This is a genomic window from Streptomyces sp. NPDC030222 (assembly GCF_055573115.1).
Genome location: NZ_JBVICA010000009.1, coordinates 1 through 56,475, shown reverse-complemented (window position 1 = coordinate 56,475; position 56,475 = coordinate 1). Strand labels below are relative to the sequence as shown.

The window sequence follows — 56,475 nt, the reverse complement described above, 5'->3', positions numbered from 1 at the left end:
AGCAGGCGATTGCCACGGCGCCGCTGAGCATGACCGTGATGTGGACGCGCCTGGGTCCCCACCGGTCGGCGAGCCGCCCGACCAGGATTCCGGCGATCAGGCCGGTCATCGCCCCGCCGAACAGGCCCATCGCGACCTGTTCGGCGGGCAGCCCGACGACCCGGGTGAAATAGAGGGCGCCTGCGGTGGTGAACATCCCGCCGCCGAAGCTGTTCGCGAAGGTGGCGGCGGTCAGGACCCGCTGCGCCGGCGAAACCGGGAGGAGCCTGCGCATGCCGGTGGGCGCCGGCGGGGACGTCACGGCCACAGCGCGTCCCCGAACCGGGCCTCGGGGCGAAGGGCTTGCTGCAGTTCGCGCAGTTCGCGGGGGGTGAGACCGTCGGGGACGACCTTGACCCGGGTGCGGAACCAGCCCCACACGGAGTCGAAGCGCGCCTGGAGTTCCTCGGCGGTGTCCGCCTTCACCATGAACTGGCCGATCCGCTGGTCGGTGCCGGCGACTTCGGGGCTGCGGTCGCCGACGGGCCGCTCGATCCGGACGAACTCGACTCCGGGCAGGGCGGTGATCTCGTCCGCCGACGGGCAGTCGACGAGCAGGCCGGGGCGCGCGGTGAGGTAGGCGCCGCCGATGGCGTCGGGGCGTACCTTGACGTCGAGTCCGGGCCGTCGGCCGAGCGCGATCTGGATGGCGCACTCCGCCAGGTCCACGTTGAACTTGGCCTGCACGACCTCCTGCACGAGTGCGCCGCCGCGCCGGGCGGCGCACTCGCCGAAGGTGAGGGTGCCGGTGTCGGAGTCGTGGAAGAGCTCCATGTGGAACATGCCGTCGCGCAGGCCCAGGGCCTTGAGGGCGGCGGTGATCACCGGCAGTGCCCGGTCGTGTGCCCAGCCCTCGGTGGCCGGGTCGAAGTGGCGGAAATGCAGGGGGCGGCCGGAGTCGACGGCGGTGAGACAGGGGTCACCGTACCGCCCGAGGGCGCAGAAGAGCAGTTCGCCGTCGACGAGGACGCCGTCGGCGATCCACTCCTCGCCCCGGACGAACTCTTCGAGGACGAAGGTGCGCTGGGCGGTGCGCTGACCACGGTACGCGGCGCTGCGCTGCCGCAGCTCGGCCGGTGAGGCGACGACGGAGGTCCGTTCGGTGGCCGCGCCCGCCACCGGCTTCAGTACGGCTTTGCCGAAGGGGAGTTCACCGAGCGCGCCGACGTCGTGCACGTCGTCGATGACGGCGGTGCCCGCCGTGGCGATGCCGGCGGCCCGGACCTCGCGCTTCTGCACGGACTTGTCGCGGAACCGCACGGCGGTCTCCGGCGGGGTGGCGGGCAGTCCGAGGTGCCGGGCCAGCAGGCCGACCATGACCATGGAGTCCTCGTCGGTGGTGTACACGGCGTCGAAGGCCCGGTCGGCGAGGCCGGCCCGGTCCAGGGCCATGAGCACGGCCTCCGGGTTGGTGTGGTCGTCGACGCGGAGCACGGTCACGGCGTCGGGAATCGTGATGTGTCCCTGGTCCCAGGACGCGGCGCCGCAGACGACGGTGGTGTCGAGGCCGAGGCGGACGCAGGCCCGCATGCCATAGCGATCGAGGCCTACGAGCAGGATCTTGGGGGGGCTGGTGTTCTCCATGGCGTTTCCTTCCTCATGCCTCGGGCCCGGGAACTCCCGCGCGCGGCGGTCCGGGCGCCGGCCACGCGGAGCGGGGCCATTGACTCAGAACTGGCAATATATTGTCAACAGACAGGCAAACAACGGGCGGTCAACCAGCCGGTATCCCGCTGTACTCATTGCTGCAACTGGGCAATATGTGGCAACATCCGCGATGTTCTGGCAGGCGACGTCGAGGGGAACGCCATGAGATCCTTCTGGCTGCTGACCGGGGCCACGGCCGTGTCCATGGCCGGAAACACCTTCCTCTACCTGGCGGTTCCCTGGGCGCTGGTCCAGTCGACCGGCTCCACCCTGCTGGCCGTCCTCAGCATGGCCGCGCAAACGGCGCCGTTCCTGGCCGCGCCTTTTCTCGGCGCGTTCATCGACCGCCACGAGCCGCGGCGCCTGTTCATCGCGGGCGAGTTGGTGCAGGGCGCCTGCGTCGCACTGATCCCGCTGCTGCTGGCAGCCGACCGGATCGCGCTGGTCTTCGCCTCGTTGTGCCTGATGGGGCTCGCGAAGGTGGTCTCGGACGTGGCCGGGGACTACGGCCTGATTCCGGCGCTGGTACCGCCCGAGCGGCTGGAGCGGGCGACCAGCTGGTTCAACTCGACCCAGCTGGTGGCCCGGTTCGCCGGTCCAGCCCTGGCCGGCGTGACCATCGCGGCGGCGGGGCCCGCCTGGGCGTTGGAGATCGACGCGGCCACGTTCCTCGTCACCGCCGTGACTGCGCTCTTCCTGCCCAAGGCCGCCCGGCGGGCCGAGAAGACCGCCGCCTCCGTGGGCACCCTGCTGCGGGAGGGCATCGCGTACTTCCGCTCCCGCCCGGACCTGCGGCGCCTGACGGCCGCCGTCGCGCTCTACAACCTCGGCGCGGGGGCGCTGGAGCCGACCCTGCTCACCGCCGGCACCGAACACTGGCACTGGTCGTCGGCCGCCCTGGGCGCTGCGGTGTCCTGCGGTGCCATCGCCGCGGCGCTCGGCGCGTGGGTGAGCCCCCTGGTCCCGGCCGGCGAGGGCCGCCGGCGGCTGCGCGTCGGCGTGTGGCTCGGGGTGGCCGCACTGGGGTCGTGCGGGCTGCTCGTCGACGCCCCGCTGGTCGTCGTGCTCGGCTTCTGCCTGCTGTGCTTCGGCGAGGGCGGCGTGAACACGACCACGATGGCGTACCGGCAGCACGAGATTCCCGCGGAGCTCAGCGGCCGGGTCAACACCGTCATCCGGACCTTCGTCACCGGGGCCGTGCCCGTGTCGTCGTTGCTGCTCGGGCTGACCGTGGGCCTGTCCGGCTCGTTCCTCGTCTTCCTGCCCGTCACGGCGACCGCGGTGCTCGCCGTGCTCCTGTGGTCCGCCCCCACCGGCCGCCGCCGGCCGGCGGCCCCGCACGCTCCCCTGGTCCCCGTGACCGGGCGCCGGGCCGCGTGACGGCCGAGGCCGACATCCCCGGCTGCCCCCGCCCCTCCCACCCGACCTCTGACACGAACGGATACAGCGGATGGACATCGTCGATCACCACGGACTGTCCGTCGCCCACATCGACCCCGCCGAGCTGGCCGGTCGCCCCTGGCTGCGGGCCGGCCGGCCCGTCGACGTGGTGCGCACCACGGCACCTCCGAGGGAGGTGTACGGCGAGCTCGCCGCGGCCGGCTTCATCCGGAAGCCGGCCCTGCTGTCGTGGACCGCGGAACTGGGCGCCGACGAGAGCGAGTTCCTCGCCCGGCTGGACAACAAGGCGCGGCAGGACATCCGGCGGGCGCGCACCCGGGCGGAGCGGACGCTGACCCTGACGGTCCACGACCCGATCGGGCCGGAGACGCTGGACCGGTTCCTGGCGCTCTATCGGCAACGGGTCGACGAGATGACGTACGGCATCGCGATCGCCTGCAAGCAGCGGGAACGGCTGCTGGACGGGCGCGAGAAGTACGTCGCGGTCATGGCTACGCGGGACGGCGAACTGGCCGGCGGCTGTGTGGTCCTGGAGTGCCCCGGGCAGGACGCGGTGCGGATCCGGTTCTCGGCGGTGACCGAGGAGTGGCGCCGGGACTCGCTCGCCCGCACGCTCTACTTCGCCGCGATGCGCACCGCCCGCGAGAAGGGATACCGCTGGGCGACCCTCGGCGACGAGCCCAATCTCTACGGCCATCTGACCAAGGCGGGGCTGTTCCGGTTCAAGACGAGGATGGGGTTCCGCTGTGTGCCGTCCCAGGACTTCCACGACGAGGAGGGCACCGACGAGGCCGATCTGGTCCTGGGCCTGGAGCGGCTGTGCGACCCGTGCCTGATCCTGGGGTACGCCTCGGACGCCCCGGGTGACCGCTCGCTGCGCGCCCATCTCGTCACCAGCACCCCCACCGACCTGCGCGCCTACACCGCCCCGTTCCTGGCGGGCGTCGTCCGGGCGGCGCCGGCAGGGTCGTCCTGACAAGGGCAGACGCCGTGATGCGGCGGCCGCGGCTTTCGCGCCGTGGCCGCCGCATCACGGCGTCTGCGTGTGTTCCCGGTCTGCGCGGGGCGGCGTCGAAGGTTCCGGACGCGGGGCGGCCGTGCGGGTGCCCCGGGCTGATGGCCCGAGGTGCCCGCACGGCCGTGGCCGTCACGTGCCGCCGTCACATAGTGGTGGCGCCGCCGGCGGTGAACTCCGCGGTGCTGCCGCGCAGGGCGACGCCGGGCCGGCCGTCGACGCCGACCGTGGTGGTGCCGGCGACCGTGACCCGCTCGCCGCGGCGGTGCTGGTCGCCGTAGTCGTGTACGGCGTAGTGCAGCGTGGACCGGTTGTCCCACAGGACGAGGTCGCCGACCTGCCACTTCCAGCGGACCGTGTACTCCGGCTTGGTGGCGTACTCCAGCAGGACCCGGAGCAGGTCGCGGCCGGCCTGCGGACTGCAGCCGTCGACGCTGCGCGCGAACCCGCCGAGGAACAGCGAGCGCTCGCCGGTCTCCGGGTGCACCCGGACGGCCGGGTGCTCGGCGGAGAAGACATTCTTGAGATAGCTGGTGCGGATGTCGCCGGTGTAGGTGGCGTCGGTGAAGTCGGAGTCGTTGGAGTGGACGACCCGCATCCCGTCCGCCAGCACGCGCAGCCCCTCGGGCAGGTCCCGGTAGGCGGCCGCCGTGTTCGCCCAGATGGTGTCGCCGCCGACCGGCGGGCAGACCACGTTGTGCAGGATGGCGATGGCGGGCGGGTTCTCCATGTAGGTGAAGTCGGCGTGCCAGTAGTTGGCGCGCGTGCCCTCGCCCCGGGAGTCCATCTCGCGCAGCAGCGGCCGGCCCTCGGGGCCGCCGTAGATCGGGTGGCCGAGCGTCAGCTCGCCGAAGCTGCGGCCGAAGACGACGAGCTCGTCATAGTCGAGCCGCTGCCCGCGCAGGAAGATCACCTTGTGGGTGAGGAGTGCCTGCCTGAGTTCGGCGGCCACGGAGTCACCGAGCGGACGGGAGGCGTCCACGCCGGTGATCTCGGCGCCGATGTTTCCCGCGAGCTGCTTCACCCCGACCCGGGTGCCACTGTCGGCAGTCATGACATCAGTCATGCGTTTGGACCTTTCTGGCTGTGTGGGGGCGCGAACCATGCGCGTCACGGCCGGGAGAGTCCCACCGTCGAGGCGGACTCTCCGTACGTCCTGCACAGGGATCGTCGCCGGTTGCGCGCCTCGGAACGGGACCTATGTTGCCAGCATTTGCCTATACTGGCAATAGATGGCGAAGGTGCAGGTGAAGGGGTGGGAAAAGCACGACCGGCCCGGGAGGCGGGCCTCCCGGGCCGGTCGTGCGGTCGGTACGCCGACGGTCGGTAACGTCAGAGGAAGTGACCGCTGGCGAGGTACGGCGCCGGCTCGGCCATGCCCCGGAGCGCGAGGTACCCCTCCTGTCCGATGTCCAGCCGGGCGGCCAGGCCGACGTCCACCGCCCAGTGGTTGGCGGTGGTGATGCAGTTGACCAGCGTGTCTCCGCGCGAGGAGGCGAGCGCCTCCCACAGCAGGTTCCCGGCAGTCTCCGGGTCCGCCGCGGCGAGCAGGACGGCCCGGTTCTCCTCGTGGTCGAAGTACATGTACCCCGGCCGCCGCTGGTCCTCCGTGACGACGAGCCGCAGCCGGTCCAGCATGTAGGTGTGGTCGACCCCGTGGCCGGCCCCGCGCAGCCGTTCGTCCAGCAGGTCCATCCATGCGAGATCCTCGGACCCGCCTTCCCGGAGTCCGCGGATCGCCGGGAGCGTGGACCGGTCGACCGTACCCACCATGCGCATCTGCGGGTGGAGCAGGAAGTCCGCCATCCGGTAGCGGCGGGTCGCCCCCGGGTGCACCGTGGAAGAGAACAGCCCGGCGCGACCGTCGGCGTGTGCCAGCGCCGCGTCCATCAACCGTCTGCCGATGCCCTGGCCCTGATACCGGGTCAGCACCCCGTAGGTGGCCAGGTACCAGACGCGGCCGCGGTTCTGCGACATGGCGAAGCCGACCACGTCGCCCTCCTCGTCGACCGCGGCCCAGCACCCTCCGGGATCGGTCCGGAGGTAGAAGCGCATGCGTTCGATCCACTGTTTCGAAGCGATCGCCGAGCGGGGCCGGATCTCGGGCTCGCAGACCCTTCTGCTGCGCTGGTCCGCCTCGAAGAACAGCGCCGCCGAGGCCCGCTCCGCCGACGGGAGGTCTTCCTCGCACGCCGGCCGCACCTGCACTGATTCCATTGTCACAACCTACCGACCACCTCGGCCGACCCTTCTGCGTTCGTTCCTTGGCATGCACCGAACGGGCGTGCGCGCCCGGTCAGTTCTCCCCCTCGCGGATCGCCGCCAGGGTTTCCGCGAGACTGCGCCACGTCTCGGCGGCGAGCTCGACGTTGTGCGCCTCCTGGGCCTCCCGCGCGAGCTCGCCCAGGCGGCGCACGCCCTCCGTCGTCCGGCCGGCGAGGACGTCCAGCTTTCCGCACAGCACCTGCAGCCGGATCCGGTCGCGGAAGGACAGCCGGAGGTCCAGCCCGTGGATCTGCGCGCACACCTCGCGCGCCCGGTCCAGGTCGCCCTCCTCGAAGGCGAGCCGGGCCTGCAGCGACAGCGCCTCCTGGCGGTGCACCTCGGTGCCGACCAGCTCCAGCGCGGGGCCTGTCTGCTCCAGCGCGGCGCGGGCCTTGGCCGTCTGCGGCGGCACGGTCTGCAGCAGCAGGGACGCGGCGGCGAGGCGCAGCCGCAGCCACAGACCCAGGTCCTCATGGCTGTCCAGCCCCGCCAGCGCGCGCTCCAGCAGGTCGCTCGCCTCCCGGTAGGCGCCTCGGCGGTTCCCGACGGTCGCCGCGGCCCACAGCGCCTTGGTATGGGCGGCGCCGCCGGCCGGCTCGGTGAGCTCGCACAGCTCAGCGGCGTGCGCCGCGGCATCGGCGAGCCGGCCCGCCTCGGCTTCCGCGGACACCAGCGCGTGCAGGGCGCCGGCCCGGTCGGTCAGGGTGAGGCCGGCGGCGGCGTCCACGGCGGCGGAGGCGTACTCGCACGCCTCCGCGACCCGGCCCAGGGTGCGCGCGCAGCGGGAGCGCTGGGTGTACGCGCGGGCGCGCAGCTCGGCAAGTCCCAACTCGTCGGCTAGCTCGATCAGTTCGCCGGCGAGCTCGCACTCCTCCTCTTGCCTGCCCTGTTTGCCGCGCATCCGGGCCAGCAGCCACAGCGCCTGCCAGCGCAGCGCGGGGTCCTGCCGGTCATCGGCCCGCAGGGCCGCGGTGAGGATGTCGGCCAGGGCCTCGTCCAGGTCGTCGTCGGCCACCGAGGTGACGGAGGCGAGGACCTGCGCGAGCACCGGGCCCTTCTCGTGTGCGAAAGCGGACTCGGGAACCCCGAGCCGTTCGGCCAGATAGCTCACGATCCTGGCGGTCGGCGGCCGGGCGCCGGACTCCAGACGCGACAGGTAGCCGGTCGACACTGTGTCTCCGGCGAGCGCCGCCTGAGACAGTCCGCGGCCCACGCGGAGCGCGCGGAGGCGTTGCCCGAAATACGGCTGTTCCAGCATCTGAACCTCGGAGGGCGTGGGCTGACGCTCGACAAAAGCCTCAACCTCAAGACGTGTTGGGGTAGTATGCCCGTTGTAGGCAATGTTGTCAATTACAGGTAATCCGGTTCGGACCTTCCCCGGCACCTGTCGACACGCGCCCCGGAGTCACTGATCGAGAGACTCAAAACCCTGGGCAACAGGGAAGGATGACGTTCGGCGACGATCGGTCGCCGTCTCGCGATCCCCCCGCCTCAGCGCCGAGTGTCATCATGACGTCACAGTCTGTTCTCCCTCAATATTGCCACTACTGGAAACACGTGGCAATATTCCGGCACCGGCCGGCAGGGCACCGAACCGCGACGAAAGGTCCGTGCGATGAAGAACGTTCTGCTCATCAACTCCAGCCGAGAGATCGCGGCGCGGATGCTGCAGGACCGGACGGGTATCCGGCTCTCGGTGATCACGATGCCCGAGTACTCGGGCTACTACGACGCCGGCACGGACGTCGAAGTGGTGGAGACCATCGAGGACCTGACCCAGGTGCGGCTGGCGGCGCTGCGCATCCGCGAACGGAACCCGTTCCGGTACGTGGTGTCCCCGTCGGAGTGGAGCATCCAGCCCGGCGGCTACGTCCGTTCCTACTTCGGCCTGCCCGGTCCCGGTTACCAGGTGGCCAACGCCTTCTCCAACAAGTTCGTGATGAAGCAACAGCTGGCCGCGGCCGGGCTGCCGGTGGCCGGGTTCCGCGGACTGGGCCGGTTCGCCGACGCGCCGACCGCGGCGGCGGAGCTCGGCTGGCCGCTCGTGGTCAAGCGCGCCTGCGGCGGCGGCTCCGAGTACGTCCTCGCCGTCCGGGACGCCGACCACCTGCGGCTGCTCGCCGACGCCCCGGACACGGAGCGGCTGCGCACGGCTCCGTATCCGCTGATGGCCGAGGAGCTGGTGGACATCGAGGCCGAGTTCCACTGCGACGGTGTCGTGGTGGACGGCACCGTCCGGTTCCAGCCGGTATCCCGCTACTTCGAGCCCGTGCTGCGCAGCGTGGGCGGGGCCATCTGCTCGTACACGCTGCCCGACGACCACCCGGACGCCCGGGCCGTCGCCGCGCTGCACGAGCGGGCCGTCGCCGCGCTCGGGCTGACCGACGGGGTGACCCACCTGGAGGTGTTCAAGTCCCCGCGCGGCTACCTGGTCGGCGAGGTGGCCTGCCGGCCGGGCGGCGGCGGCATCGCGGACCAGATGAAGCACCAGTACGGCGTGGACCTGTGGAGCACGTTCCTGTCCGTCTCCCTGGGCGAGCCGGTCTACGTCGACGCACTGCCGCGTACCGACCACCTGATCCAGTACATGCTGCCGCGGCCCGTGGGCACGGTCACCTCGGTCACCTCCGCGCAGGAGTTGCTTGCCGCCCCGGGCGCCGTGTACGCGAGCGTCAAGACGAAGCCCGGGGACACCCTGGAGGGTCCGCTCGACTCCTCCGTCTACGCGGGCGTCGTGCTGCTGCGGGCCGACACCGAGGCGCAAGTGCGCGACCGGGTGGCGGACATCGGCCGCCGATTCCGGATCGAGGTCGCCGAGCCCGCGGCCGCCCGGCCGCTCACGGCCGGCGGCGCGGCCGGGAAGGACTGACTCGGGGCGGCCCCGCCCCGCCGGAGGTGGAGGTGGAGGGGTTGGCCGACCGGCAGCCGCGGAGACGGTGCGGGCCCGTATCGACTGTGGTCACGCGCTCGCGCTGGACCCGGGTGATCCCGGCTTCGTTTTCTCAGTGCTGTCGGAGTACCGGGACCACCTGGCGGGGGCGGACACAGCAGCGGACGGCCGGCACGCCCCACGGGTGTGCCGGCCGTCCGCTTCGCGTCTCCGGGTGGCCGGGCCTCAGGCGTCACGGACGTGACGCCCCGCCGCCCCTCGGGCCTCTCGCATCGGACCCCGGTCGGCATCACGGCCATTCGATGTCGTCGCCGCCGGCGCCCTGCGTGACGACGGTGGCCGGGGAGACCGCCACGGACACGGTCGGGGTGGGCCCGACCGGCCAGTCGATGTCGCTCAGCGGGAGCATGGCGGCTCCCAGGGCCGAGACTACGGCGGCGGTGGCGGCGAGGAAGTGCATGCGCATGACTACTCCATACGGGAGATTCAGAAGGGAATCCGGGGAGGAAACGCTGCAGAACTGACGTACCACGCTGAAACAGGCACTCGGTGCCCGGCTGATACAAGCCAATCTAGGACCCCCCGATCGATGTTGACAAGGGAGTTTCCAAAAATTGCCAAGCTGTTGAACCGTTGTGCCAAATGTGTGGCGCGCAAGCGTCGACGATCACATATCGCACGTGGTCACGCTGGCCTTAGGATGGAGTCACATGAGTCAACAGGGTGCCTGCGAACGGCCGCTGCACACCTTGAGCAACTGATTGCGGGGACGACATGCCACAAGAGACGTCCTTCGGCGTCCGCCTCAAAGCACTGAGACAGAAGGGTGGCCTCTCCCAGGCGGCGCTGGCCGGCGAGGAGATCTCCACCGGCTACCTGTCGCGTCTGGAGTCCGGTGCCCGGCAGCCCACCGAACGCGTGATCGGCTACCTCGCCGAGCGCCTGGGCGTCGACCGCTCGGCGTTCTTCTCCCCGCACACCACCGGCTCGCTCAGCGAGGCGGTGAGCGTCGCGGCGTCCACGGACAGCGACGACGCCGTCGAGGCGCTCGCCGCCGCCCTCGCGTCGTCCCGGAACGAGGACCCGCTGCTGCGCTGGCAGGCCCTGTGGCTGATCGCCCGGTTCCGGCACCGCCGAGGGGAGCGCGCCGAGGAGCGGGCCGCCCTGGAGGAGGCCACCCGGATCGCGGACGGCCTCGAGCTGCCCGCCCTGCAGTACCGGTCGCGGACCGAACTCGCCCGCTGTCTGCGCTCGGCCGGCCAGGTCGCCGAGGCGCTCGAACTCGCCGTCAGCGCCTACCGGGTGGCGAAGGACTCCGGCGCGGCCGTGGCCGACACCGGCAAGGCGCTGATGACGCTGGTCTCCGTCGAGGCGGAGGCCGGCCGGCTGCCCGACGCCCGCGCCCACGCGGACGAACTGGTCGGCCTTGTGGCGGACCGGTCGGACGCGCTGCGCGCCGAGGCCCTCTGGGCGGCGGCCACCGTCCGGTCCCGTCAGGGCGACGACGCCGAGGCACGCGACTTCCTCCGGCAGGCGATGGACTCGCTGGACAGCCGCGTCGACCCCGTCCTGTGGGCGCGGCTGCGGCTGGCCGCGGCCTCCCTGTACCTGCACGCCCGGCCGGCCCTCGTCGAGGAGGCCCGCGGGTGCCTCGCGGAGGCGGAGCGGGCCCTGTCCCTCGTCGGCACGCCCGTGCAGCAGCAGGAGCTGCTGACGCTGCAGGCCCGCCTGGCGTTCGAGGAGGGGCGTCACGCCGAGGCCCGGGCCACCCTGGACCGGCTGGACTCCGACCGGCTGGCCCTCGGCTACCGGGACGGCATCCGGCTGCGCACGCTCGAAAGCCTGCTGCTGATCGAGGAGGGGCACCGGGAGCGGGGGTTGGCCCAGCTGAAGAAGCTGGGCGAGGACGCCCACCGGGACTCGAACCTGGACCTCGCCGCCGAGATCTGGCGGATCCTCGCCGAGTCCCTCGACCAGCCGGAGAAGGCGGGCTGAGACCGGCGGGCCCGGCCCTCCGCACACGGTCAAGGCTCCCCGCGCACGGTCGACGCGCGGGGAGCCGTACGTACACGGCCCCGGAGGCCGGTGGTCAGCGGCTCAGCACCCGCTCCAGCCAGGCCACCCGGGCCTGGTGGGCCGCCCGGGAGACCACCGCGTCCGGCACCCACTCGTCGAAGCTGTGGAACGCGCCGGACCACACGTGGAGTTCGGCCTCACCTCCCGCCTCCCAGATGCGTGCCGCGTACGCCATTGCGTCGTCGCGCAGCGCCTCCGCCGATCCGACCTCGATGAACGCGGGCGCCAGGCCCGCCACCTCGGCGGCGCGGGCGGGCGCGGCGTAGCAGGAGACGTCCGCCGTGCCGCGCCGGTCGCCCAGCAGGGCCTGCCAGCCCGCCTGGTTGGACAGTCCGTCCCACAGGCCCACGCGCTCCATCTGCCCGGCGGAGAACGTGTCGCAGCGGTCGTCGAGCATGGGGAACTGCAGCATCTGGCCCGCCGGCCGCGGTCCGGACCGGTCCCTGGCCAGCAGGGCGAGACCGGCCGCTAGCGCGCCGCCGGCGCTGTTGCCGCTGAGCACGATCCGGTGCGGGTCGAACCCCTCCGCGGCGGCGTGCTCGGCGAGCCAGCACAGCCCGGCGTAGCAGTCCTCCACGGGTGCCGGATCGGGGTGTTCCGGAGCCAGCCGGTACTCGACGGCCACCACGGCGAGGTTCAGTTCCCCGGCGCGGTCGAGCTCTCCGGCGAGCTCGGTGCTGCGGTGGCTGCCGGCCACCATGCCGCCGCCGTGCGTGTGGTAGATGACCGGGACCGGGCCGACGGCGGCCGTCGGCCGGCAGCTGAGCAGGGTGATCGGCGGGGCTCCGGGCGGGCCGGGGACGGTCCGTTCCTCGACCGCGAAGGTGCCGTCCCGGCGGATCTGCTCGTCCGTCAGCCGGCCTGCCAGGGAGCGGCGGCGGCGGTCGGGGACGAGCCCGGGCGTCAGGGGCATCGGCAGCTCGGCGAGGATCTTGCCCAGCGGGGCGGCCAGTTCGGGGTCGAACGGGGGCGGCGGGGCCTGTCTGCCGCGTCCGCGGCGCGGTGCGGAGGAGGTGGTCACGGTGCTCCTCACTCCGCGCCCAGCAGGGCGAACGCGTCGACCTCCAGGAGCAGGTCGGGGCGGTAGAGGGCGACGACCTGGACGACAGTGCTGGCCGGCGGTCGGCTGGTGTCGATGAACTCGTCGCGCGCGGCGAGGATCAGCGACACGTGCGCGATGTCGGTGACGTAGTAGGTGAGCTTCATGACGTCGGCGAAGCCGGCGCCGACGGCGGCGAGGCAGCGCTCCATGTTCCGGAACACCTGCCGGGCCTGCTCGGTGGGATCGCCGGCTCCGACGAGTTCGCCGGCGGCGTCGAACGGCATCTGGCCGGCGATCGCGGCCAGCCGTCCGGTGCCGGACACCACGTGGGTGTAGCCGGAGCTGGGGGCGACCCCCGGGGGGTCGGACAGGTGGGTGAGCCCTGCGCTCAGGGGGTGGTCCGCCATGGCGGCGACTCCTCGGGTCGGTTGCGGATGGGTGGGGTTGTCACGCTGCGGTGAGGTGTACGGGGAGGCTCTCGGCTCCGTTGACGGCGAGGGAGTGCAGGCGGCGGACGGGTCCGGACTGCTCCATGTGACGCACGGTGTCGAGGAGTTCGGTGAACAGCACGCGCATTTCGGCCCGGGCGAGGGTGGAGCCGATGCAGAAGTGCTCGCCGGCGGCGAGGGCCAGGTGCCGGTTGGGGGTGCGGGCGATGTCGAACCGGTACGGGTGGGCGAAGACGTCCTCGTCGCGGTTGGCGGAGGGCAGCCAGAGCACGACGCGGTCGCCGGCGGCGATCCGTTCGCCGCGGATCTCGCACGGCCGGGTGGCGACGCGCATGCTGTGGGTGGCGCTGGAGGTCCAGCGCAGCACCTCCTCGATCGCCGTGGAGAGCAGGCCGCGGTCGTCCGCCAGCCGGTGCCACTGGTCCGGATGCTCCAGAAACGCCTGGATGCCGCCGATGAGGGCGAGGCGGCCGTTCTCGGTGGCGCCGATGAGGTTCTCGCAGTTGAGGACGATCTCCTCCTCGGTGAGGAGCGCGCCGTCGACGGTGCCGTTGACCAGGGAGCTGACCAGGTCGTCGGTGGGCCGCTCCATGCGCTGGAGGAGCAGTTCCTCGAAATACTCCAGGAGCCGGGGGTGGGCGACCAGGGAGGTGTGGGCCTCGAACGCCTCGTTGGTCCACCGGTACAGGTCCTCGTGGTCCCGTTCGGGCACGCCGATGATGTGGCAGATGACCGCGAGGGACAGCCGTCCGGCGATGTCGTGGACGACATCGCAGTCGCCCTGTTCCAGAGCCCGGCCGAGCACGGTTCGGGTGACCGCCCGGATGCAGTCGTCGAGGCCGCGGACGGCTCGCGTGTGGAAGTGGCCTGCCATCAGGGCCCGCAGCTGCTTGTGCCGGGGCGCGTCGGTGAGGGCCATGGTCAGGCCGCCGCCGGGGTCGTCGCCGAGTGCGGCCCGGCGCAGCAGGACGCCGTGCCGCGAGCTGAAGGTGGCGGCGTCCCGGTAGGCGGCGCGGATGTCCTCGTAGCGGGTGAGGGACCAGAAGGCGGGCAGCTCGCCGGCGGAATGCCGGTGGACGGGGGCGTGCGCGCGCATCCACGCCCACAGGGCGTGCGGGTCGCCGGTGGCGTGCAGCTCGGGGTCGGTGAGCCGGTCGGGCGACAAGACGGTGGTGGTCAAGACGGGGCTCCTGCGGCGAGGGTGTGCACGCGTTCCGTGAAGAGCTTGGTGAGGTCCCGCGCGGTGGTCCCGGCGACGGTGTCCGGCCGGAAGGCGACGTCCAGGCGCAGGCCGCCGCCCTGCGCGGGCCACAGTTCGGCGTGCAGTTCGAGGGGCAGATCGAGGTAGGGCTGGCGTACGAAGGTGGTGCGCGCGCCCGGCAGGTCGAGCAGCGGCGGGGCGTTGTCCTGGCAGGCGAAGAGGGTCTGGTAGAGGGGCGGGCGGCCGTCGCCGGGCGGGTCGACGAGGGACAGCACCTCCGGGAAGGGCACGTCCTGGGCGGCGAAGGCGCGGGCCACGATCCGTCCGGTTTGGGTGAGGGCGGTGGCCGTCTCGTCGAGGGCGGCGCCGCGCAGGCGTAGGCAGAGCATCGCGATGTGGCAGCCGATGGCGTGCTCCAGTTCCGCTCCGTCGCGCTGGGCGATGGGGACGCCCACGGCGAAGTCGCGCTGTCCGGTCACCTCCGCGAGGGCGCCGGCCCACTGGTGGAGCAGGACGACGAACCGGGTGACGCCGGCGGCCGCGGCGGCGGCGTCGACACGGGCGAGCACGGCGGCGGGCAGGTGGGACGTGATCAGGCCCGGGCCGGCGGGCTCGCGCAGCGCGGGCCCGGTGGGCCAGCGCAGGGCGGGCAGGCCCGCCAGTTCCTCGCGCAGCCGTGCGCGCTGTGCCTCCATGTCGGTCCGGCGCTGCCGTGCGAGCCGTTCGCGGTGGATCGTCGCGAGCGGCGGGCGGGGTCCGAGGGCCGCCGCGGCGGAGCTCAGGCCGGGCTGGTGACCGGTGGCCAGGTCGCAGGCGAGGACCCGTTCCGACCAGCGGTGGAAGGAGCGCCGCCGGGCCCGGTAGGCGGTGGCGAGGTCCTCGGCGAGGACCCGTTCCGACCAGCCGTCGAACGCGACATGGTGCACGACGCAGCCGAAGACCGTGGTCGGCCGGTCCGTGCCCCGGACGGGGACGGCGGCGGTGCGCCACACCTCGCCGAGGTCCGGGAAGAGTTCCTCGGCGAGGTGGGTGCGCGCGGCATGCAGCGCCTCGTCGACGCCGGCCGCCGGGGTGAGGACGTCGAGCGGCGGCGCGGGGAGGTCGGTGGGCCGGACCGCCGGACAGGGGTCGAGGACGTACGCGGCGCGCAGCGACTCATGCCGCTGGTGCACGGCGGCCACGGCGGCCTCCAGGGCGGCGAGGTCGAGGTCTCCCTCGATCACCCAGGTGAGCAGGCAGTGCCCCGTGCGGTCCTCGGGGTCGAGCAGCTGCCGGGTGAGATGGACCAGTTGCAGCGGTGTGGGCGCCGGCTCGGCGTCCTCGGCCGGCGGCGCGGGCGCCGGGCCGTCGGCGGAGAGCCGGGCGGCGAGCGAGGCGACGGTGGGGTGCTCATAGAGCCAGGAGAGCGGCACGGGCCGGTTCAGCCGGCCGGCGAGCCGGGCGCACAGCCGTCCGGCGCCGAGCGAGGTGCCGCCGAGCCGCACGAACGGCACGTCGAGCGGGACGGTGTCGCATTCCAGCACGGAGCCGAACGCCTCGGCGACGGCGCGTACCGCCGGGTCGTCCAGGGTGTCCGGGCGGATGCCGTCGGCGGTGGGCAGGTCGGGGGCGTGGGGCTCGGCGGGCGGTGTCAGGGCGAGCAGGGCCCGTTCGTCGAGCTTGCCGCGGGGTGTCACCGGGAACGTGTCGACGGAGACGACCGCGGCCGGGCGCTGGTACGGGACGAGGTTCTCGTCCAGTACGCGGCGGGCGCCGTCCAGCGGGTCGCCGGGGCGCGCCGGCACGCAGAACGCGACGAGTTCGAGGCCGCCGCCGGCGCCGCGGGTGAGGACCCGGCAGTGGCGTACGCCGGGGAGCAGCCGTTCCACCTGGCGCTCGACCTCGGCGGGTTCGACGCGGTGGCCGCGGATCTTCAGCTGCCGGTCGGCCCGGCCGTCGAAGCGGAGCAGGCCGTCGCCGCCCCAGTGCCCGAGGTCGCCGGTGCGGTAGACGCGCAGGTCCTGGCCGTCGAGGCGGACCTGCGCGAACCGGGCCGCGGTCAGCGCGGGGTCGCCCAGGTATCCCAGGGCGAGGCCGTCGCCGGCAAGGCAGATCTCGCCGGTCTCCCCCACCGCGCAGGGCCGGGTGCCGTCGAGGACGTGCACCTGGGTGCCGGGGACGGGCCGGCCGAGGGGGATGCCGCCGGGCGCGTCGCAGTCGGCCTCGGTGATGCGGTGGGTGGTGGCGAAGACGGTGCTCTCCACCGGACCGTAGCCGTTGAGGAGCAGGATGCCGGGGTGGCGGCGCAGGAAGCGGCGGACGTGGCCGACGGAGAGCCGCTCACCGCCGATGGCCACCTGACGCAGCCCCTGGAAGCTGTCCAGGGCCTCGTCCACGATCATGTCGAAGAGGCTGCTGGTGAGCCAGACCGTGTCCGCGCCCTGCCGGGTGACGGCGTCGGCGAGCCCCGCGGCCGACAGGTAGGGGTCCGTCACGACCACGGACATGCCGCCGTTGAGCAGGACCGACCACAGTTCGAGGGAGAAGGCGTCCCATGCGGTGGCGGCGGCCAGCGGCATCACGGTGTCGGGGCCGAATCGGGCGAAGCCGCCCTGCTGGAAGAGGCGTGCGGTCGCCCGGTGGGGGGTGAGGACGCCCTTGGGGCGGCCGGTGGTTCCCGAGGTGAAGAAGACGCAGCAGGGGTCGGCGGCGTCGACGTGGGCGGGGCGGAAGCCGGGCGGCGCGGCCAGGCGGCCTGCGGGCGGCGTCCAGACGGGGACACCGGTGGCCGGGGGCCGGCCGGCCGGGGCGATCAGGAGCGGCGGAGCCAGCTGGCCGAGGACGTCGGCCAGTCGCGGGGCGGGCCAGTCGGGTGGCAGCAGGCAGTAGGCGGCGCCCGTCTTGAGCACCGCGAGAAGCGCGGTGACCAGTGCGGTGCTGCGGGGCAGCAGGATCGGCACCACGTCGCCGGGGCCGACGCCGGCGCCGGCCAGCCGGGCGGCCCAGGCGTCGGCGGTCCCGTCCAGCTCCGCGTACGTGGTGACGCGCTCGCCCTCGACGAGAGCGGTGGCACCGGGCCGGGTGCGGGCCCGGCGGGCGAACGCCTCGTGCAGTCCGCCGCCGGGCGCGGTGCTCGGGGGACCCGCGGTCCACTGCGGATCTGGTCGCATGCTCGGTCTCTCCCCTCGGTTGCCGTGCGGTCGCCATCGGGTTCGACGACATACGGGGGCGACGACCACGGCCTGGCACGCTCCCCCACCATGTTGTCAATGACATTGCCATTGAGTTGCCTAATCTGGCAACCTCATTGGGCAGGCCGGTCGCGGCGCGGCTCTCCGCGGCGCCGGCTGCCGGTGCGCCGCCCTCCGGCCCGGAGAGCGGCCTGGCTCAAGCGAAGGTGAGGACATGGCGCGCGACCGTTCTCTCGACATCGCCGTGACCGGCGTCTCCGGCCGGTTCCCCGGGTCGTCGGACCTGGCCGAATGGTGGGAGGCCCTCAAGGCGGGCCGGGTGCTCACCACTCGGTACGACCGGCGGCGGCTGCTCGCGGCCGGGGTGTCCGAATGCCTCGTGGACGATCCGGACTACGTGCCCGTGCACGGCCATCTGCCCGATGCGGACCGCTTCGAGAACGCCCTGTTCCGGGTCAGTCCGCGCGAGGCGGAGACGATGGACCCGCAGCTGCGGCTGATGCTGGAGTGCGCGTGGACCGCGCTGGAGGACGCCGCCGTCGACCCGCTCGGCACCGGCACGACGACGGGCGTGTACGCCTCCGCCAGCGCCAGCGGCTACCTCCACCGCATGATCGCCTCCGGGATGCTGGACCCGCTGACGGCCGAGGACGCCCTGCACGGCGCCGCCCCCGACTTCCTGGCCGGCCTCATCGCGTACAAACTCGGCCTGACCGGCCCCGCGCTCGCCGTGCAGACGGCCTGCTCCTCCTCCCTGGTCGCCCTGCACATGGCCGTCCAGGCGCTGCTGAACGGCGAGTGCGACCAGGCGCTGGTGGTCGCCGCGGGCATGGCGTACCCCCAGGCGGGACATCTGCGGGTGCCCGGCGGCATCCACTCCGCCTCCGGCCACTGCCGGCCCTTCGACGAGAACGCGGACGGCGTGGTGGCCGGCTCGGGCGCCGCCTGCGTCGTGCTGCGCCGCCTCGACGACGCACTCGCCGCCGGCCCCGAGCCGTACGGCGTGGTCCTCGGCACCGCGGTCAACAACGACGGTGCGGCGAAGGCCGGTTACTACGCCCCGTCCGTCGGCGGCCAGCAGGCCGCGATCCGCGCCGCGCTGGAAGCGGCCGACGTGGACGGAGCGAGCATCGGCTACCTGGAGACGCACGGCACCGGCACGCCCATCGGCGACCCCATCGAGTGGTCCGCGGCCTCCACCGCGCTCCGCGAGGCCGGTGCGCGCCCCGGCCGGATCGCCGTGGGCGCCCTGAAGGCGAACACCGGTCACCTCGACAACGCGGCGGGACTCGCCGGCCTGATCAAGGCGCTGTTGGTGGTCCGGGACGGCGTCGTGCCGCCGCTGGCCGGCTTCACCCGGCTCAACCCGCTGCTGGAGACCGACGGCTCACCCCTGTACGTGCCGACCCGGGCCGCCGCGTGGCCGGGCCCCGAGCCGCGCCGGGCCGGGGTCAGCTCCTTCGGCGTAGGCGGCACCAATGTGCACGTGGTCGTCGAGGCCCCGCCGGTCCGGGCCGCCGGGCCGGACCGGGCGGACACACCGGCCGCGGGGCACCTGGTCGTGCTGTCCGCGGCGGACGGGGCGGCACTGGACCGCTCCGCCGAGCGGCTGCGCCGCAACCTCGCGGCGCACGCGCCGCGCCCGGCCGACGTCGCCCGTACCCTCGCCACCGGACGCGCCTCGCTCGGCGAACGGCTCGCGGTGACCGGCCGTACCACCGCGGAGGTCGCCGAGCGGCTCGCTACGGGCGCCGGTGTGGTGCGCGGCAGCCGCCCCGTGGACGGCCCGGCGCCGGTCGTCCTCGCCTTCCCCGGGCAGGGCGCCCAACGGCCCGGCATGGCCCGGCCGTTCGCCGAGGCGCTGCCCGGCTTCCCGGCGGCCCTCGCGGACTGCCTCGCCGCGTTCGGGCCCGGCCTGGCGCAGGTCCTCGACAGTGCCCTGTACGACCCGGACTTCCCCGGGGGCGAACTGGCGCAGACGCGGCTCGCTCAGCCCGCCCTCTTCGCCGTCGAGTACGCGGCCGCCACCGCACTGTGCGGGCTCGGCGTGGTTCCGTCCGCGGTGGTCGGCCACAGCCTCGGGGAGCTCACCGCCGCGTGCGTGGCCGGGGTGTTCGACCTGCCCGACGCGGCCCGCCTGGTCGCCCTGCGCGGCCGGGTGATGCAGGACTGCCCGCCCGGCGCCATGCTCGCGCTGGGCTGCGGCGAGAGCGAGACACGGGTGCTGATCGCCGGGTCCGGACTCGCCGTCGAGCCCGCCGCGTTCAACTCCCCCGGGGCCGGCGTGGTCGCGGGCACCGAGGGAGCCGTCACGGCGTTCGAGACCTGGCTGGCGGGCCGGGTCCACACACAGCGCCTGCGCACCAGCCACGCCTTCCACTCCGCGCTCATCGAACCCGCCGTCGCCCCGCTCCGCGCGGAGCTGGCGCGGATCGCCGTACGACCGCCCGCGATTCCGTGGGCCACCACCGACGGCCGGCTCGTGCTCCCGGGCGAGGCGGTCGACCCGTACGGCTTCGCCGAACGGGCACGCGCCACCGTGCGGTTCGCACAGGCCCTCGACGCACTCGCCGCGCACCTGCCGGGCGCGGTGGTCGTGGAGGCCGGTCCGGGCCGGGCGCTGTCCGCGATGGCGGCGGCCGCGGACCTGACCGCGGTGCCCCTCGGCGCCGGCCCCGGCGAACCGGCCGGCGGCCAGGGCGTGCTGACCGCGCTGGGCACGCTGTGGGCCATGGGCCAGCCGGTCGCGCTCGACCAGCTGTGCGCCACCGGTGAGCCGGTCCGGCTGCCCGGCTACCCATGCGCCGGCCCGCGCCGCATCGCACCGGAGGCCGCCGCCCACTCGGCGGCGGCCCGCCCCGCCACCCCGATGGGCGCCGCTCCGGTACCGGTCGCGGACCCGGCGGCGGCCGGGCCGGCCCCGGCTGCCGACACGGACGTCGCCGCGCTGGTGCCCCGACTCTGGCGCGAGCTGCTCGGCCACGAGGACCTCACCGACGACGCGGACTTCTTCCTGCTCGGCGGCGACTCCCTGCTGGTCACCCACCTCGCCCGCAAGCTGCGCACCGAGCTGGGCGTCAAGGTGCCGATGCGCGACCTGCTGCTCGGCCGGACGCTGGCCCGGCAGATCGAGCTCGTCCGCGGCCTCGTGGCGCGCGAACCGGAGGCCGCCGTCGCGGCCGGGTGATCCGCCCGCCGCACGGTGAACGGCCGCCGCCCCCGGAAGAAGGTCCCGGGGGCGGCGGCCGTCGCGGTGCAGCTCACACGGCCTGCGCGCCGACCGCAGTCGTGAGCTCCAGGAGGGGCATGCCCGGCACCTCGAAGCCGAAGACCTGCGCGTACGCCGAGAGTTCGGCATGCAGGCAGGCGACGACCGTGTCCGCCCGGCGGAAGCCGTGCTGCTCGCCGGGGAACGTGAGGTACGCGTGCGGGACCCCGCTGTCCTTCAGCCGCGCCAGGAATGCCTCGGCCTGGACCGGCAGGCAGACCGGGTCGTCGAGGCCCTGAAGCAGCACGAACGGAGCCCGCACCCGATGCGCCCCGCGCAGCGGGGACACCTCGGCGTAGCGGGCCGCGGCCTGCGGCCAGGGGCCGACCAGGCTGTCCAGGTAGCGGGACTCGAAGTCGTGCGTGCCGCGCGCGCTCCACCCCTCCGGGTCCAGCAGCGGGTAGTAGATGCCGGCGACGCTGTACAACTCGGGTTCCCGGACCAGGGACGCCGCGGCCGTCCAGCCGCCGGCGCTGCCGCCGCGGATGCCGACGCGACGCGGGTCGGCCAGGCCCTGCGCCACCAGTCCGCGGGCGGCGGTCGCGCAGTCCCGCACGTCGACCACGCCCCACTGGCCGCGCAGCCGCTCGCGGTAGCCGCGGCCGAAGCCGGTCGAGCCGCCGTACTGCACGTCGGCCACGCCGATCCCGCGGCTGGTGAAGTACGCCACGGACAGGTTCGCCACCAGCGGGGTACGGGTGGTGGGTCCGCCGTGCGCCTGCACCAGGAACGGCGGGCGTTCGCCCTCCGGTGCCGTGTGCCCGGGGTGGTACGGCGGGTACACGTAGGCGTGCACCTCCTCGCCGTCCTTCCCGTGGAAGACGACGTGGTGACCCGGCGGCAGGTACTCCGCGTACGTCGTGTCGGGTGCGCGCAGCACCTCGGCGCCGGCCACCGGCTCCGCGCCGTCCGGGTCGATCAGGAGCAGCGTGCGCGGCTCGCGCGGACCCGCGGCGGTCGCCACGAGCCGACGGCCGTCGGTGGCCAGCACCGCCCACTCGGTGTACCCCTCGGCGCCGTCGAGGTCCCGCAGCGTGCCGTCCGGCTCCAGTACCGCGATCCGGCGGCAGGCCGTGCCGTGGGCCACGAGCAGCCGCCCGCCGCCGAGCGGGAGGAACCACTGCGCCCCGATGCGCCACAGGGCGTCGCCGAACTCCTCCGCGCGCGGGCACAGTGCCCGCTCGATGCCGTCCGGGACGCGTTCGTAGAGGTTCCACCAGCCGTCCCGGTCGCTCAGCAGGTACAGCACACCGGGCCGCTCCGGGTCCCATTCGACCTGGCTGACCGCGACGCCGGGGCCGCCCGCCACCGGCTCGGCCGGGCCGGGCCGGCCGTCCGGGCCGATCGTTGCGCACATCACGGTCGTGCCGTCCCACGGCATGTCCGGGTGGTCCCAGCCGAGCCAGCACACCCGTGTGCCGTCCGGCGAGACCTTCGGGCCGGTCATGAAGTGGTGGCTCGCGGCGAGCACCCGGACGGCCGCCGGGTTCTGTCCGGCCGTGCCGTCCAGCGGCAGCGCGACCAGGTCCCGTCGCACATCGGCCGGATGGTCGCCGAAGGCCTCCTCGCGCAGGCACCACACCTCGTCGCCGACCCGGCTGAAGTCGCTGTACCGGGCGCCCTGGGGCACGGCTGGATCCGGGCTGATCGGCTCCGGCTCGCCGCCGGGCCGCGTCCGGTACACCCGCTGGTCGGCCCAGTGGGTGAAGACGCAGCCCGCCTCGGGGCCGTTCCCGAGCGGCAGCCAGGGCCGCCCGCCGTACTCGATGACCCGGGTGCGCACGTCCCAGCCGGGCCCGAGGGCCTCGGCGACGGTGCCGTCGGGGGCGCGTCGGACGAGCGCGCTGCGGCCGCCCTCGTCGGGGCGCAGCTCGGTCCACCACACCTCCTGGCCGACGAACGCGGCCCACTCGGTGCGCGCCTCGCCGGCCGCCGCGACCGCCGCGGTGACCGGCGAGGTCCAACTGCCGTACGGCGCGGTCCGCGTCGCGGCGCCGGTGCCTGTCGCGGGGCCGGGCGGGGTCGTGGGCCCGGACGTGCGGGGGTCAGTCACGGCCCGCGCTGTACGCCGTGGTGTCGCCGCGCAGTGCCTCGCTCGGGCGGCCGTCGACGCCGACCGGGGCGGGCGCGACGACGGTGAGGCGCTCGCCACGGCGGTACTCGTCGCCGTAGTCGTAAATGGCGTAGTGCGCCGTGGCCTGGTTGTCCCAGATGGCGATGTCGCCGACCCGCCACTGCCAGCGGACGGTGTGCTCGGGCCGGGTCAGGTAGCCCTGGAGCAGCCTGATGATCTCGCGGGAGGCGTCGGGGCCGTAGCCGACGATCCGGCGGGCGAAGCCGCCGAGCAGCAGCGACCGTTCGCCGGTCTCGGGGTGCACCCGCACCGCGGGGTGCTCGGCCTCGTAGGCGGTCGCGATGTAGTGGCCGCGCTCGATGACGGTGTCGTCGGTGAAGTCGCAGTCGTTGCTGTGCACGATGCGCAGCCGGTCGGCGAAGTCGCGCAGCTCCGGCGGCATGCTCCGGTACGCGGTGGCGGCGTTGGCCCAGACGGTGTCGCCGCCGACCGGCGGGATCACCTTGCTGTGCAGGAACGCGAAGGCCGGCGGGCGCTCGATGAAGGTGAGGTCGGTGTGCCAGTGGTTGGCACGGGTGCCCTGCCTGGAGTCCATCTCGCGCATGTTCGGCCGGCCATCGGGGGCGCTGTAGATCGGGTGCCCGAGGGTCAGCCGGCCGAAGCGCCGGGCGAAGGCGGCCTGGGCCTCGTAGTCCAGGTCCTGGTCGCGCAGGAAGATCACCTTGTGCTGGAGCAGCGCCGCGCGTATCCGCGCGACGGCGGCGTCGTCGAGCGGGCTGCTCGCGTCCACTCCGCCGATCACGGCACCGGTGTTCGTGGTCAGTGGCGTGACGGTCACGCCGGTCTGCGGCAGCAGAGTCTCCGTCATGGCTGTTGCCCTTCTGTGGGGTTTCCCGGGCCGGGGTGTCGGCCATCCAGACTTGACAAGATATTGCCACCTTCGTGACTTCAGTGGCAATATTCTTTGCCATGCAGCTCCACGGAGGACCAGCGAAGGAGTTCCCATGGCACCGCTGACGCAGTACGAGGCGCCGGCCACCGCCCCCGCCGCACCCCTCGATCCGGGGCCGTGCGCACCACCGCCCGCCGGCCCCCTGCCCCCGGTCCACGAACTGGTGGGCCGGTTCGCCCGGACCGTCCCGACGCGCACGGCGGTGCGCAGCGGCACGAGCGGCATCGGTTACGGCGAACTCCACACCTGGGCCGGCCGGATAGCGGCCGCACTCGCCGCGGCGGGCGTCGGGACCGGCGCCCGCGTCGGGGTGCTCGCCGAGCCGTCCACCGCCATGATCGCCGCGGTCCTCGGTGTGCTGCGCTGCGGCGCCGCCTACGTGCCGGTGGACCCCTCGCATCCGGACCGGCGCCTCACCGCCGTCCTCGCCGACGCCGGGGTGAGCGCCGTCGTCGTCACCGGCACGGGCGGGGAACGCCTGACGGGCCTGGGGGTGCCCGTGATCTCCGCGGAGTCCGCGGCCGACGCCGGGGAGCCGGACGGTGCGGCGGAGCCGCCCTCCGGGGCGGTGGACGCCGGCGACCCCGCGTACCTGATCTACACCTCCGGCAGCACCGGCGAGCCCAAAGGAGTCGTCGTCGAGCACGGCCAGCTGACCGCCTCGACCGCGGCCCGCCACCTGGTCTACCCCGGGGCACCGGTCTTCCTGCTCGTCTCGCCGCTGGCCTTCGACTCCTCCGTGGCAGGGCTCTGGGGCACCCTCACGGTCGGCGGATGCCTGATCGTCGCCTCCGCCGACGAGGTACGCGACCCAGAGCGCCTGGTCGAGCTGGTCGAGCGGCACGAGGTCACCCACCTGCTGTGCGTGCCCTCCCTGTACAGCGTGGTCCTGGACGCCGCCCAGCGGCTCGGCGGCGAGCGGCTGCGCTCCCTCGACACCGTGACCGTCGCGGGCGAGCCGCTGCCGCCCGAGCTGGTCGCCCGGCACTTCGCCCAGCGCACCGGCCGTACCGCGCTGGTCAACGAGTACGGGCCCACCGAGGCGACCGTCTGGGCCAGTTACCACCGCTTCGACGCGCCCGGACCGGTCTCGATCGGCCGTCCGGTGCCGGGCGCCCGGCTGTACGTCCTGGACGACGAGCTGCGCCCGGTCCCGCCGGGCGGCGAGGGCGAGCTCTGCGTCGGCGGCGCGGGCGTGGCGCGCGGCTACCACGGCCTGCCCGAGGCCACCGCCGAGCGGTTCCTGCCGGACCCCTTCGCGGGCCCGGCCGACGCGCGTATGTACCGCACCGGCGACCTCGTGCGCCGGCTGCCGGACGGCACGCTGGCGTTCGTGGGACGCCGCGACGACCAGGTCAAGATCCGCGGCCATCGCGTCGAGCTCGGCGCCGTCGAGGCGCACCTGTGCGACCTGACGGGCGTCCGGGAGGCGGCTGTCGTCGTGGACGGCACGGGCCACGGCCTGGTGGGCTTCGTCCTCGCCGCGGACCCGGTCGACCCGGCCGACGTCAAGGAGCGGCTGGCCGAGCGGCTGCCCGGTGCCATGGTGCCGGCGCGGATCGTGGTGCTCGACCGGTTCCCGCGCACGGTCAACGGCAAGACGGACCGGGCCGCGCTGCGGCAGCGGGCCGAGGAGCGGCCGGCGGTCGCTCCCGCCCAGGCCCCCGCGCCCGCCCCCGCGGGCGACCTGACCGCGCAGGTGACCGCGGCCTGGGCCGAGGTGCTCAAGACCACGCACGTGCCGGTCGACGTCAACTTCTTCGACCTCGGCGGGCATTCGCTCGCCATGTACCAGCTCCGGGAGGCACTGGAGCGGCACACCGGGCAGCGGCCGCCGGTCGTCGCCCTGTTCCAGCACACCACCGTGGCGGCACAGGCCACGATGCTGCGCGACGGCGCGGACCGCGGCACGGACGGCGGTCAGGACTCCCGGGCCCGCCAGGCGGCGGCCCGCAGGGCCCGCGCCCTGCGCGCGAGCCGCCGGGCCGCGGAACAGCAGGAGGCGTCATGACCGCCGTCACGACCACCGCCCGCGGGCTGCAGTGCCTCGCACCCGACCCGGAGGCGCAGGTCCGCCTCGTCTGCTTCCCGCACGCCGGAGGCTCCGCGTCGTTCTTCCGCGACTGGGGCGCGGGCCTGCCCGGGATCGAGGTGCACGCGGTGTGCTACCCGGGACGCGCCCAGCGGATCGCCGAGCCGCCGCCGACCGACCTGTGCCGGCTGGCCCACGACATCGCCGAGGTGATCGTGCCGCTGGCCGACCGGCCCGTCGCCCTGTTCGGGCACAGTATGGGCGCACCGATCGCGCTGGAGACCGCCGCCGCCCTGGAGGCCCGGGGCATCCAGCCGATCAGGCTGTTCGCCTCCGGCTCGCGTGCCGCGCCCTACCCGCCGGCCTGGGACGGCCGCCTGGACGACGAGGACGACGCCGCCGTCGTCGAGCAGCTGCTCACCCTCGGCGGTACGGACCCCGAACTCGCCGCCGACCCCGAGTTCCAGGAGCTGGTCCTGCCGTACGTGCGCGCCGACGGGCACATGTTCCACTCCTACGTCCCGCGCGCGGACCTGTCCGTGCGGTGCCCGGTGACGACGATCACCGGCGACGCCGACGAGGACGCGGACCTGCGCCCCTGGGCGGAGCTGACCCGTGGCGGCCTGGAGGAGCACGGGGTGCCGGGCGACCACTTCTACCTGGTGCCGGCCCCTCCGTACGCCCTGATCCGGGAGTCGCTCACAGCGCCCGCCACCGTGGGCTGACCTCGTCGGGTACGTGTGTGCCGCGCGCCGGACACGCACGTACCCGGCCGGCACGACGTACGGGCCGTGCCCGATCGTCCGCCCTCGGCCACGATCGGTGCCGCCCGGCGCCCAACCAATCGCGGAGCAGTGGGGAGGAGCCCCGATGCCCAGGCCGGACCACGCCGACGTCGTCCGAACACACCCGTCGGTGCACGAGGTGGTGACCACCGTCAGCCGTAAGCTGCCGGCCCGTACCGCCGTGCGCACCGGAGCCGATGCGGTCACCTACCGCGAACTCGACCTGTGGGCCGGGCGGATCGCCCGGCGGCTCGCCGCGGCCGGGGTGGACCGGGGCGACCTCGTGGGCGTACGGGTCGAGCCGTCGCCCGCCCTGGTCGCGGCGGCGCTCGGCGTCCTGCGCGCGGGCGCCGCGTGTGTTCCCCTCGACCCGGACATGCCGGACGGCGGCCTGCGGGCGCCGCTGCGCTGCACCATGGCCCCGACCACCGGCCCGGGCACCGTGCCCGTGGAACGCCACGACTCCGTGCCGGTCCCGGACCGGGTCGCCTTCCCGCTGAACGCTCCGGACGATGCCGTCTGGCTGACACGACCGGCCTCGCGAGGGACGGGCCCGTCCGGCGGTGTGGTCGTCACGCATGCCGAGCTGTCCACCGCGACGGCGGCGTGGCACACCGTGTGCCCGGGGACGCCGGTGCTGCTGCTGACGGAGCCGCTCGCCCACGATGTCGCCGCGGCCGGGCTTTGGGCCACCCTCGCCGCCGGCGGGCGACTGGTCCTGGCCGCCGACCACGAGGCGCGGTGCCCGGATGCGGTGGCACGGCTCGTGGAGCGGCACCGGGTGACCCAGCTGCTGTGCACACCGGCGCTGTACGACGAGGTGCTGGAGGTCTCAGCGGGAGAGGCCCGGCAGCGGCTGCGCACGCTGGACACGGTGACACCCGTCGGCGCACCGCTGCCACCCGACCTGATCGACCGTCATGAGAAGTTCCTGGGAGGGATGGTGGCGCTCGTCGACACCGCCCGCTTGGCCGCGCGGGTGGCCCCCGCACCGCACCGGCCGGGCGGCCGGGAGCCCTGGGGCTTCACCGTCGCGGATGCACGCGGCCGCTTCGGCCGCCCGGACGCCGTCGTCCGCAGACTCGCCCGCGCGGACGCGGGCACCCGGACGAACACCGGCTCGCGGACCACGGTGGCACGCACCCGAACGGACACCGTGCCGGCCCGTACCCGAACGGCTGCCAGCCCCTAGCATCCTCCGCCCGCCGAACCGGAAGGAGCACGTCCCGCATGTCCTCCGTCCCGCCCGAGTCCGCCCCCGACCCCACCCCTCCCTACCCTCTGCGCCCGGTACGCGCCGACGAGTTCGAGACCTGGGCCCGGGCCGTCGCCAACAGCTACGGCGAGGACCGGACGGCGTCCCAGCTCGCCGTGGAACGGGCCGCCATCGAACTCGACCGCACCCTCGGCGCGTTCCACGGTGCCGAACCGGTCGGCGGCGCCGCGCTGCACACACGGGCCCTCACCGTGCCCGGCGCGGTCGTGCCTGCCGCGCGCGTGGTCTGGGTGGGCGTGGCCCCCACCCACCGGCGGCACGGCATCCTCACCTCACTCATGCGCCGGCAGCTGACCGAGCTGTACACGGCGGGGCGGGAGCCGATCGCGGTCCTCAACGCCTCCGAGGCGGCGATCTACGAGCGCTTCGGCTACGGCGTCGCCTCGTACCAGGCCGACTACCTGGGCGACACCCGGGCGATGGCCTTCCGCCCCGGTACGGACCTCGGCCGGGGCACCGTCCGGCTGCTGCCCCGCGAGGCGGCCCGGCCGGTCCTGGAGAAGCTCTACGACACGGCCCGCACCCTGACCGCGGGCCGCGTCGACCGGCCCGGGCCCTTCTGGGACGACCGGCTGTACGACGAGGAGCACGCGCGGCACGGGGCGACCTCGCTGCGCTTCGCGGTGCACACCGAGCCCGACGGGGAGGCGACCGGTTACGCCCTCTACCGGCTCGGCGGCGGCGGCCACGAGAACCCGCACAGCACGGTGCTGGTCGGCGAGGTGGTGACCACGACCCGGCCGGCGTACGCGGCCCTGTGGCGCTACCTCGCCGGCATCGACGTCCACCCCTGGATCCGCTACCGCGGCGCCCCCGGCGAACCGCTGCTGCACATGCTGACCGACATGCGGGCCCTGCGCGTCACCGTCTCGGACGGCCTGTGGCTACGCCTGGTCGACGTCCCCCGGGCACTGGCCGCGCGCCGCTACGCGCTGCCGCTGGACGTGGTCCTCGACGTCGAGGACCGGTTCTGTCCCTGGAACACAGGCCGCTACCGGCTCACCGCCCACCACACGCAGGCGTCCTGCGAGCGCACGACCCGCCCGGCGGACCTCCGGCTCACGGCGGCGGACCTCGGCGCCGTCTACCTCGGCGGCACCACCCTGGACAGCCTCGCCCGCGCGGGCCGCTGCACCGAACTCCGCCCGGGAGCCCTGGCGCACTGTTCAACGGCCTTCCGCGGCAGCCAGGAACCCTGGTACTCCGCCGAAGTCTAGCCCCGACGTCGCTGACTTAACAGGGCTAGCGATTCGCTGACCTGCAACGATGTTCCGATCGGCATGTCCTGGAAGCCCGCAAAGTCACCGGGCGTTGAGTCCAGCCCGCGAGCCGCCGCACGGCTCGGCCCGCCCCGCCGGGGCAGGCCGAGCAGGCCAGGCAGGCCGGGACGGGAACCGCTCAGGGCGCCGGCGGGCCGTGGCCGGCCGGCCACCGCGTTCCCCGCCGGACGGCCGCCCGACCGAGGCCGCCGAGTTCTGACGGCCTGACGTGTGCCGTGTCCGGTCCGCCGGGCACGGCACACGCGCATCGAGCACGGCACACGCCGGTCCCCTCACGGAAGCCGCTGGTGAACCCACCGGCGCCGCCCCGCCGGCCACGGCTCCTGGGTCGCGGGACGGCTGATGCGCTGCCAGAAGGCAGCGAGGTGCGCCATGCCCGGGAGCCGCGCCACGGCACACGCGCATCGAGCACGGCACACGCCGGTCCCCTCACGGAAGCCGCTGGTGAACCCACCGGCGCCGCCCCGCCGGCCACGGCTCCTGGGTCGCGGGACGGCTGATGCGCTGCCAGAAGGCGGCGAGGTGCGCCGTGCCCGGGAGCCGCCCCATGGCAGGCCCCGTCGCGAGCAACACGAGCGCGGCCACGTCCAGTGCGGCGAGCGCGCCGAGGGCCAGGCACGGACCGGCCAGGAGGCCGACGAACAGGCTGAGTGGCGGCCCGGCGCTCCACGCCAGGACCGTGCCCACGGCTGTCGGGCGGGGCCCGGCGGCCGCGCCGTACGCGAGGAGGCACATGAGCAACGCCACCGCGCCCTGCGGCAGCGACGGTCCGACGGCCAGGCCGGCCCCCGCGACCGCGCCGAGGGCGAGCGTGACGGGCGGGCCGGTCCGCCGGGCACTGCCCGGAGTCGCCGCCGGGGTTGCGGCCGGCCCGGCACCCCGCTCGGGTCCCCTCCCCGCCACCCGCCCGGGCCGACGTGCCGGGCCGTACCGGTGCATGCCGGGCCGTCGGCGTGCCCGAGCGTACCGGCGCGCGCCCAGCGTCACCGCTCCCGTCGCCGTCGCGGCGAGCGCCGCCCCGAAGGCGGCGCCGCCCGGCAGACCGGCCGCCAGGAGCAGGCCCGCCGGGAGGGCGACGGCGGGCTGCAGCGCGCACAGCAGCCCGGTCGCATGGCCGTTCGGCCGACTGGCCGAGGTCATCCGTCACCCCTCTCCCGCTGTCCCACGAGCGGTCCGGTCAGGTCCGGTCAGAAGAACCTCCGCACGAGTCAGAAGAACGTCCGCACGAAGTCGATCACCGTCTCGCCTCGTGTCACCGGAATCAGCTGCCACTTGTCGAAGGCGGTGCACGGATAGGCGAGGCCGATGCCCGCCCAGTCCCCCACCCGGATGTCGTTGCCGGGCGCGAGCCGGATGAAGGCGTGCTGGTCGTTGATCTCCTTGATGACGCAGTCGTGCAGCGCATGGACGGACCCGTCGTCGCGGCGGACCAGCTGCGGCTCGGGCTGCCAGGCGTCGAAGGAGAGGTCGCGCTTGCCGGCCGTGACCAGCGCGAGGCCCGGTTCGGGCCGCGAGGTGACCCGGCCCCAGGCCCGCAGCGCGGGCCGCAGCCGCTCCGCCCCCGCGGTCTCCCGGGAGAACGGCGACATCCAGCGGTAGAAGCCGTCGTCGTGGACGATGTAGCAGCCACTGCGCAGCACCGGCAGCACGGTCAGTCCGGCCGGCCAGGGCCCGGTGAGGACATCGGCCACCTGGTCGAAGAAGCAGCTGCCGCCGGCCGTCACGACGACGGTGTCGGTCTCGAACAGGCCCTCCTGGTGGATCAGTTCCGTCGTCTCGCGCATCCGGCGCAGGAACGCGTCGATCACCCCGAGGCTGTACGGCGAGGGGTCGTTGACGAGGACGCCCTCGTAGCCCCCGACGCCGATCAGCCGCAGCACCGGGCTCTCGGCCACCGCTCGTGCCGTGGCGAGCGCCTCCGCCACGGTACGGGCGCCGGCCCGGCCACCCGTACGGCCGATCTCGACGATCACGTCGATCGGCCTCGCCGGGGCGGGCCGCAGCGCGCTGAGCGCGTCATGCATGCGCCGGACGACCTCGGGCGAGTCGGCGAAGGAGCTGAACCGGTAGTCGGGGTCGCGCTCCAGGTCGGCGCTGACCCACTGCAGCGAGGGCGCGTCGACGAGTTCGTTGGCGAACAGGACGTTGGCGACGCCGAACGCCCGGTAGACCCGCAGCTGCGCGGTGTTGGCGGCGGTGATCCCCCAGGCTCCGGCGTCGAGTTGGCGCGCCCACAGCTGCGGCGCCATGGTCGTCTTGCCGTGCGGAGCCAGCTGTACGCCGCGTTCGGCGCACCACTTGGCCATGGTGGTGACGTTGTGCTCCAGCGCGTCGGCGTCGATCGTGAGCACGGGCCCGACGAACCCGTCGTCGAAGACGTTCAGGGACCGGGCGGCCAGCTCTGCCACCGTGCTGCCCTCTGCAGCGACCGGAAGTCCCTTGAAGCGCCAGTCGATCCGCTCGTCGCCGAGCGCCTGCAGCGCTTCCCGGGCGATCGCCTCGTACTGTGTGGTCACCATGCCTCCCGCCCGCGCCCGATGTCTCTCCGGGCTGCCCGAAATCAGTAAGTCCGCAACTGGCAAGGTCCGGGTCACCCGACGACCGCCCGCAGTTCCCGGGCGAACACGTCGATGTCCTCGGGGGTGTTGTAGTAATGGGGTGCGACGCGTACTGCGTGGTCGACGCCCTGCCGGCGCATGTACAGCGGCGTGTGACCGCCCTGGGCCACCCAGACGTTGACCCCGCGCGCGGCGAGTTCGTCCCGCAGCCGGGGCGCCGACACGTGCTCGCACACGAACGTGACGAGGGACGCATGGCGGGTGCCGGGGTCGACGAGCCGGATGCCGGGCCGTTCCTCGACCACCGCGCGCACCAGTTCGCGCAAGGGGGCCCCGGACGGCGTGTCCGGTGTCTCCGTACGGTCGAGGTGGTGCCGCAGGGCCGCGTCGAGCCCCATGACGGCGGCCGCGGACCGCTCGGCGTACTCGAAGCGCCGGGCGCCGTCGGTGCGCACGGCATAGTTCGTGTCGGACGTCATGTCGGCGACGTGCAGGTCGTGGAAGGGGGGCCGGGCGGTCTCGCGCAGCCGCGGCCCGATGGCGGCGAAGCCGGTGCCGCGCGGCCCGCACAGGTACTTGCGGCCCGCCCCGGTCAGCAGGTCGCAGTGGATGTCCTGGACGGAGAGCGGGAGTTGGCCGACCGACTGGCAGGCGTCGACGAGGTACAGGCACGGCCAGGGGGCGAGGATCCGTCCGATCTCCTCGACGGGATTGACGATGCCGCACCCCGAGGGCACGTGCGGGACCGAGACGACGGCCACGTCCTCCCGGATGTTGTCGCGCAGCCATGCCAGGTCCAGGTCGCCGTCGGGCAGCAGGGGCACGACCTCGATCCGTACCCCGGTGCGCCGGCGCAGTTCGGTCCAGAGGATGAGGCTGCCGGCGTACTCGTACGGTGTGATCCAGATCCGGTCCCGTGACGACAGCGACAGAGCCGTGACGGCGGACGTCCAGGCCCGGGTGGCGCTGTCGAACAGCGCCAGGTCCTCGACCGGCGCGTCGAGCACCCGGGCAAGGTTCTCGTACACGCCTTTCTCGAGCGTGTCGGCGTACCGTAGTTCCGTCTCGTACGCACCGTCGCGCGATTCCCGGCGCAACTGGCCCTCCATGGCGGCCACGACGGTGTCGGGCATGAGTCCGGCGCCGGCGGTGTTCAGGTGTACGGGCATGGTGCTGTTCCTCCGTCCTGGGTGGGGGTCAGAAGTCCCGTGCGAGGGCGGCGGCCTCGGCGAAGGAACCGCCGTCGGTGAGCTGCCGGGGATCGCCTCCGGCGCGGCGCCACCGGCGGTACTTGGCGGCGTAGCTGATCAGCGTCTCCTGGTCGCGCCGGCCGCGGGAGCGAGTGAGGATGCCCGCCCACAGCCCGTCCCAGCGGGCGTACGCGGGGTCCTCCAGGAGCACGCGGTGGGCGCGCTTCATGTTCCAGAACGGCACGCCGGTGTTGAGGTGGTGCACCAGGTGGTAGTTGTCGTGGTGCCGGCCGAGCAGGAACCGCTCGATCGCCCAGCCGTGCCGGTTGCGCGTCATCAGGATCTGTCGCGACTCGCTCTCCGGCAGCGGGTAGTGCTCGGCCAGCTCCGACAGCCAGCCGATGGCGATGGCGGTGGTGAACATCGGCACGAGCCAGAAGAGGAGCAGCTCGGACAGCCAGCCCTGCCAGGCGCAGAGGGACCCGATGGCGGCCCACTGCGCGAGCAGCAGAAGGCGTTCGGTGCTCTGCCGGACCGGCATGGACACCGCGGCGTCGTCGCCGTTGAAGAGGATGCGGTCGCGTACGACGTACCGCACGTACGGCGCGGCCCGCAGGCCGAGGATGGCGCAGGCGATGTTACGGAGGAAGAACGTCCGGTCGGACTGGGTGTGGTCGTAGATGCCGACGCCGACGTGGAAGTTGTAGTCGGGGTCCTTCGAGGGGTCGCCCAGGAAGCGGTGGTGGAAGCCGATGTGGGAGTTCCGGTACGGGTTGTACATGTGCAGCACGAGGTAGCCGGAGAACACCGTGCCGAGGAGCAGGTTGAGCCGCCAGTTGCGGGCGAGGACCTTGTGCGAGGACTCGTGCAGCAGGTTCACGAAGGCCCGCTGGGTGGAGCCGATGAGGATGAGCGAGACGGGATAGAACCAGTAGGAGACGCCCACGCACAGCCAGACGGAGACGGCGACGAGCAGGTAGTCGGCGAGCAGCGCCAGCGGGGCGTGGTGGTTGTCCAGCGTGCACAGCTCTCTGAGCTGCTTGCGTACGCTGCGGTCGAGCCTGCTGAAGTCGAGGCTGCGGAGATCGTTCTGTACGGAGGTCGTCACGTTTCCTCTCCAGTGCGGGATGGCGGCACAGCGCGGACCGAGGCAGAGGGCGGGGGTGTGCGGGCGTCGCGACGGCGACCGGGACGCGTGTGCGGCCGCGGGGCGGCGCCGGCTCCTCGCGCGCTCGCGGAGGCGTGACCGCGAGGGACGCTCCGCGGCGCACACGTCGTTCAGGTGGACGGTTCGCACGTCGCCGTCATGGGGGGCGTCGCTCGACGTCTTGCGGGGTCGCCCGCCGGTCAGGCGGTCGGGCCGGCGAGGATCGCGTCGAGCAGCTTGCCGGCGCCGAAGCGGACGACGTCGGTGGCCGGCAGGCCGGTGGCCGCCTCGATGGCGGCGATCTCCTCACGGGCCCGGTCGTCCGGCAGCCCGGCGGTGATCAGCGAGAGGCCGACGACGGGGCAGCGGCCCTCCGGCCACACCCAGCTCGCACCCTCGGCGTGCATCTCGATCGCCCGCTCCAGCGACGGCAGCGGGTGGTCCGGCAGCAGTTTGATGGCCGGCCGGCTCAGGTCGTGGCACAGGATCAGGGAGTCCGCGCGGCTGCCGTGCATGAGGAACAGCGGACCGCCGGAGCCGCGCGGATGGTTCAGCGCGCCCTGGCCCTCGACGAGCACGAGGTCGCTCTCCTCGACGGCGGCGCACACCTCCTCCTCGATGATCTTGGCGACATAGTCGACCATCACCGCGTCGATCGAGACGCCCCTACCGGTGATCATGGTGCCGATCTGCCCGGTCGCCACGAACGCCGGCCCGAGGCCACGGCGCAGCGCCTCCTTCTCGATCTCCAGCATCGTGGTCATCTTGCCGATGCCGCAGTCGGTGCCGACCGTGAGCACGGTGCGCGAGCCGGGCCGGTGCTTCCTGATCTCGAACACTGGCTTGCCGTCGTCCTGGAACTCGACGGTGTAGCGCTCCTTCGGCTCTCGGCGGACGTCCCACAGCCGGGCCCCGCTGCGCTCGGCCGCCGCGGTGAACTCGGCGTCCTCGAACAGCATGGTGTGCAGGCCGTTGATCACGTCGAGGCCGTGCCCGATCACCTCCAGGACCATCGGCCGCCAGCTCGGCGGCAGGATGCCGCCGGTGGGCTCGGTGCCCAGCAGGACCGCGTCCGGCTGGAACGCCAGCGCTGCGGCGATGTCCGCCACGATGGGGATGCCGGCACCGAGGCCGCCGCCGACCGCCTCGGCGGTGTCACGGCCCGCATTCTCCCGGTCGATCACGGCGACGACACGGTCGGACCGGTACCGCAGGATGCCGGTCACGGTCTTGGCCGTGCTCGGGGTGATCTCGCCGTCGGCGAGGATCGCGATGCGCTTCAGGTGGTCCATCTCAGTGCCCTTCGTCTGAACGTGCGGTGGTGCACGTACGGGTGCGCGCCAGGCCGAGGCCGACGCCGGCGACCGTGGCCGCGCCGAGCGCCAGCCAGTACCAGTCGCTCCCGCCGTGCTGGTAACAGGTCAGGAAGACGACTCCGCCGAACAGCGAGCCGAGGGCCTCGCCGGTGGTCAGCGAGACGCCCTGCAGGTTGGACGAGGTGAGGGGGGAGACGTTGGTGAGGCGGTTGAACGCGATGCTGACCATCGGCGCGTAGAGCATCTCGGCGAGCGCGAACACCCCCATGGCCAGGGCCGCCCCGGCGACGACCGGCAGGCCGGCGCCCAGCAGGACGATCCCGCCGCCGAAGGCCAGCACGCCGAAGGCGAGCAGCGTGTCGGGCGCCGTACCGGCGCGCAGTCTGCGGTTGGCCAGTACGGTCACCCCGGACTGGAGCAGCACGATGGCCACCGGGGGGCCGCCGAGCAGCACCGCGCGGAGCATCGGGGAGTCGATCGCCAGGCTCACGTACAGCGCGAACGCCGAGTAGAACTGCCCGTAGACGAAGGCCCCGGCGACGGTGAGCACGATGGCGCGCAGGCACTCCGGATCGCGCACCGCGCGGATCCGCGCCCGGGCCCCCTCGGTGCGCCGGACGGTGCTCGGAGGACGCAGCACGCTCGGCACGCCGACGAGCAGCGTCGCGGCGGCGGCCAGGTAGGCGAGGGCGACGAAGCCGAGCAGCGGCCGGCCGTCGCCGGAGACGTAGAGCGCACCGGCGATGAACGGCCCGAGCGCGGCAGCAGTGTTGGTGGCGATCTGCATGATCGCGTAGACGACGTTGCGGGCCGGCTCGGCGGCGAGGCTCTCCGCGACCAGCACCCGGACGAGCACGCCGTGGACGCTGTTGCCGAACCCGGCCAGGCACAGCGCCAGCACCACCTGCGGCGGGCTGGTGGTGTACGCCAGAGCGCCGAACCCGGCGGCCGAGCACATCATGCCCGCCGCCATGGTCACGGAGTACGGCAGCCTCGGCAGCCATCGGCTGACCGGCAGCGAGGACAGGCCGATGCACAGCAGGAAGGCGAACATGCCGAACCCCGCGACCGACGCGTTGCCCCGGCCGCCCTGGGTCAGCATCACGACGAGCACCGGCATCAGGGAGAACTTGCCGAACTGGCAGCACAGGTAGTTGATGCCGATGACCCGGCGCAGCGCCGATTCGCTCATCCTGGGCCCGGTGCCCGCCCGTTCGATCAGCTCAGTCATCGACGGCACGGTCCGTCCGCTCGTAGCCGACGTGCCGGGACAGGTCGTTCTCGCGGCTGAGGTCACGGTCCCCGGGCGGCGACGCCGGCTCGGTGGCCGCCGCCGACGGCGGGGTCACGGTGAAGACCAGCCGCGCTGCGTTCGCCGCGGCCTTCGCCGCGGCTTCGGCGCTGCCGGTCCCGGTGGCGATCACGTATCCGGCGCGGTCGCCGGACCAGCGGACCGGGCCGATCCGCCCACCGACCTCGTGCAGAACGCGGAACTCCACCACGTCCGGGTCGGCGAGTACCTCCTCCTGCCCGGTGACGGCGACCAGTTCGCCGCACGGGGCGTCGGCGAACCGGATCGCGGAGCCGCGCTGCGTCCGTGGCGGGCCGGGCAGGGGTTCGGTGCGGCTCAGCGCCCACGCGACGGTCAGCTCTTCCATGTCAACGCCGTAGGCGAGGCGCACGAGTTCGTTGATCCGGTCGCCGCCGCGCCGGCAGTGGCCCTCGACGATCCGCGGCCCGGCGGGGGTCAGCTTCACCTCGACGTGGGACGGTCCGTCGGTCAGGCCGACCGCGTCGAGGAACGCCTCGACCAGCTCGACCGCCGCCGCGCGGTCGGCCTCGGGCAGGGCGGCGGGCACGGTGTGCCCGCGCTCGACGAACCCGTGGCCGGTCTCCTTGTCGGTGACCGCGAGCACGACGTGGCGGCCGGCGAAGGTGAAGGTCTCGACGCTGATCTCGGGGCCGTCGAGGTGTTCCTCCATCAGGAACGCGCCGGCCCCGGTGGCGTCGAACCGCTCGGCGGCCGCGGCCACCTCGTCCGGCGCGACCAGGACCACCCCGAAGCTGCCGGTCGCGGCGACCGGTTTGGCGATGAACGGGAAGCCGTGCTCGGCGCCGAACGCGCGCAGGTCCGCCGCGGTCCGCCCCAGGGCGGCCGCCACCGGGCTCACGCCCCGCTCGGCGAGTCTGGCGCGCATGGCCCACTTGTCGGTGACGAGGCGGGCCGTCTCCGGGCGCGGCCCGCGCAGCCCCAGTCTCTCGTTGAGCGCGGCGAGGGCCAGCAGGGCGTGTTCCTGGATGCTCACGACCGCGTCGAACGGCCGGAACAGGTGCAGATGCGCGACGAGGTCGACGAACGCCGGCTCGGTGTAGTCGGCCAGCAGCGTCACCACCGGAGCTGCGGCCTCCGCGGCCCGGACCCGGTCGGGTCGCTGCGCCCACCACACCTCGGCGCCCAGCTTGACTGCCGCGTCGACCATGGTCTGCTGATCACCGAGGACGAGTACACGAGGCTTCATGGCAAAGGATGTTGACAGAAATTTACCCACCTTGGCAACCTCTGGGCGAAGCATCTGTCAAAAGAGGAAAAGGCTTCTGGCGCGAGCCGATCCCGACCGACGGCGGCGAGCGGCAGATTGTCTGCCTTGCCCTGCCCTGGACGTGGCCGATCGGATGGGATGGGCTTCCTCCGCGAAGCAGGTCTTCGGGTTCGTGGAGAGGATGTCCTCATGGGTACTGCGAAGTGCTCGGGGGAGTTCAGTCGGGACGCGGTGGCGCTGGTGGAGGCGAGTGGCCGGCGGGCCTCGTCGGTGGCGCAGGGCCGGGTGTCGGGCCGGAGTCGCTTCGCAAGCGGGTCGCGGGCCCCGAGCAGCGGCGGCCTCGGGTGCGGGCGGTAAGGGCCCGTTGAGCCTGGCGGAGCGTGAGGAGCTGCGTCCGCTTCAAGGCCCAGAAACCGGAGATCCCGCCAAACTCGATGAGTCAGGCGGGATTTCAGGGCATCGAACGGTTCGACGGCCTCGGCCGGAACGAACGGTCCGAAGTGCTGCTGTCCCTGGTAGCCGGCGAGCTTGCACACGGCCTTGAGCCGGAGGTCCTGGCCCTGCTCGGCGCGCTCGCTTTCGGTGGTGGCCGGCGTCAAATGGTGGTCGACGCCGGGCTCATCCCGCACCAGCACGGTGATCTGGTCGAGGTGGTTCAGCCCGACCGGGCCTTCCAGCCCGACGCGCAGGGTCCAGTCGGGTCCCCGCGCTGTCAGATGGAAGGTCAGCTCGGGGGTGAGCCGGGAGCGACGGCCGTCATGGGGTGCTCTCCTTGCGGTCGGGGGGTGTGGCGCACCTGCTGGCGGGGAACTCAGTGGCGGCGGTCGGCGACGAACTCGGCGAGCGCGACGAGGTCCGCGGTGGCACCGGGGTGCGTGGTCACGGTGCCGAGCGCCGCCACGGCGCGGTCGAGGTCGCGCCGGGCCTGAGCGGCGGTCTGGGTGTCACCGTCGGCCTTCCGGATCAGGGCGGCGGTCCGGTGCAGGGTCCACTCGGCATCCGCGGTGTCCAGGGGGCGGTCCAACAGCTCGGCGATCTCCTGTCCGAGCGCGCCAGCGGACAGTGCGTGGATCAGCGGGAGGGTCTTCTTGCGCCGCCGCAGGTCATTGAAGACGGGCTTGCCCGTCACGGCGGGGTCACCCCAGATCCCCAGCAGGTCGTCCACGGCCTGGAAGGCGGTGCCGAGGTCGCGGCCCATCCGGGTCATGGCGGCCACCGTCGGCGCGGGAGCGCCGGCCAGCAGGGCGCCGAGCCCCGCCGCGCAGCCCAGCAGGGCCCCGGTCTTGCCCGCCGCCATGCTGGTGTACTCGTGGACCGTGACTGCTCGGGGTCCGGTCCACGGCCGCAGTTCGAAGGCGGCGTCGGCCGCCTGTCCGTTGACCAGCTCGACAAGGGTGTCCGCCAGCAGCGCGGTCGCGGCGGTGACGGCGTTCGGGGGCAGGCGGCCGACGTTCTCGGTCAGGGCTGCCAGCGCGAGGGCCAACAGGGCGTCTCCGGCCAGCAGCGCTCGCCCCACCCCGAACGCCTTCCACGCGGTTTCCCGGTGTCTTCGCTGCTCGTCGCCGTCCATGATGTCGTCGTGCAACAGAGAGAACACGTGCACGAGTTCGACGGCCACGGCACCGGCCACGGCCGCCTCGGGCCGACCTCCCACGGCCTCGGCCGTCAGCAGGGCGAGGGCGGGTCGCAGGCCTTTCCCGCCGCCGGCCGCGCGCGGTGTCCCGTCGAGGTCGCACCAGCCGAACGCGTACGCTGCCACGTCGCGGACGTCGCGGTGGAGCCCGTGGACGGTCCTGCGCAGGGCCGGGTCGACCAGTTCCCGGCAGCGTTCCATGGACTCGAGCGCGGTGGGGCGGGTCAGGGCCGTCCGGTGCAGGTGCTCGGTCATGCCGCGCCTCCCGCCTGCCGCCGGCCGGGCTCCGCCGGGTGCTGCGGTGCCGGTCGGGGTATCGGTCGGGGTGTCGGCACCATCGGATACGGGCCTGTGCCGTGGGAGGCCTTCGGAACCGCGGTGTGCGGCTCGGCGCCGGGCACAGGCCGCAGCTTCCAGCGGGCGGCGATCGTGGCCAGCGTGAGGGTGGTCTCGGCCCGGCCGAAGACGTCGCCGATGCACGTGCGGCTGCCCGCGCTGAACGGGACCCTCGCTCCGCGCGGGACGTCCTTGGCCCGCTCGGGCAGCCAGCGGTCCGGGTCGACGATGGAGGGGTGACCGGTCGGCACGAGCGTGCCGTCCTCGTGCGCCTTCAAGCCCGCGATGATCGGGGTGCGGAGGAGACGGCCGACCGTCACGGAGTTCCAGACCGCGATCTTGATGTTGTTCCGGCCGGCAAGTCTTCGAGTGGCGGCCTGGCGGATCGCCGGTACTTCCGACACACGCAGTTGCTCTCCTGTGTGGTCCTCGAATCCGTAGTGTCCTGGCGGCATACCGTCCCACCTTCCTGTTGTCGATACGTCCTGAGGCCGCCGGTGGCGGCACCTTCACGTGATGTCGCCACGGCCGATCCAAGCGTGCGAGCGACCGTCTCGACGTTGACGGCCGCCTGCAGTTCAAGCAGTTCGCCCACAGCCGACCCGGCGACCGCCGCACGGTGGGTCGCCGCTGCGGGCTCCGGTCCGGAAGCGGCGGGGCCGGTTTGCCGCGGCCCCGACAGTCCCCATCGGGTGGAGCGCCCAAGATCAGTGACGTGCCTGCCAGCCTGGCCGAGGGGCGAGACTCCGCCGGTGTTCCGATCGTCCGCGCCCTCTCCGGCTTCCTGCGCGGTGGCGGCGGCCATGCTGCCGAGAAGGGCGTGAGCGCCGCTCGCGGCCATGAGCCCCGTGCTACGAGCGCGGGGCGCAGCGGGCCTGCGGGGCGGGCTCGGTGATGGGCTGCTCGCTACGAGAACTCATGCTTCTTCCCGTCTGTTGACGCTTCGCCGGTTCTCCGGCGAAACCGGTTCAAGGCCAACAGTGGAAGATCATCATGACAACCGAAACTTCCGAACCTGGACCAAATCTGTCGGTAGCCACCCCTGTAGCCGGTCGACACCGCAGAGCCGGACCTGGACTCACCACCCAGTCCGGAGGATCCCTGACACCAGGCAGTGGTGGCTGGCCCCGGCGGCCGCGTCGACTGGGCGCAGCTGCCCGAGGACACGGTGTTCGAGGGCGAGCAGCTCGGCCGCTGGGTCGTGGCGCAGCGGGCCGGCTGCCCTGGCCTGGAAGCCGACCAGCAGGATCTGCTCACGGCGATCCGCATCGAGCCGGACCTTGAGCCGGCGGCCGCGAAGGCCGCGGCGGAGGCGAAGCCCGGGTGTTGCGGGCCGACCCGCCGCGCGAAGCTCACCCCGGGGCAGCTGCCACAGCTCGCCCAGCACGGCGTGAAGTGGGCGTGAGCGGCTCCGGCGGGGCCGCGGACCCCTCCGACTCACCACAGAACCCGGACCCGGCCCCATCGGGCATCAGGGCGTCCGACCCGCCCCCCCAAGACCCTCACCGCGGGTACCCCGACCAGGCCCAAGGGCAGTACCCGGCGAGGTCCGGCACGCCGGGCGGCCATGGACGGCGAAGCACCCCGGAGGCGAAGCCGGGACGCATCGCGACCTCGACCACCGACGACACCGCCGCCCACAGCGAAGACCCGATCGCCGACACACGTGGACACGCGCGACAATCAGCGCGATCCGGTCGCCCTGAGCCGGTTCCACCGGGAAGACGCCTTCGCCGACCCGCCCTCAGCCGGAGCGGCACCGGCGGCGACCGCGGTGCCTCCACCAACACGGCCGGCACCACGCCGCAACAACCCCCCGACCAGTAGCCCCCACCCCCGCACCAGGTGGACCGGACGCAGGAACGCCCGGCTCCCCGTCCGACGCCGACGCCGGGCAGCACCGGACGCCCCCTCGGCATCCGGCAGCAGACCGACAACGCAGCAAGGCCCCGCCCGTACAGGACGACCCGAGAAGGCCATCCCGTACCGGCGGAGCCTCGATGCGCTGGTGACAGGCCGACCCGCATTCCTCACCCTGCGGGCCGAGCAGGTCCGGCGAGTCGGCAGGACGCCGGGCGCGGACCGTTCAGACTCCGCGGGTACGTGAACGCAGCCGGTAGGACTCGAGCGCGGCATCGAAGTCATCGCGCGTCAGATCCGGCCACAGAGCGGAGCAGAAGTACAGCTCGCTCTGGAAGCCCTGCCAGGGCATGAAACCGGACAGGCGTTGCGCACCCGAGGTCCGGATCACCAGATCCGGATCCGGCTGCCCGCTCGTGTACAGGTGCCGCGCTATGGCCTGCTCGTCCAGAGCCCCGGCGATCTCCTCGGCCCCGAGACCTCGTGCCGCCAGCTCGGCCACGGATCGGCGGACAGCGTCCACGAGTTCCTGCCGCCCGCCGTACCCCACGGCCACGTTGACGCGCATCCCCGCGGACTGCGCCGACCGTTCCTTCACCGCTCGCATGGCCCGCGCGGTACGTGGGGGAAGCAGGTCGAACGCGCCGATCGGATTGACGGACCAGCGGTCGGCGTCCGCGAGATAGTTCATCCCGTCCTCGATGACCGCCAGCAGCGGGTCCAGCTGCGCGGCCGGCCGGTCCAGGTTCGCCACCGACAGCGCCCAGAATGTCACGGTCCGGATGCCGTGGTCCTCACACCAGTCGAGAACCTCAAGGACCTTGTTGCCGCCGGCCCGGTGGCCTTCCATGGTGCTCAGGCCGCGCGCCTTCGCCCAGGTCCGATTGCCGTCCACGATGAGGGCCAGGTGCCGCAGCTCGGGCACCTGAGCGGGCGCCTCCGGCTCGCGACGCCGCCGCGGCTCCTCGGGCGTGGTGATGGGAGGAAGGCTGCGCGGCACGGGCGTTCCGTCCGCCTCCTGTCCCCTCCGGCCGACGGTGATCGGGTTGCGTAGGAAGCGGCTGACCTCCATGGAGGTCCCCTCCGCGCCCCGTGTCCCCCGGGAGCCTTCGGATTTCATGCAGACCGCGATCCCATCCTTGTTCTGGCAGGTGGACCGCCGGTACTGCCTGACGGATCGCCGGCGTCCAGGACTCGCACAGCTGCTCTCTCCTGTGTGGTCCTCGAACCCGTGATGCCGTGGCGACAGACCGTCCCACCTGCTTGTCGTCACTCTGTCCTGAGCCTGGCGGCGGCGGCTTCACGCGAGGTCGGCGCCACCCGGTCCCAGCCGGGCACCGCGGCCTCGCCGCCGGAGCACAGCCGGCAGCCCGGACCCTCCCGAAGGAACGTTGGGGGGACTTGACCCTCCCACCGGGCTGCATCGTCTTCGAGCAGTCCGCCCGGAGTCCTCGCGCCCGACCCCACCGGGCTTGCCGGTGTTTCCGTTGCCCTCAGCCGCCGCGCTTCTCCCCCGCGAATCCAGCGTCAGTACGACTGGTCGCCGAGGGCAACACCGGCCGGCACCGACCGCAGACGCACGGAACGTCCGTACTGACGCCCCTGCTCGGGACGCGTACCGGGGAGCCGCTCGTCGGCAGAAGTCAACTCTGGTGTCCTTTCATCAGGTTGCCCGGGTTCCCTCGAACATGTTTTCCCGCAAGGGATATTCGGACCTCTCAACCTCAGCAGAACGGCGATCGACGAAGCAACCGAAGCATTTCGCCCGCGCGCGATATTTCGGCCCGAGGCCTTTCGCGACGCACACCGAGGCAAGGGAGCGGGCATCCGTGACGACAACCAGGCTGGCGGCCTGATCCTGAAGAGCTTCTACGCCGAGAACCGCATCATCAACGGACTGGAAGACGGCTTCATCGTCAGGATCGTCGCCTGATCTGACGCCCGCCAGGCGGGGGGGCCACATGACCGCTGCCGCCGCAGCGCTACCGGTCTTTATGCGGGGGCCGGCCAGAACTGGATGAGGTAGCGCTCCACTGCGGCACCGGTGCCTTCGCCCTCCGACAGCGCAGCCGCCTCGGCCCGGCCGGTACGGCTGACCCGGACACGCCAGGAGCGCCCGAGTCCGCCAGCGTGATGACCTCGTCCGTCCGGCCCGTGTGCATCGACCACACCGCTAGCGGCCGTGCTTCTTCTCGGCGGCCGCTGTGATGCGACCTCGACGCCGGCGCCGCTCTCCTGCCCGGGCTCAGCGATTCCAACTACCGCTGGGTCTGACCACGATCGCGTCGCGGTGCGGGCGCCTCAGACCCTCCTGGTCGCCCTCATGGTCTCCGCCGGCAACCTCGACATCCTCGAGACCTGGCTCTACCAGCGCACCGGAACCCACCTCACCGAAACCGACTACTACACAGCGGTCCCGCCCCTGGCCGGACCGGACACCCGTCTGCCCGAGACGAACGGACGGCCACCCCCACCCGCAGGATGAACCCACAGCGGAACAACTACACATCACGGCCAGCCCAGGAACCCCGGGGCCGGCCGTGATGCCCATACATCCGTACGCCGGAGGACCACCGCGCTCACAGCCCCGGCCAGCCGCCATCCACCACCCCGAACACCCTCGAACAGGCCCCGGAAACGACAAAGATCCCGACCGATCTTGACGATCGGCGGGATCTCGTCAACCGAACCTGAGCTCACTCAAGAACGGCCCTGTTGTGGGCTGTTCACGAGTGCCCCTGACCAGGCACTCCAGAGGCGCATGAAGATCGCTTCCCGAATCGGCGGAGATCGTTTCCCACCCCGCTGACGGCCGGGTCCGCCGCTGTCAGACGCAGCGGCAAGGATGGGCGGCATGACGAAGACCGGAGCGGACTACGCGTGGTTCGAGAACGACTTTCCAGACATCGCCGAGGCATACTGCTTCACCCTGGTACGGGGCCTGTCGCCTGCTGACCTGATGTCCCGGCTCGAAGGACGACCGGAGGCGCCGCTGCAGGGCATAGCCGCGGTCGTCGACGCCGCTTTCGCCCAGTACGACCTGGAGGAGGGCGACCGTCAGCTGGTCGCCATGACCACTGCGGGTGCCTGGACGCTCCTGATCGAGCCCAACGGCTACCTCGGAGTCACCGAAGATCGAGTCCTGCCGGCCTCCGCCGGGACGAGCTGGGTCTCTCACTTCGTCAACATCAACGCCGTCGGCACGTTCCTCTGGGCAGAGGACCAGGTCTTGCGCCTCTGCTTCGACCCCATGTTCCCGGAAGACCGATGGGGCACCGCACCCGACGAACTCCTCGACGTCATGGAGCGGATCGGCTTCCATCTCGAAGAGGAGTCTCCGGAAACGGATCTGTCCTCGCCAGCAGCGTTCGCTCTGGCAGAGCACCTGACCGGCGTCGCCATCACTCCGACGCTGCTCCAGGACACGACGTTCGTTTGCGCCACCATCCGGATCCGGTGACATCCTCCGTCCGCACTCCCCCGTCCGGGCCCATGGATGAGGCATGGATGATGGCGCGGTGACGAACATCAGTGACGACCACGTGAAGGTCCACTTCCGGATGGACATAGACGAGGACGGCTGGCCGCCGGCGAGCGTCGAGAGTCTGTGGGCGGTGGACCTCGGCGACGGCACGGTGCGGTTGGACAACACGCCCTGGTTCGTACGCGGAGTGGCCAGCGAGGACATCATCAAGGTGGAGCTCGATGGCGACGGTGTTCTCTGGGCCGGGGAGACGGTCCGTCCGTCTCAGAACTGCACGATTCGGCTGATCGTGCTGAAGGACGACGGTTCAGCGGCTGCCCGGCAGAGCGTGCTGGACGTCTTTCACCGTCTCGGCACGACCGGCGAGGGGATCGAGCAGTTCCGGATGGTGGCCCTGGATGTCCCTCCGCATGCGGATTTGCGGCGGATCCGAAAGCTCCTGGAGCACGGCGAGAGCCAGGGATGGTGGCACTGGGAGGAAGGGTGTGTCACTGCCGCCTGGAACGCCACCAGCACGGGCTGAGGTCCGCGCAGGCCGACCCGGACCGCGCTCCACTCGCGCTTCGGTTTCGGAGCCATCAAGGTCTCTGTCAGCGGGCGCGGATACGGTCCTGCTATGTCGAACTCGTACACGACGCTGTGGACCAATGATCTGTGCCGTGAACTTGAGCGATCCGGCTACGCAGGCCAGCGGCTGACGATGTTGTTCGGCGGACCTCACCAGTCTCTGCCGAGTTTCCAGCGGGCGGGCGTGCAGCCCGGTGATCGGATCTACCCGGTGCGGGTCAAGAACACCCGGCTGCACGTGCTGGGCGCGATGGAGGTGTCCGCGATCATCCCCTACGAGGACGCGGGCGCTTTGCTCCACGATGACGACTACGCGAAGCTCCTGGACTGGCGGCCGTTGAAGGCCGGCTGTGTCACCGAAGTGGTGACCGGCCCGCCGGGCTCACCGCTTTCGTTCGACACGACCGTGCCGCCGGACCTCTTGGAGCGGTTGACCTACACCTCGCGCCGCGGCGAACGGACGCTCAAGTACATCGAGGAAGGCAGGCTGATCCGCTCGGTCAGCCTCCAGGGCGTCTACCGGCTCGCCCCTGCCTCTGCGACAGAACTGCACCGGCTGGTCCTGGACGCCGAAGGCTCCACGATGACGCGTGGGAGAGGCTAAGCGGCATGGACGACGCAACCAGCGAGGCCGGCCGAGCTTTCCTTCGAACTTTGCAGAGAGGCCAGGTCCGCAGGGGTGTGGTGTCCTCCCTGGTCAATTTCGGCGCGTTCGTGGACCTCGGCGGGTGTGTCGATGGCCTGGTAAACGTGGCGGAGATGTCCTGGCGCCACTACAACCGCTTGACGGACGTGGTTGAGGTGGGCCAGGACGTCACGGTGGTGGTCCTGGACATCGACCTGGACAGGGTCCGGATGTCCCTTTCCTTGAAGGCGTTGCAGCTCGATCCCTTCAAGGATTTCGCTCGCACTCACCTCGGCCGCGTGCTTCCCGGCCGCGTGACCAAGGTCGTCCCCTTCGGTGTCTTCGTCCAAGTCCATGAAGGCATCGAGGGGTTGCTCCACGAGTCAGAGTTCAGCGATCACGACGCCAGCCGGCTCGCCTCGCTTCCGCAGGTCGGCGACGAAGTCGTCGTTGAGATCAACGATATCAACTTCATGCTTCGCAGGGTCTCGCTATCGCTACACCGCTGATGAGCCACTCATGAGGCGGTACTGGTCCAGCAGCCGGAAGAACTCCGCGATCGGGGTCGAGTCGTTAGGGGTGTTGCGGTCGATGTCTGCTGCCCAGCCGTACGACGCGCTGCTGCCGCCGAGGCGTTCCTTGAGCCACTGGCTGAACTTCCAAAAGCTGAAGGTCTCATCGGCGGAATGCACGCTGACGGCGATCTGGTAGCCGAGGAGCATGTCCTGGAGGTGGTCCAGCGAGCCGTCAGGAAGCCACATGCTGGGCCGCAGGCGGATCTGCTCGAGGAAGTCGTATACGTCCGTGCAGTCCTGCCAGTGTTTGACGGTGTTCTGCGGGCTGTCGTCGGTCGGCATGCGCCGAGCCTACGGCGCGGACGAGAGTTGTCGCCCATCGATGCGGCATGGGCGCGAGATGAGCGTGTGCGATCGGTTGGGGGCAGCTGCGGTCACCCTCTGCGATCTTGTTGCAGTCCGTCCTAGGTTTGGCTGGGGCTTCGAGTGTCGTCGGGGTCGCGGAGTCGGTAGGGCGAGGGCGGGCTGAATGGCGTCACTGTTCGAGCGTCTGGATCTGGAAGAGACGGCTGTCCGCAGCGAGTTGTCCGTCCTGGGTGGGGAGTTGGCTGCTCTGCACGGAAGGATCGCTGCTCTCGAGGGGCGTCTGGCGGATCTGGTGATCACGCGGAAGACGGTCGTTTCGCTGGGCGGCTCGGAGTACGCCGCGCACGACGCGGAAGACGGTCAGCGGGACGCTGACACCAGCAGCCAACCCGATCCGGACCACAGCTCTCGCGTTCCCCCTCCCCGCGCTGACGAGACCACTGCTGGCGGGTACGTGCCTGCGGGCCCGCTGGAGCGGGAAGTCACCCGTGAGCGTGCCTTGGTGCTGCTTGCGGGGGCTGGACGGGCGATGCACGTCAAGGATATTGCCGCGGCAATCGGTGAAGACGTCTCCGCCACCTCCAATGGACGCCGAGTGGAGACGACAAGGTCCCGGCTCAAGGCGCTGGTGAGGGAGGGCAGGCTGGTCCACGAACCGACAGCCTGGTTCGCCATCGCCCCCGTCGACGCTGGTGACCGGCACCAGGGAGATGCCCGGGAGTGAACCGGAGCCGCGCGAGCGCGGCACGAACGATGGCACCGCCGAGCCGATTGGTAGTCCCTCGGCGGTGCCGGGTGCGTGAGCGCCCGTCTGACAGGTGGCTCCCGCGTGTTCGAGGGTAGTAGAGGCAATCTCCCCTTGATACGCGGAGCCGCGAACTTTGGCATGCCCGGTCGCCATTTGGTGTTCCCGGGTGTGGATCGAGGCTCAATGCGTTCTTTTCTGCCCGGTTTGGATGGTCTCCGGCCACAGGGCGGTGTTGGTGAAGTGGGTGAGCCGGGCGACGGTGGCCACGTCCGGCCAGGACTTCCCGGCGAGGAGGTCGGCGATGGCCTGCCGGTTGACCCCGGAGCCGGCGGCCGCCGTCCGCAGGCTCCAGCTCCGCTCGTCCAGGGCCTCAGCGAGATTCCGGGCGATCCGACGGACCGCTTCGGCAGCCACGTCGGGGCTCGGCTGCTCGGGCCAGGCTTCCGGATCGTCGGTCAGCTCCCTGGGGGAGCGTGCGCGGGCGCGTCCGCCGACCATGCGCGCACCACCTTGTCTGTTGAAGTTGATCAGCTGTGGAATGGCTGCTTGTCCAGCCGGTATGCATGGACCGTGGTCCTTGATCCCGAGACTTCGGCGAAGATCACCCGGTATCGGCCGAAGCACGCTCCGCCGGTCTGGGTGGACGTTGCACCGCTGGTGCGGTCGGTGGTCGCGGCCGTGGTGACTGCCGTGCCCTACGACGTGGAGAGGCTGCTTCACGTCACCGGGCGGCTGGCGCTGTGGGCGGAGGCGGCTGGGCTGGAGCGCGATCCGAACGACTGGTTGCGCAACGAGGTCATCGACGCGTTCGTACTCTCCCGCGCTGGTGACATCAAAGGGTCGTCGGTGCGGACCTACCGGACATGGCTCTTGCGAGCGCGGGGAAGCGGCCCCGGCCCGGATGCATGCAGAGACCAGCCCGCACCAGCCCTACAGTCGTGCAGAGCTCGCAGGCTTGCGGCACTGGGCCATACATCTTCCTCGTCAGCAGAAGACCGATGCCCTCGCGCTCCTCGGTCTCGGTGCCGGCTTCGGACTGACGCCACGGGAGATCGCGGCATGCCGAGGCCAGGATCTGCGGCGGCAGCGTCCGGGCGGTCCGCTGATGCACACATCCGTCGACCGTCTGGTTCCGCTCGTCGCCCGTGCCGCCTGGGACGGGATCCTCGGGGAAATCGCAGATCACATGGGCAGCGGCTACCTGTTCCGGCCTCGCCGCACCACCGAGTACTCCAAGAACCTGATCGGCTCCTGGCCGCTCAACCACCGGCCTCCGGACGGCCTGCCGATGGTGTCGGCTGGCAGGGCGCGAGCGACGTGGATCGTCGAGCTGATGACGGCGCGGATCGATCACCATCTGATCGCCCAAGCCGCCGGCCTGGCTTCCGCCGCGTCCCTGGCCCGCTGGCAACAACACGTGCCACCTCTTGATCGCGCCACTGCCGCCCGCCTCCTGCGCGGGCCGGAGGCATGACCGTAAGGCCCCGGCCCTGGCAGAAATCGGAACGGATCAGAGGGAGCAGGCCCCGGCCGGTCACCGATGCTCCGGCAGAGATCCCGGACTCCAAGGTGGGGCAGCTTCTGGCCCTGCTGGAGAACTCCGGGGCCCTCGATCTGATCGCCCTCGAACTCGCCGAGCGACCGGGGCCCAAGGGCCTGCCGGTCCGCACCGTGCTGGTCGGCGTGTTGCTGTCCCTGCACTACCACCGCAGCGCCACCCTCGCCGATGTCTGCCGGGTCCTCCTCGGACAACTGCGACCACCAGCCCGTGCGTGGCTGGAGGTCCCTGACCCGGCCACGGTCGATGTTCACGGCCGGCACGCGTTCACGCGCCGGGTCTACCGCGTGTTCGACCGGCTCACCACCGCCCTGGACCCCCATCGCTGCGACCGCCGCCGCCGTCTGCCCACGGTCGAGGCCCGGCAGGTGGTCGCGGCCTGGGAGGAGGGGGCAGGAGTCGAGCAGGTCCGCCGCCGCCGGGTACTGCAGGAGATCAGCGACCGGCTGGTCCTGGTCACTGTCCGCCTCGCTCACCAGCGCGGGCTCTTCCGCGGCTGGCGAGGCGACCTCGGTGTCGACACGACCCCGTTCCCCGCATGGCACCAGCCCCACCCGGACTGGAAGAACCTGTCGTCGGTCGAGATCACGGCGGGCTGGCATCACTGCGGCGGCTCCAGCGACGGCATCTTCGGGCACTCCGCCACCCTGGTGGTCGCGGCTTCCCGGCGGCACCCAGCAGGACATCCCCTGGAAGGGAAGCGAGTCAGTCGGCACCCGCAACTCGCCCTCGGCGCCGTCCTCGACACTCCCGGGAAACGGATCGGTCCGAATGCCATCCACAGTCTCACCAGGCTCGTCCCTATCGGGTTCCCCACCGGGTTTCTGGCCGCCGACCGCGCTTACACCGACCAGCAGACCGAGAACTTCGCCGCCCCGGCCCGCCGACTCGGCCACCAACTCGCCCTTGACTACAAGCAGAGCCAGCGAGGCGTCCAGGGCACCTATGCGGGAGCCCTCCTCATCGACGGCTCGCTTGCCTGCCCCGCCATGCCCCATGCGCTCGCGCACGCGACGACCGGACTCGGCGACGAGGCCGTACGCGACCTCGCCCAGGACCCCGCCCTGCAGGACCAGATCGCCCAGCGGGAGCCGTACTTCCTGAAGGTCAAGGAATCCGCCGACCCGCAAGGCGCCGTCCGCTACCAGTGCCCGGCCGCCGGACCCTCTCCGGCTGTCGCCTGCCCCCGCTACAACCAGGTCCACCGCATCCCGCATCAGAGGCCGGTCGTCGTCGACCTGACCAACCAGCGATCCACTCAGGCGCACCTCGCGGCCAAACCGACCGTCCCGATCCCTCAGGCCGAACGGCTGCGGCCTCCGCCCAACAACGAGTTGCCCAGGATCTGCCAGCGGCCCACGATCACCGTCCGGCCGGGCGACCTCGGCATGATCGACAAGTTCCGCCAGGACCGGCATTACCTCCACCCCACCTGGCAGGACATCTACCGGCCCCAACGCGCCAACATCGAAGGACTCAACGGCCGCGCCAAGGCCCACGGGATCGACATCTCCGACCCGTCCAAACGCCTCGCGCACGGACGTGTCGCGCAGACTCTCCTGCTTGCCCTGATGATCTGCTCCGTCAACCTGGCCATCCTCCACAGCTGGCACCAGACCACCGGCACCCCGAGCGTCCTCACCAGCGTCGGCCACAACAGCACCGCCAGCAGCCACGAGGGTCACTCGCCCGCCCAGGCCGGCCTGCCACCGCCGAGAGCGCCGAAGATCGACACCCACATCTGAGACCGGCACCACAGACCGCGCTCCGTCATGCCCACAAGCGGCCGAAAGCGCCGGATCCATGCGACCCACCCACGGCAATCCCCTCCGGCCGAAGCTTGATCAGTGACTGCGGCAGGCCGAGCAATCGGACATCACCTCGAACACACCCCGGAAACGCCGAGATCCCGCCCAGCCTTTCGGCTGAACGGGATCTCGTGACGATCCTTGAGAGCTACTCAAGAACTGTCGGTTGTGGACCTGAGGGGATTCGAACCCCTGACCCCCTCGATGCGAACGAGGTGCGCTACCGGACTGCGCCACAGGCCCTTGCAACGGGTGAAACATTAGCACCCCGATCAGGGTGCTCGGAAATCCGATTCCCGCCGGCCCCGTCGCAGGCCGGCGGGGCAAGTCATTCGTTGGCCGCGCGGGGCCGGTCCTCGTCGGCGTACTGGTCGAAGAGGGGTGTGCGGCGGCGGGCCGCGCCGGGGCGGCGGGGCTGGGCGGGTGCCGGGGTGACCGGGTTCGCCGGGTCGGCGGTGCTGGAGCGCGCCGAGCTCCAGGTGTCGGGGGTACCCGGGTCGGCCGTGCCGGGGGCACGGGGCGCGACGGGGGCCGTGACGTACGTGGGGAGCGGGACCGGGACGGGATCCCAGCTGTCGCCCTGGGCCGGTCCGCGGTCGCGCTGCTGGTCGATCCACTCGGCGTGGTCGGTCTGCTCGACCAGCGCACGCCGGCCCGCCTCCTGCGGGGTGACCGCGGGAGCCGGCTCGGGCTCCGGACGGGCCTGTTCGGGCTCGACGTCGGAGTCGGTCGCGGCGGGAGCGGGCGCGGGGTGCCGGCGGGGCTGCCGCTCACGCAGCCGGGCCGCGGCGGCCTCGGCGCGTCGGCGGTCCATGACGTAGACGAAGCGGCGGCGTTCCTGCACCCGCAGATGGGCGATGTAGGCGCTGAGCAGCACGGCGGGCATCGCGGGCGCCCAGAGGAAGCCGAGCCCGCCGACGGCGGCGACGATCGCGCCGGCCGTGAAGGCGAGGAAGAGCAACACCGTGGTGCGCCGCCGCCGCGCGAGCACCTTGGAGCGCCGGGCCCGTTCCAGGGATGCCTTGGACGGGCGGCCCGCCGTCCGGGCCCCCTGGGGCGCGGCGTTCGGTGCCGGGCGTTCGGTACGGGTCGGGGGCGTGGCGAGGGCCCGGACGTCGACGGACTCCTTCAGGAGTTCCGTCACCGCGTCCGGGTCGACCTCGGGCTCGCCCTCACCGGCGGTGCGGTCCCGCAGCTCCTTGGCATAACGGCGCTCCATCGCCGCCCGGCCGGACAGCAGCCGGATGGCGGTGCTGAAGCGTTCCGTCGGACGCGCCTCGTTCAGCTCGTCCTGCCTGCGGAGCCACATCGGCACCAAGTAGGCGGCCCAGGCCCCGACGATGACTGCATAGATGAGGCCGCTGCTGCTCACACCCACACGGTAGAGGTGACGGCGCGACGCCATACGCCAATTGGGCCGGTGTGTCGCACGATCTGGCTGATATCACCGACTTTTTTTCCGACACGTCGTATCGACGAGCCCGCGAGGCACATGAATTCGAATAGGTGCTCTATTTGTGGGCTGTGCCGGGCCGGGCCCGGTGCCAGCGGTTCAGCAGCCCGTCCGGGACTTCCTCCGCGGTGAGCGCGAACACGAGATGGTCACGCCACGCCCCGTCGATGTGGAGATAGCGCGGGCGGAGCCCCTCCTCACGGAATCCGAGTTTCTCCACCACGCGCCGGCTCGGCCGGTTCTCGGGGCGGATGCACACCTCGATCCGGTGCAGTCCGACGGTACGGAAGCAGTGGTCGACGGCGAGCGCGACCGCCGTGGGCATCACGCCCCGGCCCGCCACGTCGCGGTCGACCCAGTAGCCGACGTGCCCTGAGCACATCGACCCCCAGGTGATGCCGGCGACCGTCAGCTGGCCGACCAGCCGCCCCTGGAACTCGATCACGAACGGCAGCATCCGGCCCGCGTTCGCCTCGGCCCGGAGGTGCCGCACCATCTGCCGGTAGGTGGGCCGCTGCACCAGGGGACCGCCGGGCGCGGGCGGCGGGATCGTGGCCTCCCAGGGGCGCAGCCAGTCACGGTTGCGCCGGTTGACCTCGCGCCAGGCCCGCTGGTCGCGCAGCTTTATCGGGCGGAGGCAGACGTCTCCGTCCACCAGCTCGACCGGCCAGGAGGGAACGTTCAGTGTGGGCTCCCCGAGGGTCGGGGGTGGTCGCCGCCGCGGATCTGGTCGACGGCGTGGATCAGGATGCGCTCCAGTACGGCGAGGCCGTCGCGCACCCCGCCGGTGGAGCCGGGCAGATTGACGATCAGGGTCCGGCCGGCGACGCCCGCCAGTCCGCGGGAGAGCGCGGCGGTGGGGACCTTCGCCAGGCCGTACGCCCGGATCGCCTCGGGGATACCCGGAATCTCGTAGTCCAGAACGTTCCGGGTGACCTCGGGGGTGCGGTCGGTCGGCGAGATGCCGGTGCCGCCGGTGGTGAGGATGACATCGTAGGCCGCGGCCACGCCCTCCCGCAGGGCCTGCTCGACGGGCTCCCCGTCGGGGACGACGCGCGGGCCGTCGACGGCGAAGCCGAGGGCGGTCAGCCCCTCCACGAGCAGCGGACCGCCCTTGTCCTCGTAGACACCGGCGGCGGCTCGGTTGGACGCGGTGACGACGAGCGCACGGTGGACGGGGCCCCCGCCCGGTCCGGGCTCCGTTTCGGCGGAAGGCCGCTCCGCGGCGCCCTCCTCGCCGGCCTGCGCCCCCCCGTCAGGCACTCCCTGGAAGGGGTGCTGCTCCTGTCCGGGTCCGGATGAGGGGCGGCCGACCCGGCCCGCGCGGGCGGTGACCGGCGCGGTCACGACCGGCTCCAGTCCCCGGACTTCCCGCCCGTCTTCTCCTCGACGCGAACGTCGCTGATGACCGCGCCCTTGTCCACGGCCTTGACCATGTCGACGACCGTGAGCGCCGCGACCGAGACCGCGGTCAGGGCCTCCATCTCGACCCCCGTACGGTCCGTGGTCTTCACGGTCGCGAGGATCTCGACGGCCTCGTCGGTGACGGACAGGTCGACCTTCACCCCCGAGACGGCCAGCGGATGACAGAGCGGGATGAGGTCGGGGGTGCGCTTGGCGCCCATGATTCCCGCGATGCGCGCGGTGGCGAGGGCGTCCCCCTTGGGCACGCCCTCGCCGCGGAGCAGTTCGACGACACGCGGCGACACCAGGACGCGCCCGCTCGCCCGGGCGGTGCGCGTGGTCACGTCCTTCCCGGAGACGTCGACCATGCGGGCCGCGCCCGCCTCGTCGATATGGGTCAGCCTGCCCTGTTCAGGGGATCCGGGGGTCGCCCCCCGGGCAGTACCAGTCATGCTGTGGCGCTCCCGTGCTCGTGGGCTGACACGGTACCGCCACCGGGGGCTCGCCGACCGGGCAGGACCACCGACGGGCAGCCGGCGGAACCGGCCGCCGGCCCTTGTGAAGGCTTCCGGCCCCGGCGAAGGCTGCCGACCCTTGCGAAGGCCGCCGACCAAGGCTTCCGGCCCCGGCGAGAGCGGTCGGCTCCGGCGGAAGCAGCCGGCCCCGGAGTGAAACGGCGTCGGTGTGAAACTGCGCCGCCGCCGAAAGCAGTGACCCTCAGCCGAGCCGCACGACCTCGACCTGCGTCCCCGGGCCGACCGTTGTGGTGTCCTCGGGTACGACGATCAGGGCGTCGGCGTGCGCCAGGGCGGCGACGAGGTGCGAACCGGCTCCGCCGACCGGGGTGACCGTGCCGTCGTGCGCGTCGTACCGGCCCCGAAGGAACTGGCGTCGTCCCGCGGGCGAGGACAGCGGCTTGTCGGTGACCAGGGTGGCCATGGCCGTCGGGCGGTGCAGATCGTCGAGCCCCATGAGTGCCCGGATCGCGGGGCGGACGAACAGCTCGAACGACACGTACGAGGAGACGGGATTGCCGGGAAGGGCCAGCAGTGGCGTGTGGTCCGGGCCGATGGAGCCGAAGCCCTGGGGCTTGCCCGGCTGCATGGCGAGCTTGCGGAACTCGATGCCGCCGCCCGGCTCGTCCTCGTCGCCCACGGACGAGAGGGCTTCCTTGACGACGTCGTACGCGCCGACGCTGACGCCACCGGTGGTGACCAGCAGATCGGCACGGATCAACTGGTCCTCGATGGCGGCGCGCAGCTCGGAGGCTTCGTCGGTCACCGCGCCGACCCGGTACGCGATGGCTCCCGCGTCACGGGCCGCGGCGGCGAGCGCGAAGCTGTTGGAGTCGTGGATCTGCCCCTCGCCAAGGGGCTCGCCGGGCTGCACCAGTTCGCTGCCGGTGGACACGACGACGACGCGCGGGCGCGGCCGGACGCGGACGGTGCCGCGCCCCACGGCCGCGAGCAGCCCGATCTGCGGCGGCCCGAGGACTGTGCCCGCTTCCAGGGCGAGGTCGCCGGCCTGCACGTCGCTGCCGCGCGCCCGTACATGAGCGCGGGCCTCGGCCGGGCGGTACACCCTGACCTCGCCGGTGGCGCCCTCGGGGGACTGGCTGGCGGCGCGCATGGCCGCGGCGGCTCCGCCGCCCGTGCCACCGTCGGTCCACTCGACGGGGACGACGGCCTCGGCGCCGGGCGGCAGCGGGGCGCCGGTCATGATGCGGGCGGCCTGGCCGGGTCCGACGGTGGGCAGGGTGCCCGCGCCTGCGGCGACGTCACCGATGACGGTGAGGACGGCCGGGACCTCCTGGCTCGCTCCCTCGACATCGGCCGCGCGGACCGCGTAGCCGTCCATGGAGCTGTTGTCGAAGGGCGGCAGGGAGACCGGCACCGTGACGTCCTCGACGAGGACGCAGCCCTGGGCGTCGAGCAGCTGGAGCTCGATGGGTTCGAGCGGCCGGACGGCGGCGAGTACGTCCTCGATGTGCTCGTCGACGGTCCAGAGGCGCTCCCGGCCCGGCTCGGGCCCTTCCGCGCTGCTCACAGTGCTACATCTCCTCGGCGACGTAACGGCGGAGCCAGGCCTTGAAGTCCGGTCCGAGGTCCTCGCGTTCGGCGGCGAGCCGGACGATCGCCCGGAGGTAGTCACCCCGGTCACCCGTGTCGTACCGACGACCCTTGAACACCACACCGTGCACCGGCCCACCGAGCTTCTCGTCCGCGGCCAGCTTCTGCAGCGCATCCGTCAGCTGGATCTCCCCACCCCGACCCGGCTCCGTCTCCCGCAGTATCCCGAACACCGCAGGATCCAGCACATACCGACCGATCACCGCATAACTGCTCGGCGCCTCCGACACCTCCGGCTTCTCCACCAGACCGGTGACCCGCACCACATCCCCGTCACCCGCCGGCTCCACCGCCGCACACCCGTACAAATGGATCTGCGACGGCTCCACCTCCATCAACGCGACCACACTGCCGCCCTCGCGCTCCTGGACCTCCA

The 56,475-nt window shown here is 72.5% G+C and carries 49 protein-coding genes and 1 tRNA gene (1 of these 50 only partly in view); 18 read left to right on the top strand and 32 right to left on the bottom strand.

The features are described from left to right. Both ACZ4Z5_RS15455 and ACZ4Z5_RS15450 read right to left on the bottom strand, forming a co-directional pair. Positions 1-301: the beginning of an MFS transporter gene (locus ACZ4Z5_RS15455; RefSeq protein ID WP_468262209.1), read on the bottom strand. It extends 914 nt beyond the left edge of the window; the window shows 301 of its 1,215 coding nt (coding positions 1-301); its start codon is at positions 299-301; its stop codon lies beyond the left edge, outside the window. Then, on the bottom strand, positions 298-1,623 hold the full coding sequence (locus ACZ4Z5_RS15450) for an ATP-grasp domain-containing protein (protein ID WP_468262206.1): 1,326 nt from the start codon (positions 1,621-1,623) through the stop codon (positions 298-300). The genes ACZ4Z5_RS15455 and ACZ4Z5_RS15450 overlap by 4 nt, the downstream gene beginning before the upstream one ends. Before the next feature lie 225 nt (positions 1,624-1,848). Between ACZ4Z5_RS15450 and ACZ4Z5_RS15445 the strand changes: the two genes are divergently transcribed. Together ACZ4Z5_RS15445 and ACZ4Z5_RS15440 are read left to right on the top strand one after the other, a co-directional pair. Beyond that, the gene (locus ACZ4Z5_RS15445; protein WP_468262204.1) at positions 1,849-3,066 is read left to right on the top strand and encodes an MFS transporter; all 1,218 of its coding nucleotides are present in this window, start codon (positions 1,849-1,851) and stop codon (positions 3,064-3,066) included. Positions 3,067-3,136: 70 nt separating this feature from the next. Then, positions 3,137-4,063, top strand: coding sequence for a GNAT family N-acetyltransferase (locus ACZ4Z5_RS15440; RefSeq protein WP_468262201.1), 927 nt, complete (start codon positions 3,137-3,139; stop codon positions 4,061-4,063). A 184-nt stretch (positions 4,064-4,247) separates the two neighbouring features. On the opposite strand, the gene ACZ4Z5_RS15435 is transcribed toward ACZ4Z5_RS15440, so the two are convergent. From ACZ4Z5_RS15435 to ACZ4Z5_RS15425, 3 genes are all read right to left on the bottom strand, one after another. After that, the gene (locus ACZ4Z5_RS15435) at positions 4,248-5,156 is read right to left on the bottom strand and encodes a TauD/TfdA dioxygenase family protein (RefSeq protein WP_468262199.1); all 909 of its coding nucleotides are present in this window, start codon (positions 5,154-5,156) and stop codon (positions 4,248-4,250) included. Between the two features lie 278 nt (positions 5,157-5,434). Then, the gene (locus ACZ4Z5_RS15430) at positions 5,435-6,319 is read right to left on the bottom strand and encodes a GNAT family N-acetyltransferase (protein ID WP_468262197.1); all 885 of its coding nucleotides are present in this window, start codon (positions 6,317-6,319) and stop codon (positions 5,435-5,437) included. 79 nt (positions 6,320-6,398) lie between these two features. Continuing rightward, complete coding sequence (locus tag ACZ4Z5_RS15425) at positions 6,399-7,625, bottom strand: helix-turn-helix domain-containing protein (protein ID WP_468262194.1); 1,227 nt, start codon at positions 7,623-7,625, stop codon at positions 6,399-6,401. A gap of 357 nt (positions 7,626-7,982) precedes the next feature. On the opposite strand from ACZ4Z5_RS15425, the gene ACZ4Z5_RS15420 reads away from it, so the two are divergent. After that, positions 7,983-9,236 carry an ATP-grasp domain-containing protein gene (locus ACZ4Z5_RS15420; RefSeq protein ID WP_468262191.1) on the top strand — a complete coding sequence of 418 codons (1,254 nt, stop codon included), beginning with the start codon at positions 7,983-7,985 and terminating at the stop codon, positions 9,234-9,236. Between the two features lie 310 nt (positions 9,237-9,546). Here ACZ4Z5_RS15420 and ACZ4Z5_RS15415 read toward each other — a convergent pair whose 3' ends face one another. Continuing rightward, complete coding sequence (locus tag ACZ4Z5_RS15415; protein ID WP_468262188.1) at positions 9,547-9,723, bottom strand: hypothetical protein; 177 nt, start codon at positions 9,721-9,723, stop codon at positions 9,547-9,549. Between the two features lie 308 nt (positions 9,724-10,031). Here ACZ4Z5_RS15415 and ACZ4Z5_RS15410 point away from each other — a divergent pair, with 308 nt between their 5' ends. Next, positions 10,032-11,252, top strand: coding sequence for a helix-turn-helix domain-containing protein (locus tag ACZ4Z5_RS15410; RefSeq protein WP_468262185.1), 1,221 nt, complete (start codon positions 10,032-10,034; stop codon positions 11,250-11,252). A gap of 94 nt (positions 11,253-11,346) precedes the next feature. Here the strand turns inward: ACZ4Z5_RS15410 and ACZ4Z5_RS15405 are convergent, their stop codons facing one another. Genes ACZ4Z5_RS15405 through ACZ4Z5_RS15390 form a run of 4 tightly spaced genes read right to left on the bottom strand, consistent with a single transcriptional unit; the run spans position 11,347 to position 17,174 of the window. After that, positions 11,347-12,354: an alpha/beta hydrolase gene (locus ACZ4Z5_RS15405; RefSeq protein ID WP_468262183.1), complete on the bottom strand. Its 1,008-nt coding sequence runs from the start codon at positions 12,352-12,354 to the stop codon at positions 11,347-11,349. Between the two features lie 8 nt (positions 12,355-12,362). After that, positions 12,363-12,782, bottom strand: a complete 420-nt coding sequence (locus ACZ4Z5_RS15400) for a RidA family protein (protein ID WP_468262180.1) — start codon at positions 12,780-12,782, stop codon at positions 12,363-12,365. Positions 12,783-12,822: 40 nt separating this feature from the next. Then, the gene (locus ACZ4Z5_RS15395; RefSeq protein ID WP_468262178.1) at positions 12,823-14,004 is read right to left on the bottom strand and encodes a cytochrome P450; all 1,182 of its coding nucleotides are present in this window, start codon (positions 14,002-14,004) and stop codon (positions 12,823-12,825) included. After that, positions 14,001-17,174, bottom strand: a complete 3,174-nt coding sequence (locus ACZ4Z5_RS15390; RefSeq protein WP_468262175.1) for an amino acid adenylation domain-containing protein — start codon at positions 17,172-17,174, stop codon at positions 14,001-14,003. Before ACZ4Z5_RS15390 ends, ACZ4Z5_RS15395 begins: the two co-directional genes overlap by 4 nt. Before the next feature lie 235 nt (positions 17,175-17,409). On the opposite strand from ACZ4Z5_RS15390, the gene ACZ4Z5_RS15385 reads away from it, so the two are divergent. Further along, positions 17,410-20,382, top strand: coding sequence for a type I polyketide synthase (locus tag ACZ4Z5_RS15385; protein WP_468262172.1), 2,973 nt, complete (start codon positions 17,410-17,412; stop codon positions 20,380-20,382). A gap of 73 nt (positions 20,383-20,455) precedes the next feature. Here ACZ4Z5_RS15385 and ACZ4Z5_RS15380 read toward each other — a convergent pair whose 3' ends face one another. Next, positions 20,456-22,516: a S9 family peptidase gene (locus ACZ4Z5_RS15380; RefSeq protein ID WP_468262169.1), complete on the bottom strand. Its 2,061-nt coding sequence runs from the start codon at positions 22,514-22,516 to the stop codon at positions 20,456-20,458. Further along, positions 22,509-23,405 carry a TauD/TfdA dioxygenase family protein gene (locus ACZ4Z5_RS15375; RefSeq protein ID WP_468262166.1) on the bottom strand — a complete coding sequence of 299 codons (897 nt, stop codon included), beginning with the start codon at positions 23,403-23,405 and terminating at the stop codon, positions 22,509-22,511. The genes ACZ4Z5_RS15380 and ACZ4Z5_RS15375 overlap by 8 nt, the downstream gene beginning before the upstream one ends. A 136-nt stretch (positions 23,406-23,541) precedes the next feature. Between ACZ4Z5_RS15375 and ACZ4Z5_RS15370 the strand changes: the two genes are divergently transcribed. The 4 genes from ACZ4Z5_RS15370 to ACZ4Z5_RS15355 all read left to right on the top strand — a co-directional run bounded on the left by ACZ4Z5_RS15370 (position 23,542) and on the right by ACZ4Z5_RS15355 (position 28,799). Next, positions 23,542-25,500: a non-ribosomal peptide synthetase gene (locus ACZ4Z5_RS15370; protein ID WP_468262163.1), complete on the top strand. Its 1,959-nt coding sequence runs from the start codon at positions 23,542-23,544 to the stop codon at positions 25,498-25,500. Then, positions 25,497-26,246, top strand: a complete 750-nt coding sequence (locus ACZ4Z5_RS15365) for a thioesterase II family protein (RefSeq protein WP_468262161.1) — start codon at positions 25,497-25,499, stop codon at positions 26,244-26,246. Before ACZ4Z5_RS15370 ends, ACZ4Z5_RS15365 begins: the two co-directional genes overlap by 4 nt. A 145-nt stretch (positions 26,247-26,391) precedes the next feature. Further along, positions 26,392-27,498, top strand: a complete 1,107-nt coding sequence (locus ACZ4Z5_RS15360; RefSeq protein ID WP_468262158.1) for an AMP-binding protein — start codon at positions 26,392-26,394, stop codon at positions 27,496-27,498. Between the two features lie 38 nt (positions 27,499-27,536). After that, positions 27,537-28,799, top strand: coding sequence for a GNAT family N-acetyltransferase (locus ACZ4Z5_RS15355; protein ID WP_468262156.1), 1,263 nt, complete (start codon positions 27,537-27,539; stop codon positions 28,797-28,799). A 492-nt stretch (positions 28,800-29,291) separates the two neighbouring features. Here the strand turns inward: ACZ4Z5_RS15355 and ACZ4Z5_RS15350 are convergent, their stop codons facing one another. From ACZ4Z5_RS15350 to ACZ4Z5_RS15310, 9 genes are all read right to left on the bottom strand, one after another. After that, entirely contained in the window at positions 29,292-30,002 is a 711-nt protein-coding gene (locus tag ACZ4Z5_RS15350) for a hypothetical protein (protein ID WP_468262153.1), read from the bottom strand. 68 nt (positions 30,003-30,070) lie between these two features. Next, positions 30,071-31,381: an amino acid deaminase gene (locus ACZ4Z5_RS15345; protein WP_468262150.1), complete on the bottom strand. Its 1,311-nt coding sequence runs from the start codon at positions 31,379-31,381 to the stop codon at positions 30,071-30,073. 71 nt (positions 31,382-31,452) lie between these two features. After that, the gene (locus ACZ4Z5_RS15340) at positions 31,453-32,589 is read right to left on the bottom strand and encodes an aminotransferase class V-fold PLP-dependent enzyme (protein ID WP_468262147.1); all 1,137 of its coding nucleotides are present in this window, start codon (positions 32,587-32,589) and stop codon (positions 31,453-31,455) included. Between the two features lie 28 nt (positions 32,590-32,617). After that, the gene (locus tag ACZ4Z5_RS15335; RefSeq protein ID WP_468262145.1) at positions 32,618-33,718 is read right to left on the bottom strand and encodes a fatty acid desaturase; all 1,101 of its coding nucleotides are present in this window, start codon (positions 33,716-33,718) and stop codon (positions 32,618-32,620) included. Positions 33,719-33,957: 239 nt separating this feature from the next. Then, positions 33,958-35,049, bottom strand: a complete 1,092-nt coding sequence (locus ACZ4Z5_RS15330; RefSeq protein ID WP_468262143.1) for a DUF1611 domain-containing protein — start codon at positions 35,047-35,049, stop codon at positions 33,958-33,960. A 1-nt stretch (position 35,050) separates the two neighbouring features. Continuing rightward, entirely contained in the window at positions 35,051-36,304 is a 1,254-nt protein-coding gene (locus ACZ4Z5_RS15325; RefSeq protein ID WP_468262140.1) for an MFS transporter, read from the bottom strand. Then, positions 36,297-37,592 (bottom strand): ATP-grasp domain-containing protein, encoded by a 1,296-nt coding sequence (locus tag ACZ4Z5_RS15320; RefSeq protein WP_468262137.1) that lies wholly within the window; start codon positions 37,590-37,592, stop codon positions 36,297-36,299. Before ACZ4Z5_RS15320 ends, ACZ4Z5_RS15325 begins: the two co-directional genes overlap by 8 nt. An 832-nt stretch (positions 37,593-38,424) precedes the next feature. Next, on the bottom strand, positions 38,425-39,501 hold the full coding sequence (locus ACZ4Z5_RS15315; protein ID WP_468262134.1) for a polyprenyl synthetase family protein: 1,077 nt from the start codon (positions 39,499-39,501) through the stop codon (positions 38,425-38,427). Further along, positions 39,498-39,986 (bottom strand): cytochrome P450, encoded by a 489-nt coding sequence (locus ACZ4Z5_RS15310; RefSeq protein ID WP_468262131.1) that lies wholly within the window; start codon positions 39,984-39,986, stop codon positions 39,498-39,500. The genes ACZ4Z5_RS15315 and ACZ4Z5_RS15310 overlap by 4 nt, the downstream gene beginning before the upstream one ends. Before the next feature lie 713 nt (positions 39,987-40,699). Between ACZ4Z5_RS15310 and ACZ4Z5_RS15305 the strand changes: the two genes are divergently transcribed. Then, complete coding sequence (locus ACZ4Z5_RS15305) at positions 40,700-40,987, top strand: hypothetical protein (RefSeq protein ID WP_468262129.1); 288 nt, start codon at positions 40,700-40,702, stop codon at positions 40,985-40,987. A 681-nt stretch (positions 40,988-41,668) separates the two neighbouring features. On the opposite strand, the gene uppS is transcribed toward ACZ4Z5_RS15305, so the two are convergent. Continuing rightward, positions 41,669-42,514, bottom strand: a complete 846-nt coding sequence (gene uppS, locus ACZ4Z5_RS15300) for a polyprenyl diphosphate synthase (protein WP_468262126.1) — start codon at positions 42,512-42,514, stop codon at positions 41,669-41,671. A gap of 591 nt (positions 42,515-43,105) precedes the next feature. After that, positions 43,106-43,405 (bottom strand): hypothetical protein, encoded by a 300-nt coding sequence (locus tag ACZ4Z5_RS15295; protein ID WP_468262123.1) that lies wholly within the window; start codon positions 43,403-43,405, stop codon positions 43,106-43,108. A 327-nt stretch (positions 43,406-43,732) separates the two neighbouring features. On the opposite strand from ACZ4Z5_RS15295, the gene ACZ4Z5_RS15290 reads away from it, so the two are divergent. From ACZ4Z5_RS15290 to ACZ4Z5_RS15270, 5 genes are all read left to right on the top strand, one after another. Beyond that, positions 43,733-43,927 (top strand): hypothetical protein, encoded by a 195-nt coding sequence (locus tag ACZ4Z5_RS15290; RefSeq protein ID WP_468262120.1) that lies wholly within the window; start codon positions 43,733-43,735, stop codon positions 43,925-43,927. 369 nt (positions 43,928-44,296) lie between these two features. Next, on the top strand, positions 44,297-44,902 hold the full coding sequence (locus ACZ4Z5_RS15285) for a DUF6461 domain-containing protein (RefSeq protein WP_468262118.1): 606 nt from the start codon (positions 44,297-44,299) through the stop codon (positions 44,900-44,902). Between the two features lie 58 nt (positions 44,903-44,960). Beyond that, the gene (locus ACZ4Z5_RS15280) at positions 44,961-45,449 is read left to right on the top strand and encodes a DUF4265 domain-containing protein (RefSeq protein ID WP_468262623.1); all 489 of its coding nucleotides are present in this window, start codon (positions 44,961-44,963) and stop codon (positions 45,447-45,449) included. 93 nt (positions 45,450-45,542) lie between these two features. After that, positions 45,543-46,097, top strand: a complete 555-nt coding sequence (locus tag ACZ4Z5_RS15275) for a hypothetical protein (RefSeq protein ID WP_468262115.1) — start codon at positions 45,543-45,545, stop codon at positions 46,095-46,097. 5 nt (positions 46,098-46,102) lie between these two features. Continuing rightward, the gene (locus ACZ4Z5_RS15270) at positions 46,103-46,627 is read left to right on the top strand and encodes a S1 RNA-binding domain-containing protein (protein ID WP_468262112.1); all 525 of its coding nucleotides are present in this window, start codon (positions 46,103-46,105) and stop codon (positions 46,625-46,627) included. On the opposite strand, the gene ACZ4Z5_RS15265 is transcribed toward ACZ4Z5_RS15270, so the two are convergent. Beyond that, complete coding sequence (locus ACZ4Z5_RS15265) at positions 46,616-46,975, bottom strand: hypothetical protein (RefSeq protein WP_468262109.1); 360 nt, start codon at positions 46,973-46,975, stop codon at positions 46,616-46,618. The genes ACZ4Z5_RS15270 and ACZ4Z5_RS15265 overlap by 12 nt on opposite strands. Positions 46,976-47,162: 187 nt before the next feature. Between ACZ4Z5_RS15265 and ACZ4Z5_RS15260 the strand changes: the two genes are divergently transcribed. Next, positions 47,163-47,723 (top strand): hypothetical protein, encoded by a 561-nt coding sequence (locus ACZ4Z5_RS15260; RefSeq protein ID WP_468262106.1) that lies wholly within the window; start codon positions 47,163-47,165, stop codon positions 47,721-47,723. Between the two features lie 204 nt (positions 47,724-47,927). Here the strand turns inward: ACZ4Z5_RS15260 and ACZ4Z5_RS15255 are convergent, their stop codons facing one another. Further along, positions 47,928-48,245 (bottom strand): helix-turn-helix domain-containing protein, encoded by a 318-nt coding sequence (locus ACZ4Z5_RS15255; protein ID WP_468262103.1) that lies wholly within the window; start codon positions 48,243-48,245, stop codon positions 47,928-47,930. Between the two features lie 607 nt (positions 48,246-48,852). Between ACZ4Z5_RS15255 and ACZ4Z5_RS15250 the strand changes: the two genes are divergently transcribed. Both ACZ4Z5_RS15250 and ACZ4Z5_RS15245 read left to right on the top strand, forming a co-directional pair. Next, complete coding sequence (locus ACZ4Z5_RS15250) at positions 48,853-49,221, top strand: hypothetical protein (protein ID WP_468262100.1); 369 nt, start codon at positions 48,853-48,855, stop codon at positions 49,219-49,221. Between the two features lie 95 nt (positions 49,222-49,316). Continuing rightward, positions 49,317-51,050, top strand: a complete 1,734-nt coding sequence (locus tag ACZ4Z5_RS15245) for a hypothetical protein (protein WP_468262097.1) — start codon at positions 49,317-49,319, stop codon at positions 51,048-51,050. 232 nt (positions 51,051-51,282) lie between these two features. On the opposite strand, the gene ACZ4Z5_RS15240 is transcribed toward ACZ4Z5_RS15245, so the two are convergent. From ACZ4Z5_RS15240 to ACZ4Z5_RS15210, 7 genes are all read right to left on the bottom strand, one after another. After that, positions 51,283-51,356, bottom strand: a tRNA-Ala gene (locus ACZ4Z5_RS15240). Between the two features lie 85 nt (positions 51,357-51,441). Beyond that, positions 51,442-52,485: a divisome protein SepX/GlpR gene (gene sepX / locus ACZ4Z5_RS15235; RefSeq protein ID WP_468262094.1), complete on the bottom strand. Its 1,044-nt coding sequence runs from the start codon at positions 52,483-52,485 to the stop codon at positions 51,442-51,444. Between the two features lie 139 nt (positions 52,486-52,624). Continuing rightward, positions 52,625-53,251 (bottom strand): GNAT family N-acetyltransferase, encoded by a 627-nt coding sequence (locus ACZ4Z5_RS15230; RefSeq protein WP_468262620.1) that lies wholly within the window; start codon positions 53,249-53,251, stop codon positions 52,625-52,627. After that, a complete protein-coding gene (locus ACZ4Z5_RS15225; RefSeq protein WP_468262617.1) occupies positions 53,248-53,829 on the bottom strand; it encodes a MogA/MoaB family molybdenum cofactor biosynthesis protein in 582 nt (193 codons plus the stop codon). Before ACZ4Z5_RS15225 ends, ACZ4Z5_RS15230 begins: the two co-directional genes overlap by 4 nt. 80 nt (positions 53,830-53,909) lie before the next feature. Next, complete coding sequence (gene moaC / locus ACZ4Z5_RS15220; protein ID WP_468262092.1) at positions 53,910-54,422, bottom strand: cyclic pyranopterin monophosphate synthase MoaC; 513 nt, start codon at positions 54,420-54,422, stop codon at positions 53,910-53,912. Between the two features lie 265 nt (positions 54,423-54,687). Continuing rightward, positions 54,688-56,016, bottom strand: coding sequence for a molybdotransferase-like divisome protein Glp (gene glp, locus ACZ4Z5_RS15215; protein ID WP_468262089.1), 1,329 nt, complete (start codon positions 56,014-56,016; stop codon positions 54,688-54,690). A gap of 4 nt (positions 56,017-56,020) precedes the next feature. Next, a partial coding sequence (locus ACZ4Z5_RS15210) for a sugar phosphate nucleotidyltransferase (RefSeq protein ID WP_468262086.1) occupies positions 56,021-56,475 on the bottom strand: 455 nt, incomplete at its 5' end.

Excerpts from the sequence above, each read along its gene's own strand:
- ACZ4Z5_RS15450 (WP_468262206.1), bottom strand. The coding sequence starts at position 1,623 with ATGGAGAACACCAGCCCCCCCAAGATCCTGCTCGTAGGCCTCGATCGC.
- ACZ4Z5_RS15445 (WP_468262204.1), top strand. The coding sequence starts at position 1,849 with ATGAGATCCTTCTGGCTGCTGACCGGGGCCACGGCCGTGTCCATGGCC.
- ACZ4Z5_RS15440 (WP_468262201.1), top strand. The coding sequence starts at position 3,137 with ATGGACATCGTCGATCACCACGGACTGTCCGTCGCCCACATCGACCCC.
- ACZ4Z5_RS15435 (WP_468262199.1), bottom strand. The coding sequence starts at position 5,156 with ATGACTGCCGACAGTGGCACCCGGGTCGGGGTGAAGCAGCTCGCGGGA.
- ACZ4Z5_RS15430 (WP_468262197.1), bottom strand. The coding sequence starts at position 6,319 with ATGGAATCAGTGCAGGTGCGGCCGGCGTGCGAGGAAGACCTCCCGTCG.
- ACZ4Z5_RS15425 (WP_468262194.1), bottom strand. The coding sequence starts at position 7,625 with ATGCTGGAACAGCCGTATTTCGGGCAACGCCTCCGCGCGCTCCGCGTG.
- ACZ4Z5_RS15420 (WP_468262191.1), top strand. The coding sequence starts at position 7,983 with ATGAAGAACGTTCTGCTCATCAACTCCAGCCGAGAGATCGCGGCGCGG.
- ACZ4Z5_RS15415 (WP_468262188.1), bottom strand. The coding sequence starts at position 9,723 with ATGCGCATGCACTTCCTCGCCGCCACCGCCGCCGTAGTCTCGGCCCTG.
- ACZ4Z5_RS15410 (WP_468262185.1), top strand. The coding sequence starts at position 10,032 with ATGCCACAAGAGACGTCCTTCGGCGTCCGCCTCAAAGCACTGAGACAG.
- ACZ4Z5_RS15400 (WP_468262180.1), bottom strand. The coding sequence starts at position 12,782 with ATGGCGGACCACCCCCTGAGCGCAGGGCTCACCCACCTGTCCGACCCC.
- ACZ4Z5_RS15390 (WP_468262175.1), bottom strand. The coding sequence starts at position 17,174 with ATGCGACCAGATCCGCAGTGGACCGCGGGTCCCCCGAGCACCGCGCCC.
- ACZ4Z5_RS15385 (WP_468262172.1), top strand. The coding sequence starts at position 17,410 with ATGGCGCGCGACCGTTCTCTCGACATCGCCGTGACCGGCGTCTCCGGC.
- ACZ4Z5_RS15375 (WP_468262166.1), bottom strand. The coding sequence starts at position 23,405 with ATGACGGAGACTCTGCTGCCGCAGACCGGCGTGACCGTCACGCCACTG.
- ACZ4Z5_RS15370 (WP_468262163.1), top strand. The coding sequence starts at position 23,542 with ATGGCACCGCTGACGCAGTACGAGGCGCCGGCCACCGCCCCCGCCGCA.
- ACZ4Z5_RS15365 (WP_468262161.1), top strand. The coding sequence starts at position 25,497 with ATGACCGCCGTCACGACCACCGCCCGCGGGCTGCAGTGCCTCGCACCC.
- ACZ4Z5_RS15360 (WP_468262158.1), top strand. The coding sequence starts at position 26,392 with ATGCCCAGGCCGGACCACGCCGACGTCGTCCGAACACACCCGTCGGTG.
- ACZ4Z5_RS15355 (WP_468262156.1), top strand. The coding sequence starts at position 27,537 with ATGTCCTCCGTCCCGCCCGAGTCCGCCCCCGACCCCACCCCTCCCTAC.
- ACZ4Z5_RS15350 (WP_468262153.1), bottom strand. The coding sequence starts at position 30,002 with ATGACCTCGGCCAGTCGGCCGAACGGCCATGCGACCGGGCTGCTGTGC.
- ACZ4Z5_RS15345 (WP_468262150.1), bottom strand. The coding sequence starts at position 31,381 with ATGGTGACCACACAGTACGAGGCGATCGCCCGGGAAGCGCTGCAGGCG.
- ACZ4Z5_RS15340 (WP_468262147.1), bottom strand. The coding sequence starts at position 32,589 with ATGCCCGTACACCTGAACACCGCCGGCGCCGGACTCATGCCCGACACC.
- ACZ4Z5_RS15330 (WP_468262143.1), bottom strand. The coding sequence starts at position 35,049 with ATGGACCACCTGAAGCGCATCGCGATCCTCGCCGACGGCGAGATCACC.
- ACZ4Z5_RS15325 (WP_468262140.1), bottom strand. The coding sequence starts at position 36,304 with ATGACTGAGCTGATCGAACGGGCGGGCACCGGGCCCAGGATGAGCGAA.
- ACZ4Z5_RS15320 (WP_468262137.1), bottom strand. The coding sequence starts at position 37,592 with ATGAAGCCTCGTGTACTCGTCCTCGGTGATCAGCAGACCATGGTCGAC.
- ACZ4Z5_RS15315 (WP_468262134.1), bottom strand. The coding sequence starts at position 39,501 with ATGACCGAGCACCTGCACCGGACGGCCCTGACCCGCCCCACCGCGCTC.
- uppS (WP_468262126.1), bottom strand. The coding sequence starts at position 42,514 with ATGGAGGTCAGCCGCTTCCTACGCAACCCGATCACCGTCGGCCGGAGG.
- ACZ4Z5_RS15295 (WP_468262123.1), bottom strand. The coding sequence starts at position 43,405 with ATGTGGCCCCCCCGCCTGGCGGGCGTCAGATCAGGCGACGATCCTGAC.
- ACZ4Z5_RS15285 (WP_468262118.1), top strand. The coding sequence starts at position 44,297 with ATGACGAAGACCGGAGCGGACTACGCGTGGTTCGAGAACGACTTTCCA.
- ACZ4Z5_RS15275 (WP_468262115.1), top strand. The coding sequence starts at position 45,543 with ATGTCGAACTCGTACACGACGCTGTGGACCAATGATCTGTGCCGTGAA.
- ACZ4Z5_RS15270 (WP_468262112.1), top strand. The coding sequence starts at position 46,103 with ATGGACGACGCAACCAGCGAGGCCGGCCGAGCTTTCCTTCGAACTTTG.
- ACZ4Z5_RS15265 (WP_468262109.1), bottom strand. The coding sequence starts at position 46,975 with ATGCCGACCGACGACAGCCCGCAGAACACCGTCAAACACTGGCAGGAC.
- ACZ4Z5_RS15260 (WP_468262106.1), top strand. The coding sequence starts at position 47,163 with ATGGCGTCACTGTTCGAGCGTCTGGATCTGGAAGAGACGGCTGTCCGC.
- ACZ4Z5_RS15255 (WP_468262103.1), bottom strand. The coding sequence starts at position 48,245 with ATGGTCGGCGGACGCGCCCGCGCACGCTCCCCCAGGGAGCTGACCGAC.
- ACZ4Z5_RS15250 (WP_468262100.1), top strand. The coding sequence starts at position 48,853 with ATGCACACATCCGTCGACCGTCTGGTTCCGCTCGTCGCCCGTGCCGCC.
- moaC (WP_468262092.1), bottom strand. The coding sequence starts at position 54,422 with ATGACTGGTACTGCCCGGGGGGCGACCCCCGGATCCCCTGAACAGGGC.